Annotated in this window: 53 protein-coding genes (2 of these 53 cut by a window edge); 26 read left to right on the top strand and 27 right to left on the bottom strand. The window is 64.6% G+C overall.

Annotation, left to right across the window (positions count from 1 at the left end; translation table 11 throughout):
• Positions 1-698, bottom strand: partial view of a cytosine deaminase gene (locus tag AC1DMA_RS10845; RefSeq protein ID WP_478144177.1) — the 5' portion only. It extends 646 nt beyond the left edge of the window; only the first 698 of its 1,344 coding nucleotides appear in the window; the start codon lies at positions 696-698; its stop codon lies off the left edge, out of view.
• 164 nt (positions 699-862) lie between these two features.
• Between AC1DMA_RS10845 and AC1DMA_RS10840 the strand changes: the two genes are divergently transcribed.
• Complete coding sequence (locus tag AC1DMA_RS10840) at positions 863-1,933, top strand: DnaJ C-terminal domain-containing protein (RefSeq protein WP_478144176.1); 1,071 nt, start codon at positions 863-865, stop codon at positions 1,931-1,933.
• Positions 1,934-1,957: 24 nt separating this feature from the next.
• Here AC1DMA_RS10840 and AC1DMA_RS10835 read toward each other — a convergent pair whose 3' ends face one another.
• The 7 genes from AC1DMA_RS10835 to AC1DMA_RS10805 form a co-directional block, all read right to left on the bottom strand.
• Positions 1,958-3,205, bottom strand: coding sequence for a phenylacetate--CoA ligase family protein (locus AC1DMA_RS10835; protein WP_478144175.1), 1,248 nt, complete (start codon positions 3,203-3,205; stop codon positions 1,958-1,960).
• A gap of 131 nt (positions 3,206-3,336) precedes the next feature.
• The gene (locus tag AC1DMA_RS10830) at positions 3,337-4,149 is read right to left on the bottom strand and encodes an ABC transporter ATP-binding protein (protein ID WP_478144174.1); all 813 of its coding nucleotides are present in this window, start codon (positions 4,147-4,149) and stop codon (positions 3,337-3,339) included.
• Between the two features lie 31 nt (positions 4,150-4,180).
• Positions 4,181-5,512 carry an ABC transporter substrate-binding protein gene (locus AC1DMA_RS10825; protein WP_478125067.1) on the bottom strand — a complete coding sequence of 444 codons (1,332 nt, stop codon included), beginning with the start codon at positions 5,510-5,512 and terminating at the stop codon, positions 4,181-4,183.
• A 44-nt stretch (positions 5,513-5,556) separates the two neighbouring features.
• Positions 5,557-6,621, bottom strand: coding sequence for a branched-chain amino acid ABC transporter permease (locus AC1DMA_RS10820; protein ID WP_478125066.1), 1,065 nt, complete (start codon positions 6,619-6,621; stop codon positions 5,557-5,559).
• Between the two features lie 2 nt (positions 6,622-6,623).
• Positions 6,624-7,553 (bottom strand): branched-chain amino acid ABC transporter permease, encoded by a 930-nt coding sequence (locus AC1DMA_RS10815; protein WP_478125065.1) that lies wholly within the window; start codon positions 7,551-7,553, stop codon positions 6,624-6,626.
• 2 nt (positions 7,554-7,555) lie between these two features.
• Positions 7,556-8,338: an ABC transporter ATP-binding protein gene (locus tag AC1DMA_RS10810; protein ID WP_478125064.1), complete on the bottom strand. Its 783-nt coding sequence runs from the start codon at positions 8,336-8,338 to the stop codon at positions 7,556-7,558.
• 22 nt (positions 8,339-8,360) lie between these two features.
• Entirely contained in the window at positions 8,361-10,346 is a 1,986-nt protein-coding gene (locus tag AC1DMA_RS10805; protein WP_478125063.1) for an AMP-dependent synthetase/ligase, read from the bottom strand.
• Positions 10,347-10,431: 85 nt separating this feature from the next.
• On the opposite strand from AC1DMA_RS10805, the gene AC1DMA_RS10800 reads away from it, so the two are divergent.
• Positions 10,432-11,169 (top strand): Crp/Fnr family transcriptional regulator, encoded by a 738-nt coding sequence (locus AC1DMA_RS10800; RefSeq protein ID WP_478144173.1) that lies wholly within the window; start codon positions 10,432-10,434, stop codon positions 11,167-11,169.
• Here the strand turns inward: AC1DMA_RS10800 and AC1DMA_RS10795 are convergent.
• On the bottom strand, positions 11,166-11,795 hold the full coding sequence (locus tag AC1DMA_RS10795; RefSeq protein ID WP_478144172.1) for an SOS response-associated peptidase: 630 nt from the start codon (positions 11,793-11,795) through the stop codon (positions 11,166-11,168). The genes AC1DMA_RS10800 and AC1DMA_RS10795 overlap by 4 nt on opposite strands.
• Before the next feature lie 106 nt (positions 11,796-11,901).
• Between AC1DMA_RS10795 and AC1DMA_RS10790 the strand changes: the two genes are divergently transcribed.
• A complete protein-coding gene (locus AC1DMA_RS10790; RefSeq protein ID WP_478144171.1) occupies positions 11,902-12,657 on the top strand; it encodes an SDR family NAD(P)-dependent oxidoreductase in 756 nt (251 codons plus the stop codon).
• Positions 12,658-12,966: 309 nt separating this feature from the next.
• Here AC1DMA_RS10790 and AC1DMA_RS10785 read toward each other — a convergent pair whose 3' ends face one another.
• Complete coding sequence (locus tag AC1DMA_RS10785; protein ID WP_478125059.1) at positions 12,967-13,941, bottom strand: Bug family tripartite tricarboxylate transporter substrate binding protein; 975 nt, start codon at positions 13,939-13,941, stop codon at positions 12,967-12,969.
• A 141-nt stretch (positions 13,942-14,082) separates the two neighbouring features.
• Positions 14,083-14,343: a hypothetical protein gene (locus tag AC1DMA_RS10780; protein WP_478125058.1), complete on the bottom strand. Its 261-nt coding sequence runs from the start codon at positions 14,341-14,343 to the stop codon at positions 14,083-14,085.
• Positions 14,344-14,687: 344 nt separating this feature from the next.
• On the opposite strand from AC1DMA_RS10780, the gene kdpF reads away from it, so the two are divergent.
• From kdpF to AC1DMA_RS10745, 7 genes are all read left to right on the top strand, one after another.
• Positions 14,688-14,786, top strand: a complete 99-nt coding sequence (gene kdpF, locus AC1DMA_RS10775) for a K(+)-transporting ATPase subunit F (RefSeq protein WP_478125057.1) — start codon at positions 14,688-14,690, stop codon at positions 14,784-14,786.
• Positions 14,786-16,588: a potassium-transporting ATPase subunit KdpA gene (kdpA, locus tag AC1DMA_RS10770; protein ID WP_478144170.1), complete on the top strand. Its 1,803-nt coding sequence runs from the start codon at positions 14,786-14,788 to the stop codon at positions 16,586-16,588. The genes kdpF and kdpA overlap by 1 nt, the downstream gene beginning before the upstream one ends.
• A gap of 5 nt (positions 16,589-16,593) precedes the next feature.
• Positions 16,594-18,687: a potassium-transporting ATPase subunit KdpB gene (kdpB, locus tag AC1DMA_RS10765; RefSeq protein WP_478144169.1), complete on the top strand. Its 2,094-nt coding sequence runs from the start codon at positions 16,594-16,596 to the stop codon at positions 18,685-18,687.
• Positions 18,688-18,714: 27 nt separating this feature from the next.
• Positions 18,715-19,293, top strand: a complete 579-nt coding sequence (kdpC, locus tag AC1DMA_RS10760; RefSeq protein WP_478144168.1) for a potassium-transporting ATPase subunit KdpC — start codon at positions 18,715-18,717, stop codon at positions 19,291-19,293.
• A 64-nt stretch (positions 19,294-19,357) separates the two neighbouring features.
• Positions 19,358-22,123: a DUF4118 domain-containing protein gene (locus AC1DMA_RS10755; RefSeq protein ID WP_478144167.1), complete on the top strand. Its 2,766-nt coding sequence runs from the start codon at positions 19,358-19,360 to the stop codon at positions 22,121-22,123.
• Between the two features lie 7 nt (positions 22,124-22,130).
• Positions 22,131-22,823 carry a two-component system response regulator KdpE gene (gene kdpE, locus AC1DMA_RS10750; protein WP_478144166.1) on the top strand — a complete coding sequence of 231 codons (693 nt, stop codon included), beginning with the start codon at positions 22,131-22,133 and terminating at the stop codon, positions 22,821-22,823.
• Between the two features lie 55 nt (positions 22,824-22,878).
• Positions 22,879-23,646 (top strand): pseudouridine synthase, encoded by a 768-nt coding sequence (locus AC1DMA_RS10745; RefSeq protein WP_478144165.1) that lies wholly within the window; start codon positions 22,879-22,881, stop codon positions 23,644-23,646.
• A 30-nt stretch (positions 23,647-23,676) separates the two neighbouring features.
• On the opposite strand, the gene AC1DMA_RS10740 is transcribed toward AC1DMA_RS10745, so the two are convergent.
• On the bottom strand, positions 23,677-24,174 hold the full coding sequence (locus tag AC1DMA_RS10740; RefSeq protein ID WP_478144164.1) for a DUF3761 domain-containing protein: 498 nt from the start codon (positions 24,172-24,174) through the stop codon (positions 23,677-23,679).
• 217 nt (positions 24,175-24,391) lie between these two features.
• Between AC1DMA_RS10740 and AC1DMA_RS10735 the strand changes: the two genes are divergently transcribed.
• The 5 genes from AC1DMA_RS10735 (at position 24,392) to AC1DMA_RS10715 (ending at position 28,759) form a co-directional block, all read left to right on the top strand.
• Positions 24,392-25,609, top strand: a complete 1,218-nt coding sequence (locus tag AC1DMA_RS10735; RefSeq protein ID WP_478144163.1) for a pyridoxal-phosphate-dependent aminotransferase family protein — start codon at positions 24,392-24,394, stop codon at positions 25,607-25,609.
• A gap of 102 nt (positions 25,610-25,711) precedes the next feature.
• Positions 25,712-26,371 carry a response regulator gene (locus AC1DMA_RS10730; protein ID WP_478125048.1) on the top strand — a complete coding sequence of 220 codons (660 nt, stop codon included), beginning with the start codon at positions 25,712-25,714 and terminating at the stop codon, positions 26,369-26,371.
• On the top strand, positions 26,368-27,747 hold the full coding sequence (locus AC1DMA_RS10725; RefSeq protein WP_478125047.1) for an ATP-binding protein: 1,380 nt from the start codon (positions 26,368-26,370) through the stop codon (positions 27,745-27,747). The genes AC1DMA_RS10730 and AC1DMA_RS10725 overlap by 4 nt, the downstream gene beginning before the upstream one ends.
• Positions 27,748-27,853: 106 nt before the next feature.
• Positions 27,854-28,207, top strand: a complete 354-nt coding sequence (locus AC1DMA_RS10720) for a hypothetical protein (RefSeq protein ID WP_478125046.1) — start codon at positions 27,854-27,856, stop codon at positions 28,205-28,207.
• A 144-nt stretch (positions 28,208-28,351) separates the two neighbouring features.
• Positions 28,352-28,759, top strand: a complete 408-nt coding sequence (locus AC1DMA_RS10715; RefSeq protein WP_478125045.1) for a hypothetical protein — start codon at positions 28,352-28,354, stop codon at positions 28,757-28,759.
• Positions 28,760-28,763: 4 nt separating this feature from the next.
• Here AC1DMA_RS10715 and AC1DMA_RS10710 read toward each other — a convergent pair whose 3' ends face one another.
• Genes AC1DMA_RS10710 through AC1DMA_RS10695 form a run of 4 tightly spaced genes read right to left on the bottom strand, consistent with a single transcriptional unit; the run spans position 28,764 to position 33,412 of the window.
• Positions 28,764-29,768 carry a Csu type fimbrial protein gene (locus AC1DMA_RS10710; RefSeq protein WP_478125044.1) on the bottom strand — a complete coding sequence of 335 codons (1,005 nt, stop codon included), beginning with the start codon at positions 29,766-29,768 and terminating at the stop codon, positions 28,764-28,766.
• Positions 29,765-32,113, bottom strand: coding sequence for a fimbria/pilus outer membrane usher protein (locus tag AC1DMA_RS10705; RefSeq protein ID WP_478144162.1), 2,349 nt, complete (start codon positions 32,111-32,113; stop codon positions 29,765-29,767). Before AC1DMA_RS10705 ends, AC1DMA_RS10710 begins: the two co-directional genes overlap by 4 nt.
• Positions 32,114-32,120: 7 nt before the next feature.
• Positions 32,121-32,855 carry a fimbrial biogenesis chaperone gene (locus AC1DMA_RS10700; RefSeq protein ID WP_478125042.1) on the bottom strand — a complete coding sequence of 245 codons (735 nt, stop codon included), beginning with the start codon at positions 32,853-32,855 and terminating at the stop codon, positions 32,121-32,123.
• Positions 32,856-32,872: 17 nt separating this feature from the next.
• Positions 32,873-33,412 (bottom strand): Csu type fimbrial protein, encoded by a 540-nt coding sequence (locus tag AC1DMA_RS10695; protein ID WP_478125041.1) that lies wholly within the window; start codon positions 33,410-33,412, stop codon positions 32,873-32,875.
• A 274-nt stretch (positions 33,413-33,686) separates the two neighbouring features.
• On the opposite strand from AC1DMA_RS10695, the gene htpG reads away from it, so the two are divergent.
• Positions 33,687-35,720: a molecular chaperone HtpG gene (gene htpG / locus AC1DMA_RS10690; protein WP_478144161.1), complete on the top strand. Its 2,034-nt coding sequence runs from the start codon at positions 33,687-33,689 to the stop codon at positions 35,718-35,720.
• Positions 35,721-35,769: 49 nt separating this feature from the next.
• On the opposite strand, the gene AC1DMA_RS10685 is transcribed toward htpG, so the two are convergent.
• Positions 35,770-35,934: a hypothetical protein gene (locus tag AC1DMA_RS10685; RefSeq protein WP_478125039.1), complete on the bottom strand. Its 165-nt coding sequence runs from the start codon at positions 35,932-35,934 to the stop codon at positions 35,770-35,772.
• A gap of 589 nt (positions 35,935-36,523) precedes the next feature.
• On the opposite strand from AC1DMA_RS10685, the gene AC1DMA_RS10680 reads away from it, so the two are divergent.
• Both AC1DMA_RS10680 and AC1DMA_RS10675 read left to right on the top strand, forming a co-directional pair.
• A complete protein-coding gene (locus tag AC1DMA_RS10680; RefSeq protein ID WP_478125038.1) occupies positions 36,524-37,255 on the top strand; it encodes a hypothetical protein in 732 nt (243 codons plus the stop codon).
• A complete protein-coding gene (locus tag AC1DMA_RS10675) occupies positions 37,255-38,679 on the top strand; it encodes an XVIPCD domain-containing protein (protein WP_478125037.1) in 1,425 nt (474 codons plus the stop codon). Before AC1DMA_RS10680 ends, AC1DMA_RS10675 begins: the two co-directional genes overlap by 1 nt.
• Here AC1DMA_RS10675 and AC1DMA_RS10670 read toward each other — a convergent pair.
• From AC1DMA_RS10670 to AC1DMA_RS10660, 3 genes are read right to left on the bottom strand one after another with little or no spacing between them, the layout of a single operon-like run.
• Positions 38,676-39,815 carry a CaiB/BaiF CoA transferase family protein gene (locus AC1DMA_RS10670; RefSeq protein WP_478144160.1) on the bottom strand — a complete coding sequence of 380 codons (1,140 nt, stop codon included), beginning with the start codon at positions 39,813-39,815 and terminating at the stop codon, positions 38,676-38,678. The genes AC1DMA_RS10675 and AC1DMA_RS10670 overlap by 4 nt on opposite strands.
• Positions 39,816-39,822: 7 nt before the next feature.
• Positions 39,823-40,797 (bottom strand): Bug family tripartite tricarboxylate transporter substrate binding protein, encoded by a 975-nt coding sequence (locus tag AC1DMA_RS10665; RefSeq protein ID WP_478144159.1) that lies wholly within the window; start codon positions 40,795-40,797, stop codon positions 39,823-39,825.
• A 57-nt stretch (positions 40,798-40,854) separates the two neighbouring features.
• Entirely contained in the window at positions 40,855-42,585 is a 1,731-nt protein-coding gene (locus AC1DMA_RS10660) for an acyl-CoA dehydrogenase family protein (RefSeq protein WP_478144158.1), read from the bottom strand.
• A 102-nt stretch (positions 42,586-42,687) separates the two neighbouring features.
• Here AC1DMA_RS10660 and AC1DMA_RS10655 point away from each other — a divergent pair, with 102 nt between their 5' ends.
• The gene (locus AC1DMA_RS10655; protein WP_478125033.1) at positions 42,688-43,578 is read left to right on the top strand and encodes a LysR family transcriptional regulator; all 891 of its coding nucleotides are present in this window, start codon (positions 42,688-42,690) and stop codon (positions 43,576-43,578) included.
• A gap of 4 nt (positions 43,579-43,582) precedes the next feature.
• Here the strand turns inward: AC1DMA_RS10655 and AC1DMA_RS10650 are convergent, their stop codons facing one another.
• The 6 genes from AC1DMA_RS10650 to AC1DMA_RS10625 all read right to left on the bottom strand — a co-directional run bounded on the left by AC1DMA_RS10650 (position 43,583) and on the right by AC1DMA_RS10625 (position 48,711).
• On the bottom strand, positions 43,583-44,629 hold the full coding sequence (locus AC1DMA_RS10650; protein WP_478125032.1) for a serine/threonine protein kinase: 1,047 nt from the start codon (positions 44,627-44,629) through the stop codon (positions 43,583-43,585).
• A gap of 13 nt (positions 44,630-44,642) precedes the next feature.
• Positions 44,643-45,764 carry a DUF2855 family protein gene (locus AC1DMA_RS10645; RefSeq protein ID WP_478144157.1) on the bottom strand — a complete coding sequence of 374 codons (1,122 nt, stop codon included), beginning with the start codon at positions 45,762-45,764 and terminating at the stop codon, positions 44,643-44,645.
• Positions 45,765-45,888: 124 nt separating this feature from the next.
• A complete protein-coding gene (locus AC1DMA_RS10640) occupies positions 45,889-46,314 on the bottom strand; it encodes an organic hydroperoxide resistance protein (RefSeq protein ID WP_478144156.1) in 426 nt (141 codons plus the stop codon).
• A gap of 52 nt (positions 46,315-46,366) precedes the next feature.
• Entirely contained in the window at positions 46,367-46,828 is a 462-nt protein-coding gene (locus tag AC1DMA_RS10635) for a MarR family winged helix-turn-helix transcriptional regulator (RefSeq protein ID WP_478144155.1), read from the bottom strand.
• 84 nt (positions 46,829-46,912) lie between these two features.
• Positions 46,913-47,728 (bottom strand): crotonase/enoyl-CoA hydratase family protein, encoded by an 816-nt coding sequence (locus tag AC1DMA_RS10630; RefSeq protein WP_478144154.1) that lies wholly within the window; start codon positions 47,726-47,728, stop codon positions 46,913-46,915.
• 134 nt (positions 47,729-47,862) lie between these two features.
• A complete protein-coding gene (locus AC1DMA_RS10625; protein ID WP_478144303.1) occupies positions 47,863-48,711 on the bottom strand; it encodes a 3-hydroxybutyryl-CoA dehydrogenase in 849 nt (282 codons plus the stop codon).
• 171 nt (positions 48,712-48,882) lie between these two features.
• Between AC1DMA_RS10625 and purT the strand changes: the two genes are divergently transcribed.
• The 6 genes from purT (at position 48,883) to AC1DMA_RS10595 (ending at position 53,881) form a co-directional block, all read left to right on the top strand.
• Positions 48,883-50,085 carry a formate-dependent phosphoribosylglycinamide formyltransferase gene (gene purT / locus AC1DMA_RS10620; RefSeq protein WP_478144153.1) on the top strand — a complete coding sequence of 401 codons (1,203 nt, stop codon included), beginning with the start codon at positions 48,883-48,885 and terminating at the stop codon, positions 50,083-50,085.
• Between the two features lie 26 nt (positions 50,086-50,111).
• Entirely contained in the window at positions 50,112-51,053 is a 942-nt protein-coding gene (locus AC1DMA_RS10615; RefSeq protein ID WP_478144152.1) for an alpha/beta hydrolase, read from the top strand.
• Between the two features lie 157 nt (positions 51,054-51,210).
• Positions 51,211-51,954 (top strand): helix-turn-helix domain-containing protein, encoded by a 744-nt coding sequence (locus AC1DMA_RS10610; protein ID WP_478144302.1) that lies wholly within the window; start codon positions 51,211-51,213, stop codon positions 51,952-51,954.
• A 41-nt stretch (positions 51,955-51,995) separates the two neighbouring features.
• Complete coding sequence (locus tag AC1DMA_RS10605) at positions 51,996-52,808, top strand: class I SAM-dependent methyltransferase (protein WP_478144151.1); 813 nt, start codon at positions 51,996-51,998, stop codon at positions 52,806-52,808.
• A 28-nt stretch (positions 52,809-52,836) separates the two neighbouring features.
• A complete protein-coding gene (locus AC1DMA_RS10600) occupies positions 52,837-53,337 on the top strand; it encodes a hypothetical protein (RefSeq protein WP_478144150.1) in 501 nt (166 codons plus the stop codon).
• A 61-nt stretch (positions 53,338-53,398) separates the two neighbouring features.
• Complete coding sequence (locus AC1DMA_RS10595) at positions 53,399-53,881, top strand: VOC family protein (RefSeq protein ID WP_478144149.1); 483 nt, start codon at positions 53,399-53,401, stop codon at positions 53,879-53,881.
• On the opposite strand, the gene AC1DMA_RS10590 is transcribed toward AC1DMA_RS10595, so the two are convergent.
• Positions 53,875-54,858, bottom strand: coding sequence for an ABC transporter substrate-binding protein (locus AC1DMA_RS10590; protein WP_478144148.1), 984 nt, complete (start codon positions 54,856-54,858; stop codon positions 53,875-53,877). The two genes, AC1DMA_RS10595 and AC1DMA_RS10590, sit on opposite strands and share 7 nt — an antisense overlap.
• Before the next feature lie 146 nt (positions 54,859-55,004).
• Here AC1DMA_RS10590 and AC1DMA_RS10585 point away from each other — a divergent pair, with 146 nt between their 5' ends.
• Positions 55,005-55,731: the 5' end (the start) of a sensor histidine kinase gene (locus AC1DMA_RS10585; RefSeq protein ID WP_478144147.1), read on the top strand. 1,742 nt of this gene lie beyond the right edge of the window; the window shows 727 of its 2,469 coding nt (coding positions 1-727); its start codon is at positions 55,005-55,007; its stop codon lies off the right edge, out of view.

Genomic DNA, 55,731 nt, shown 5'->3' with positions numbered 1-55,731 from the left:
TCGGCCGCGAGTTGGAACACCCGCACGAGCGCCTCGTCCAGATCCGGTGGCATGGTTTCGTTCGGGTGCTTGGCCGAGCGCGTCACGCAACCCAGCTTGCCGCCGCTTTCAGCCACGGTGTCGGCCAATTGGCGGCCTTCGTCCGTCAGGAAGACATTGAGCGGTGCGATCGACGACACCTGCAGGTCGATCCGCCCGGCCCAGCGCTCGCGCATCTCCCGAAACACGGGAAACGAGATCGACGGCTGCGGGGCGAGTGAGTCGAGGTGGGTGCTGATGGCAACGACGCCCTTGGCATAGGCGGTATTGAGCCCGAACTCCATGCGCCGGCGAACGTCTTCTGCGTTCCAGCGCGCGGTGCGGTCGCGCAGGGTGGCCATCGATGCGCCGGCGCCGTCGCCGGTCGGATTGGGTTGGCGCGGCCAGATGTGGCCCTTGTCGAGATGCGTGTGGCAGTCGACCATGCCGGGCAGCACCATGGAGGCGTCCAGGTCGGGGCCCAGTTCGATGGGCATCGTGCCCGCTGCGTCGATGGCAGCGATGCGGCCGTCATCCACCAGCAGGTCGACGCCAACGAGTTCGTCATCCGCGTTGCCCGGCAATTCGGCCTGCACGAGGCAGCGGGGCGCGCGAAGGTTGCGCAGGGCGTAGCGCTTGGTGGCGGGGGGCTGAAAAAACGAGTGACTCATCTGGCTCATGTGGCGCATCTGTCTCATCGAGGAAAGAGGAATGATTCTTGCGCAAAGGCCGGTCGCAAGGAGCATGCCTGTGATCGCGCGGAATTGCTCGCCGATAATTCGCTCCGGCGGTTCGCGTCTCGTGCCGAACCGCTTGGCAGTTTGAAGAAACAAGGATTCGAACATTGGGCACCGACAACGCTTTCGCTGAACTGGGCCTTGCCTCCGGCGCCACCGAGCGCGAGGTGAAGGCTGCATGGCGGCGGCTGGTGTCGCAGTGGCACCCGGACCGCAACAGCAGCGCCGATGCCGTCGCGAGGATGCAGCGCATCAATCGCGCATTCGAGCAGATCCGCAATGCTGGATTCGCCGATAGCGCCGGGAGCGCCGGGAGCAGCGATGCCCAACCTCGCCCAGAGTCCGCGTCCGCTTCCGCTTTCGCGTCTGCAGAGGCTCAATCCAAGGACACCGAGCCCCGCCGGCGCCCGATCAACCGCAAGATCAAGCTCACGCTCGAAGAGGCTGCGCTGGGCTGCATCAAGACCGTGCGCGGCAAAGCGACGCATGTCTGCGCCACATGCGATGGTGCCGGCCACCAGGTGCTCGGCGGCAACTGCAGCCATTGCGGCGGCTCTGGGGCGGTGGCAAAGCGCTCCTTCTTTGGCTGGCCCGGCGGCAAAAGCGAATGCGCCGCCTGCCATGGCGGCGGCATCGCGCAGCGCACGTGCCCCGACTGCAACGGTGCCGGCACGCAAATCCGCGCTTATCAATTGAAGGTACGCATCCCCGCGGGTGTGCGGCAGGGCGATCTCCTGCATGTCGACGGACGACGCGCAAGTTCGAATCCGCCGGGTGTCGATCTCGAAATCAAGGTCGAACTGCTGGACCACGCGTTCTTCACGCTCGACGATGACGGCACGGTCCGTTGCGAGGTACCGGTGGACGGGTTTGCATGGATCGCCAATCGCCAGATCCAGGTTCCGACCGTCGCAGGGTTCCAGTCGATCGCCTTGCGCCGCGATCGCTTGATGTATCGCCTGAAAGGTCACGGCTTTCCTGTCACGCGGCGCGGTCTCCGGGGAGACCAGATGATCGCGGTGAAGCCGGTGTTCCCGGAACAACTCAGTCCCGACCAGGAGATCCTGCTCGATCAAATCATCGCGACGTCATCAGGAAGTCTGGGCGCCGATGAGCGCCTGCGCGCGTGGAACCGCAGCTTGCGCACCTGGGAGCGCAGCCAGAAGGCGCGCGGCTGAGTTCGACAGCGCCGACGTGGACGTCTAGCGATAGCTGCGCAGGTCCTCGATCACCTTGCCGTCGTTCGGCAGGCTCCCGGGCCCGACGAACTCCACCGCGCCGCGCAGCTTGGTGACATCGCGAACCGCTTCTCCGACGCGCTCGGCGAGGTTGTCCGGCGCGGAGGCGCATTCGAGCCGGAGCGTCATGCGGTCATCAGCCATCTCGCCTTCAACCACCAGGCGCGCGCGCAGCACTTCGGGAAAGCGCCGCGCAATCTCCGCGACCTGGCCGGGATGGACGAACATGCCGCGCACCTTGGTCGTCTGGTCCGCGCGGCCGAGCCATCCCTTGATGCGCGTGTTGGTGCGCCCCGTGGGGCAGCGTCCCGGCAGCACAGCGGAAAGATCCCCCGTGCCGAAGCGGATCAAAGGGTAATCAGGGTTGAGCGTGGTAACCACGATCTCGCCGACCTCGCCCTCGGGCAGGGGATCGCCAGTGCCGGGCCGCACGATTTCCACAATCACGCTCTCGTCGAGCACCAGCCCTTCGCGGCTGCTCGTCTCGTAGGCAATGAGCCCCAGGTCGGCGGTTGCATAGCACTGCATCCCCGTCACGCCGCGTTCGGCGATCCAGTCGCGCAAGCTCGGCGGAAAGGCTTCGCCGGAAACCAGCGCCTTGGTGAGCGAGGACAGCGCGACGCCTTTTTCAGCGGCCTTCTCGATGATGATCTTCAGGAAGCTCGGCGTGCCCACGTAGCCTGCTGGGCGCAGATGGGTCATGGCTTCCACTTGTTGTTCGGTCTGTCCGGTGCCGCCGGCAAATACCGTACAGCCCAGCGCGCGCGCGCCGCTTTCCATGATCGATCCGGCGGGCGTCATGTGATAGCTGAAGCTGTTGTGTACCAACTCTCCATTGCGAAAGCCTGCGGCATGCAGTGCGCGCGCGGTACGCCAATAGTCGGTCGCCTCGCCTTCGGGCTCGTAGATCGGTCCCGGGCTCGCGAAGACGCGCGTCATGCGCGAGCCGAACCGGATCGCGGAGAAGCCGCCGAACGGGTCGCTCGCACGCCTTTCAGTCTGCAACGCCAGCAGCTCGGATTTGCGTGTGACCGGCAGCTTCGCGAGCGCTTCGCGGCTCGTGATGTCCGCAGGCGCGATGCCGTCGAGGATCTTCGCCAGCGCCGACGCCCCCGTTTGCGCCTGCATGATCTGGCGCGGCAAAGCGGCAAGCAGGTCGCGCTCCCGCTCTTCGGGGTCGCGCACTTCGAGCGCGTCATAACAGTCGATCATCAGCTTGCCCATCCTTCAAGTTCATCGTGCATACGGGAAACACCGCGGAACCGGCTCCGCCGGGCCGCTGGTGTTGCCCCCAGCGAGGGGGGTGGCGCAGCGATACGAAGTGCGCGAAGCCTGGGGGTGAATCAAGCCAGCCATCGCTTTCTGCGCTTGTAGCTTTTGACGTCCTTGAAACTCTTGCGGTCCGCCCCGCCCACGCCGAGATAGAACTCCTTCACGTCCTCGTTCTCGCGCAGGCTCCTGGCCTCGCCATCCATCACGATCCGGCCGTTCTCGAGGATGTAGCCGTAATCCGCGAACCGCAGCGCCATGCTGGTGTTCTGCTCGGCCAGCAGGAAGGTCACGCCTTCCTTTTCGTTCAGGTCCTTCACGATGCCGAAGACTTCTTCGACGATCTGCGGCGCGAGCCCCATCGAGGGTTCGTCCAGCAGCACCATGTTCGGATTGGCCATCAGCGCGCGTCCGATGGCGCACATCTGTTGCTCACCGCCGGAGGTATAGGCCGCCTGCGAGGTGCGCCGCGTCTTCAGGCGAGGGAAATAGGCATAGACCTTCTCCAGCGTCTCGGCAACGGCGGCCTTGCCGTCCGTGCGCGTGTAGGCGCCCGTCATCAGGTTGTCTTCGATCGACAGGTGCGCAAAGCAATGCCGTCCTTCCATCACCTGAATCAGCCCCCGCTTGACGAGCTCCGCGGGCGAGAGCGCCTCGATGCGCTCACCCCGCAGTTCGATCGTTCCCTTCGTCACCGCGCCCCGTTCACCGGCGAGCAGGTTCGAGACGGCGCGCAGTGTGGTCGTCTTGCCCGCGCCGTTGCCCCCCAGCAGCGCGACGATGCCGCCTTCAGGCACCGTGAGCGAAACGCCCTTCAGCACGAGGATCACATGGTTGTAGATGACCTCGATGCCATTGACGTCGAGAAGGACCTTGCGTTCGCTCATGGTGCCTCGAAGTGATCGCGCAGTGTGCGGTTCAGGAAGCGCTGCAGTCAGCGGCGTCGCGCCGATTCAGCTTCTTCTCGCTCGCGTATTTCTCGCCCGCCGCCTTGACCATCGGCTTGATGATCTGTTCGTCGGCCTCATACCACTCGGGCGCGATATTCCACTTGCTGCCGTCCCACGTCTCGATGCGTGCCCAGCTCGATCCCATGTGGTCCTGGCACGAAGTGCTGATCGGCCGCATCACGCCGGCAAAGCCCAGTGCATCGAGCTTCTTCTGGTCGAGCGCAAGATTCTCCAGGCCCCAGCGAACCTGTTCGCCGGTCATGACCTTGCCCTTGCCGAAGCGCTCCTGTGCGCGCCGCACCGCTTCGACACCGAGCATCTGGATGATGACGCCGCGCGTGTAGAGCACCGAACCGACTTCCTCCTTCGGACCCGTGCCCTGGCCCTTGTCATGCACGTTCTTCAGGATGTCCTGGATGACCTTGGGTTGCGTGCCGGAGGAATTGAGCGCGAGTGCGTTGTAGCCCTTGGCGTTGGCGCCGACGTCCTTCACGTCCGGCTCCGCGCCGGCCCACCACACGCCATACATCTTCTCGCGCGGATAGCCGGTAGCGACTGCTTCCTTGAGTGCCGTCGAGTTCATCACGCCCCAGCCCCAGAGCAGCACGTAGTCAGGCCGCTGCTGGCGCACCTGCAGCCATGCCGACTTCTGCTCGATGCCAGGTGCCGTGACTGGAATCAGCGTCAGCTCGAATCCGTTCATCTTGGCGCGCTCCTGCAGCAGCGGAATCGGCTCCTTGCCAAAAGGCGAGTCGTGATAGACCAGTGCGATCTTCTTGCCCTTGAGCTTGTCGGCACCGCCTTCTTTCTTCGCGATGTGCTGGATCAGGATGTCGGCCGCGGTCCAGTAGCTGCCCATCAGGGGGAAGTTCCACTTGAACACGTTGCCATCCTGCGAGGCCGAGAGGCCGTAGCCGAGCGTCAGCAGGGGGATCTTGTCGGCAGGTGCCTTGTCCGTTAGCGCAAAGGTGATGCCGGTCGCCTGCGGATCGATCAGCGTGGCGCCTTTGTCCTTCAGGCGTTCATAGCATTCGACGCCCTTGTCGGTGGCGTAGCCCGTCTCGCATTCCTCGTAGCTGATCTTCACGCCGTTGATGCCGCCGGTCGCGTTGATGAGCTTGATGTAGTCCTGCTTGCCATTGGCCCAGGGAGTGCCGTTGGGCGCATAGGGCCCTGTGCGGTAGACCAGGAGCGGAAAGAACTGCTCCTTGGCCTGAGCCTGCGCGAGCGAAGGTGCGAGCACCGCGCCGAAGGTGCTGGCCACCAGGGCGGCGGTTACGGCGAGCGATTTCAGTTTCATGCCTGTCTCCTTATGGGCACCAAAGTGCCGGTTTGCTGACGAAATCAATGCGGGAAGGGCCAGAGGCGCAATTTCTCTTTCGCGGTGGACCACAGCCGCGCAAGGCCATGCGGTTCGACGATGAGGAAGAACACGATCAGCGCGCCGAAGATCATGAATTCGAGGTGCGAGGCAAATGCGGTCGACATCGAGACTCCGAACCAGCGCGGAAGCTGATTGAGCAGGATCGGCAGCAGCACGATGAAGGCCGCTCCGAAGAAGCTGCCCATGACCGAACCCAGCCCACCGATGATCACCATGAAGAGCAACTGGAACGAACGGTCGATGTTGAAGGCCGCCGGTTCCCAGGTGCCCAGATGCACGAAGCCCCAGAGCGCGCCGGCGACGCCGACGATGAACGAGCTCACCGCAAACGCCGAGAGCTTGGCGTATACCGGGCGGATGCCGATCACCGCCGCCGCCACATCCATGTCGCGGATCGCCATCCACTCGCGCCCGATGGCGCTGCGCACGAGGTTCTTTGCGAGCAGCGCGAAGACTGCAAGCAGCGTCAGGCACAGCAGGTATTTCTGCACGGCCGTCTCGATGGGAAGCCCGAACAGGCTCAGCCCCGACACAGACACCGAGCCCGACGATGAGTTGTTCGTCAGCCAGTTGATCCGAAGGAACGCCCAGTCGATGAAGAATTGCGCGGCAAGCGTCGCGACTGCGAGATACAGCCCCTTGATGCGCAGGCTGGGTATGCCGAAGAGCACGCCGACCGCCGTCGAGCACAACCCGCCGAGCAGCAGCGAAAGGATGAGCGGCATCCCGTCGATGCGGACATGAAAGTTGTAGGCCGCATAGGCGCCGACGGCCATGAAGGCACCGGTGCCGAGAGAGATCTGTCCGCAGTAGCCAACAAGGATGTTGAGCCCCAACGCGGCAAGCGCAAGGATGAGGAATGGAATCAGGATCGCGCGGAACCAGTACTCCGGCGCGATCACCGGCACGACGGCAAAGGCAAACACCAGCAGCGCGAGGATGAGCACGCGGTCCTGCCGGATCGGAAAGATCTGCTGATCGGCGCGGTAGGTCGACTTGAATTGGCCGTTCTCGCGGTAGAACATGTCTAGACCCGATCGATGATTTTTTCGCCGAAGAGACCCTGTGGCCGCACCAGCAGGAAGACAAGCGCCAGCACATACGCGAACCAGATCTCGATGCCGCCGCCGAGCATTGGGCCGAGGTAGATCTCCGAGAGCTTCTCGCCGACGCCGATGAGCAAGCCACCGACGATCGCGCCCGGTATGGAGGTCAGGCCGCCGAGGATCACCACCGGCAGTGCCTTCAACGCCACCAGCGACAGCGAGAACTGCACGCCCAGCTTGGAGCCCCAGATGATCCCGGCCACCAGTGCCGCAAAGCCCGCGACCGACCACACGATCACCCAGATGCGATTCAGCGGAATGCCGATCGATTGCGCGGCCTGATGGTCATCGGCAACGGCGCGCAACGCACGGCCGGTGGATGTCTTCTGGAAGAACAGCGCCAGCACCACGACCAGAGCGGCGGCAACGAGTGCGGCGATCAGGTCTTCCTGGCTGAGCAGCAGCCCGCCCTGGAAGATGTTCTCCAGCACCATCAGCGGTTCCTTCGGCATGCCGATGTCGATCTTGTAGATGTCGTTGCCGAAGATCGACTGCCCGAGTCCGTCGAGGAAATACGCGATGCCCAGCGTCGCCATCAGCAGCGTGATGCCTTCCTGGTTGACCAGCTTGCTGAGCACCAGGCGCTCGATCAGCCATGCCACCACGATCATCACCGCCATCGCCGCAAAGAAAGCGAGCACGTTGGCCAGCACCTGGCTCTCGAAACCCAGCCACTGCGGAATCCATTCGGAGAAGCGCGCCATCGCCAAGGCCGCGAACAGCACCATCGCGCCCTGCGCGAAGTTGAAGACGCCCGAGGCCTTGTAGATCAGCACGAACCCGATCGCGATCAGCGAATAGAGCATGCCGACCATCAGGCCGCCGAACAGCGTTTCGAGTAGGAAGCCCATCGTCAATGCTCCACGCCCAGGTAAGCCCGGATCACGTCTTCGTTGTTTCGCACGTCATGCGGCGTTCCGTCGCCGATCTTCTTGCCGTAATCGAGCACCACCACGCGATCGGAGATGTCCATCACCACGCCCATGTCGTGTTCGATCAGCACGATGGTCGTGCCGAATTCGTCATTGACGTCGAGGATGAAGCGGCTCATGTCCTGCTTCTCTTCCACGTTCATGCCGGCCATCGGCTCATCGAGCAGCAGCACCTGCGGCTCCATCGCCAGTGCGCGGCCGAGGTCGACCCGCTTCTGGAGGCCATAAGGCAGGCGACCGACCGGCGTCTTGCGATGCAACTGGATTTCGAGAAAGTCGATGATGCGTTCAACGAACTCCCGGTGCGCAAGCTCTTCACGCTCGGCCGGGCCCCAGCGCAGCGCCTGCGCGAGCAAGCCGCTTTTCATCTTGAGATTGCGGCCCGTCATGATGTTGTCGAGCACGCTCATGCCCTTGAACAGCGCCAGGTTCTGGAAGGTGCGCGCCACACCCATCTCGGCGACCTGGCGCGAGTTCATGTGCTTGAACTGTTTTCCGCGAAAGGTGATGGAACCTTGCTGCGGTTGGTAGACGCCGTTGATGCAGTTGAGCATCGAACTCTTGCCCGCACCGTTGGGGCCGATGATGGCGCGAACCTCGTGCTCGCGCACGTTGAAGCTGATGTCCGTCAGCGCCTTGACGCCGCCAAAGCTCAGGCTGATGTTCTGCACATCGAGAATGATGTCGCCGATTTTCCGGTTCATTGCAGCCCTCGCGCCGCGCTCGTCATGCGGCCGCCTTCAGCGGCGCGAACCGCTTTGCTTCGACGATCTTGAGGGTCGCGCTCACGGTGCCGGTGCGGCCATCCTCGAACTTGACCTGCGTTTCGATGAACTGCTCGGCCTTGGCGCCATAGAGCGCATCGACCAGCACCGCGTACTTCTCCGCGATGAAGCCGCGCCGCACCTTTCGCGTGCGGGTGAGCTCGTCGTCGTCCGGGTCCAGTTCCTTGTGCAGCACCATGAAGCGCGCGATCTGGGTATCGGCCATGCCGTCTTCGGCGGCGAGATCGGCGTTGACCTTGGCGAGGCATTCAGCCACCAGCGCCAGCACTTCGGGCTTGCCGGCAAGGTCCACGTAGCCGCCGTACGGCAGCCCCCGGCGCTCGGCCCAGTTGCCGACGGCTTCGTAGTCGATGTTGATGAAGGCGCAGACTTCATCGCGCTCGTGCCCGAAGCACACGGCTTCCTTGATCTGCGGAAAGAACTTGAGCTTGTTTTCGATGTAGTTGGGCGCGAACATCGCGCCGGCGCAACTGCCGCCGGGGCCGGCCATGCGGCCCACGTCCTTTGCCCGGTCGATGATGCGCAGATGGCCTTCCGCATCCAGAACGCCGGCGTCGCCGGTGTGGAAGTAGCCATCGGCGTCGAGCACTTCGGCCGTCGCGTCGGGGCGCTTGTAGTACTCCTTGAGCACCGATACGCCGCGCACCAGCACTTCGCCATCGGGCGCGATCTTGAGTTCGATGCCCGGTGCTGCGCTGCCCACCGTTTGCAGCTTGACCTTGCCGTCCTGCTGGAGGCACACATAGGCACAGGTTTCGGTCTGCCCATAAAACTGCTTCAGGTTGACGCCGATGGAGCGATAGAAGCGGAAGAGATCGGGCCCGATGGCCGCGCCGGCCGTGTAGGCCACGCGGATGCGGCTCATGCCGAGCACGTTGCGCAGAGGACCGTAGATCACGAGATTGCCGATCGCATACAGCAGCCGATCGCCGAAGCCCACCGGAGCGCCATTGAGGATGTCGGCGCCCACGCGCCGTGCCAGCTCCATGAATTTTGCATACAGCCAGCGCTTGGGTGCGGCCGCATCCTCCATGCGTATGGAGACCGCCGTCAGCAAGCCTTCGAAGGTGCGCGGCGGGCCGAAGTAGTAGCTCGGCCCGATCTCGCGCATGTCGTTCATCACCGTCTCGGCCGATTCGGGGCAGTTGAGCGTGAAGCCTCCGACGAGCCATTGCGCGACGGAAAAAAGATGATCGCCGACCCACGCCATCGGCAGGTAGCTCATGATGTTGTCGCCCGGGCCGAGTTTGTCGGTCTCTACGCCGCCGCGGCCCGCCGCGATGAAGCTCGCATGTGTCTGGCACACGCCCTTCGGCCGTCCGGTGGTGCCGGACGTGTACAGGATCACTGCGACGTCGGATGGATCGCCGGACGCCACGCTCCGGTCGAAGACGCCGGGGTTCGCTGCGCCCCAACGGCGGCCGAGTTCGCGAAGCTGCTCTTGGCTCATCAGACCCGGCTGGTCATAGTGCCGCAGGCCGCGCGGGTCGTCATAGATGATGTGGCGAATCGTCGGCCGTGTGCCTTTGTCTTTCCCTTTCTGGATGTCCCGGCATTCGAGCAGCTTGTCGACCTGCTCCTGGTCTTCAGCGATCACGAATTCGACGGCGGCGTCGTCCAGCATGAAAACCATCTCGGCAGCGACCGCGTCCTGGTAGAGCGGCACGGGCACGCCGCGCAGGCTCTGGGCGGCGACCATCGCCATGTAGAGGTGTGGGCGGTTCGCGCCGACGATCGCGAGGTTGTCGCCGGCCTTGAAGCCCAGGCTCGCCAGCCCGCAGGCCATGTCGCGCACCTCGCGCGCCGTCGCTGCCCAGCTCCAGGTCTGCCAGATGCCGAGGTCTTTTTCGCGCACCGCCGGCGCGTCGGGCTGGCGCTCGGCGTGGCCTTGCAAGAGGCGAGGAAAAGTGAGGGCTTTGGTCTGCACGATGGGGCGGACTGTAGAACCAACTTTGACGCCAACTTGTCGTTACGACGACAATCCTAGGGACACTACTCCCCGGAGTTTCCCGATGCCTATTGGCAACGACAGCGGCACGTCGTCGATCCGAGACCGCGTGCGCCCCGCGCGCGAAGACGAGCTGGACAACATCCCCTGGCTGCATACGCTCACGTCCGTGGAACGGCGCCGCGCCGAAGCGGCGGTGGTCGTCGGCGACGCCGAGGCGGGCGATCTCGTGTGCCGTATCGGACGCTCGCCGACCTATTGGTTCGGCGTCGTCGAGGGCCTGCTCAAGATGAGCAACGACAACGCCGACGGCACTTCCATGACCTACAGCGGACTGCCACCCGGTGGCTGGTTCGGCGAGGGAACGGCGCTCAAGCGGGAGCCCTATCGATACAACATCCAGGCGCTGAGAAAGAGCGTGGTCGCCGGCTTGCCGGTGGACGATTTTCATTGGCTGCTCGACCATTCGATCGGCTTCAATCGCTTCGTCATGAACCAGCTGAACGAGCGCCTCGGGCAATTCATCGCAGCGCGGGAAGCCGATCGCCTGAACAACCCGGACGTGCGCGTGGCGCGCAACCTGGCTGCGCTGTTCAATCCGGTCCTCTTTCCGGGGGTGGGTGAATTGCTGCGCATCACGCAGCAAGAGCTGGCTTACCTGATCGGGCTGTCGCGCCAGCGGGTCAATGAAGCCTTGCGCGCGCTGCAGGCGCAGGGCGCCATCCGTGTCGAATATGGCGGGCTTCGGGTGCTCGATCTGGCGGCGCTGCGAAGCAGCGGAACAACGGGGAAGGGCGCCTAGCGGGCCATTGCCAAAGAAGCCGCCGGCAGCGTCTGGCGCACGAGCTTGTCGTCGGCGTACGGCCGGAGGTAGGCCGCGGTTTCCTCGACGGGGCAATGCAGCCAGTCATCCACCCAGGCATCACGCAGGATGACTGCTCGGCGGCGTTCGGTTTGCCCGGGCGCACCGAAAGTCAAGAAGGCAAAGCTTTCGACGCATTCCCCGGCGGGCGAACGCCAGCCGTTCCACAGGCCTGCCAGCGCGAGCGGCTCGCCGTCTGCGCGGGACACCCGAACCACCGCATCTGCGGCGTCACCGGCCTGGAAGATCGAGTCCGCAAGAATCACGCAGCGGTGGCCGCGTTTCCAGGGCTGGTAGAAATTGCGCTCGGCGGATGCGGTCTCGCTGCGCGCTTCGAAGGTGTCGGCGTCAAGGCCGTCTTTTGAAAACAGTGGGATGAGTCCCCAGCGGCCCGGGGCAATCTCGAACCTCACCTGGGATGGATCGCCTGTGCGGTCGGCGCGCGGGCGCCGCACGAACATGCCCTTCTGGCCGGGGCGGACGATTGCTTCTTCGGGACGAAATGCGATACCGAAGCGCTTGGCGAAGTGGCTTGGCTCGCTCGCTGCTTGGTAGTGGGTGGGCATGACTGTGTGGAAGAAAACGTGGCCAATTCTAGTCAGGGCAGGGATACGATCTTTGGCGCGGCATGCTTGTTCATGCCTTGTTCATAAGACCTTTCTCACAAAACTCATGACTTCATCTCATCTCACCGTCATCACCGGCGCTTCCCGCGGGCTGGGCCGCGCCATGGCCGAGCAACTCCTTCAGCCCGGTCGCCGGCTCCTGTGCATTTCGCGCCACAGCGACGATGCATTCGCCGCGCTGGCCCGCAAGGCAGGCGCCGAACTGGAGCAATGGCAGCAGGATCTCGCAGACCCGGTGGCCGCCGCGGCCCGTCTTTCGGCATGGATCGGGCAGCTCGACGGCAAAGCGTTCGAAAGCGCCACCCTCATCAACAACGCCGGCACCATCGGCCGCCCGCGCCCGTTGTCCGAAGCCGAGCCTGCCGATTTGGCGCAAGCCCTGCGCGTGGGCCTGGAGGCCCCCATGCTCCTCACCGCCGCATTCCTCAGTGCCACCAAGGGCTGGCGTGCAGAGCGCAAGGTGCTGAACATTTCCTCCGGCCTCGGCCGCAATGCGATGGGCAGCCAGGCGCCGTACTGCGCGGCCAAAGCAGGCATGGACCACTTCTCGCGCGCGGTCGCCCTGGAGGAAAAAGGCGGCGGCGCAAAAATCGTGTCCCTGGCGCCCGGCGTCATCGACACCGACATGCAGGTGCAACTGCGCGAAACCGATGCAGCCCTCTTCCCCGACCGCACCCGCTTCGAAAACCTAAAGTCAGAGGGCAAGCTCGACTCCCCCGAATCAGCCGCGGCGAAGGTACTGGCCTACCTTGCCCGCCCCGACTTCGGCGCCAACCCCGTAGCCGACGTCCGCGACCAATAAACAGGCCGGCGAAGCCCGGCCCGTCGGTGAAACACCGCGGAACCGGCTTCGCCGGGCCGCCGGTGTTGCCCCCGGCAGGGGGTGGGCGGCCACACGAAGTGGGCAAGCCTGGGGGCGAGCAACAGGAACACCGCGGGACCGGCTTCGCCGGGCCGCCGGTGTTGCCCCCGGCAGGGGGTGGGCGGCCACACGAAGTGGGCAAGCCTGGGGGCGAGCAACAGGAACACCGCGGAACCGGCTTCGCCGGGCCGCCGGTGTTGCCCCCGGTAGGGGGTGGGCGGCCACACGAAGTGGGTAAGCCTGGGGGTGTTACTCAATACTCGCTCCGGATGCCTGCACGATGCCGCGCCATTTCTGATAGTCGCTCTTGAGCAACGTGCTCAGCTGTTCGGGCGTCATGCTCTGCGGCTCCGCACCCTGGGCAATGATCGCGGCCTTCATGTCGGGCGTCGCGAGCAGCTTGTTCACTTCGGCGTTGACCTTCTCGACGATGTCTTTCGGCGTGCCGGCGGGCATGAAGAGGCCATACCACGTGCTCACGTCGAAGTCCTTGTAGCCCAGTTCCGCCACGGTCGGCACGTCGGGCAACGAACTGCTGCGGCGCAACGAGGTCACCGCCAGAGGACGCAGCTTGCCCGACTTGATCTGGCCCATCGCGGAGGGCAGCGACGACACCATCAAGTCGACGTTGCCGGCCAGCACGTCCATCATCGCGGCGTTGGAGCCCTTGTAAGGCACGTGGCGCATCTTGATCTTGGCGGCCGAGTTGAAGATCTCGCCCGCAAGATGAATGGTCGTGCCGTTCCCGGGCGAGCCGAAGGTGACGGTGTCGGGCGCTGCGCGTGCGGCATTGACGACATCGGCCAGCGTCTTGAACTTGGAGTCGCTGCGGGTGACGATCACCACGGGGGTGTAGGCCACGTGGGCGACGGCGGTGAGGTCCTTGGTGGGGTCGTAGCTAAGATTCTTGTAGAGCCATGGCGCGACGACCATGTTGTCTTTCTGGCCCATCACCATCTCATAGCCGCTGGGCGCGGCACGCACTGCTTCGGCGATGCCGATGGTGCCCCCCGCGCCCGCGCGGTTGTCAGGCACGACGGTCCAGTGGCTGACTTCGGTGAGCTTGTTCGCGACCAGGCGCGAGAGGATGTCGGTGCCGCCACCGGGCGGGAACGGCACGATCATGTGAATCGGCTTGGACGGATAGGACTGGGCCTGCGCAGCGGCGGCAAAGGCCAGCGCCAGGGTCATGGCGCTGACGGCGGTGAGGAGTTTTCGGATCATGGTGGGTGTCTCGTCGTTCGAGGCGCCGGCAGGGAGCGGCGCATGTGCGCCGTCAGTTTGCCGGAACGAGACTGCCCGAGAACACGCGATTCGAGATGGCCGCCGTATCGAATCGCGAGTGCCGCCATGGCGGCGAGCCCTTCAGTGGACGGTTGGCGGACCGAGGTCCTCGAACGGGTCCACGAAGGCCGTGACGATGGGAATGTCGGCGCCCGGTCCGTGTGCGTCGGCCCGGCGTTGCAGTGCTGCGATGCCGGCCATCATGGCCGCGCCATAGGTCGGCATCGGGCCTTCGGCTGCGTCGATGGGTCGGCAGTCGGGGCCGTCCTGCTTCTGGAGAACCCAGTAGAAGTGTCCGGCGATCGGCTCGTCGACGACCAGTGCAATGGCTTCGGAGTTCATGGTGTGCCCTTTCGAAATCACGTAGGAAGGTTTGTACGCACCACGCCGAGCGGCAGATAGCAACGATTTCACGACTGCGCTCTCGCTATTGCAATAGCCGCAGCTTGCGTGAAATCGCGCACGCACGGGCTTGCCCGCCGCCCGCATTTACGCTTTCTTTACGGCCACTGGCTGAGTCTGTTCCCCGTTTTTATGCGCTCCTGCCGAGACTGAAGCCCTTGTCTCGCATGCAGGAGTGTTCAGATGGACATCGTGTGGATTGCCGCTCTGGCGGCACTGTGGATCGTGATGGTCGGCATGGTCGCCGGGCTCTCCAGGCTCGAAGCGCCGAAGGGAGAGCGCTCGTGATTGGCCTCGAAGTCATCTATGGATTCGGCGGCCTCATCGCCGTGGTGCTGTTCGCGTACCTCGTCTTCGCGCTCATCTGCGCCGAGGAGTTCTGATGGACACCGCAGGCTGGGCCTTGCCGGCTCTCTTTCTCGCCGTGCTGGGCGTGCTCGCGTGGCCACTCGGGCGCTATCTGGCCATGCTGTGCGACGGGCGCCTGCCGCGCTGGATGCAGCGCATCGAAGCTCCGCTCTACAAGCTTGCCGGCGCGTCGCCCGCGCAATCGATGCACTGGCGCACCTACGCGGTCGCGCTGCTGGCCTTCAACACGATCGGCGCGGTGGCGGTCTATGGCTTGCAGCGCCTGCAGGCATTGCTGCCCTTCAATCCCGCGGGCATGAGCGCCGTGTCGCCGGATTCGGCGTTCAACACCGCCGTCAGCTTCGTGAGCAACACCAACTGGCAAGGCTACGCCGGTGAATCGACGATGAGCTATCTCACGCAGATGCTCGGACTCACGGTGCAGAACTTCCTCTCTGGCGCGACCGGCATCGTGGTGGCCTTCGCGCTGGCACGCGGCTTTGCGGCGCGCAACACCGACGGCAGAGGTTCGGTCGGCAACTTCTGGGTCGACGTGACGCGCGTCACGGTGTGGCTCCTGCTGCCGATCTCGTTCGTGATGGCCATGTTCTTCGTCGGACAGGGAGTGATCCAGAATTTCGACGCATACAAGACCGTGACCACGGTGGAGGCAACGGCCTATCAGAACCCGAAGCTCGATGCGGCGGGTCAACCGCTCAAGGACGCGAAGGGCAATCCAGTCACCGAAGACGCGAGCACCCCCACGCAGACACTCGCCATGGGCCCCGTCGCCTCCCAGGAGGCCATCAAGCTGCTGGGAACCAATGGCGGCGGATTCTTCAATGCCAATTCGGCGCACCCGTACGAGAACCCGACGGCGCTGGCGAACTTCGTCCAGATGCTGGCGATCTTCCTGATCCCGGCTGCGCTGTGCTTCGCGTTCGGCCGTGTCGTCGGCGATCTGCGCCAGGGTTGGGCCGTGCTCGCGGCAATGACGGTGCTCTTCGTCGCGGCCGTGGTCGTCATCATTCCTGCGGAACAGGCCGGCAATCCGCTGATCGGTGCACTGGGCGTGGACCAGGCCTCCACCGCATTGCAGGCTGGCGGCAATATGGAAGGCAAGGAGGTGCGCTTCGGCATCGCTGCGTCAAGCCTCTTCGCCGCCGTCACCACTGCCGCTTCTTGCGGCGCGGTCAATGCGATGCACGACTCGTTCACGCCGCTGGGCGGCATGGTGCCGATGGTGCTGATGCAGCTTGGCGAGGTCGTCTTCGGCGGTGTAGGCACGGGTCTCTACAGCATGCTGATCTTCGCGATCCTCGCCGTCTTCATCGCGGGGCTGATGATCGGACGCACTCCGGAGTACCTCGGCAAGAAGATCGAGGTCTACGAGATGAAGCTGACCTCCATCGCGATCCTTGTGACGCCGATCCTCGTGCTGGCTGGCACTGCGATCGCGGTCATCGCTGACGCGGGCAAAGCCGGCATTGCGAATCCAGCTGCGCATGGGTTCTCGGAGATCCTCTATGCACTGACCTCGGCCGGCAACAACAACGGCAGCGCCTTCGCGGGCCTTTCGGCCAACGCGCCGTTCTACAACGCGCTGCTGGCCGTCGCCATGTGGTTCGGCCGCTTCGGCGTCATCGTGCCGGTGCTGGCGATCGCTGGCGCGCTGGCCGCCAAGAAGCGCTTGCCGGTGACCTCCGGAACCATGCCCACGCACGGGCCGTTGTTCGTCACGCTGCTGATTGGCACCGTGCTGCTGGTGGGCTTGCTCAATTACGTGCCGGCGTTGGCGCTTGGCCCGGTCGTCGAGCACCTCGTGCTCTGGAAGTGAAGAACATGACAACGAAAACTTCGCTCTCGCTGGTCAACCCCGCTCTGCTGCGCCCTGCGCTTTGGGCATCGGTCACCAAGCTGAGTCCGCGCGTGCAATGGCGCAACCCGGTGATGTTCATCGTCTACATCGGCAGCATCCTCACGACGCTGCTCTGGGTGCATTCGCTGAGCTATCCGGGTGAGGCCGGCATGTCGGCCGGCTTCGCGCTGGCCGTCTCGCTCTGGCTGTGGTTCACCGTCTTGTTCGCCAACTTTGCCGAGGCGCTGGCGGAAGGACGCAGCAAGGCGCAGGCAGCGTCTCTTCGCGGTCTGCGCAAGGACACCTGGGCCAAGAAGATGGTCGAGCCTTTTCACGGTGGCAAGTGGCTGCCGGTGCAGGCGCCCGAATTGCGGCGTGGCGACGTCGTGCTGGTCGAAACGCATGACGTGATCCCGCTCGATGGCGAAGTGATCGAAGGCGTTGCCTCCGTCGACGAAAGCGCGATCACCGGCGAGTCCGCGCCTGTGGTGCGCGAGTCGGGCGGTGACTTCTCCGCGGTGACCGGCGGCACGCGAGTGCTGTCGGACTGGCTCGTCGTGCGCATCGCGGTGAATCCGGGCGAGTCTTTTCTCGACCGGATGATCGGCATGGTCGAAGCGGCCAAGCGCCAGAAGACGCCGAACGAAATCGCCCTCACGATCCTGCTGGTTGCGCTGACCATCGTGTTCCTCGTGGTGACCGCCACGCTGCTGCCCTATTCAGTGTTCAGCGTCGCCGCCGCCGGTGCGGGCACGGTGGTGTCGATGACGGCGCTGGTCGCACTGCTCGTGTGCCTGATCCCCACGACCATCGGCGGCCTGCTGTCCGCAGTGGGCGTGGCCGGTATGAGCCGCATGATGCAGGCCAACGTGATTGCGACTTCGGGCCGCGCAGTCGAGGCCGCGGGCGACGTGGATGTGCTGTTGCTGGACAAGACGGGCACCATCACGCACGGCAATCGGCAGGCCGGCGCCTTTCTCGCCGCGCCGGGCATCTCGCAGGAGAAGCTGTCGCGCGCCGCACTGCTGGCATCTCTGGCCGACGAAACACCGGAGGGCCGCAGCATCGTCGAACTGGCGCGCCGCGGGGGCACCGACGACCGGGCCGTCGAAGGCGTGCACTTCGTGCCCTTCACCGCGCAGACGCGCATGAGCGGCGTCGACCTGCCGCCTTTGCCGAACAGCCTGGACGCCGATCGCATCAACCTGCGCAAGGGCGCGGTCGACGCGGTGCGCAGGTATGTGGAAGGCATCGGCGGAGCCATGCCAGCCGAAGTGCTGCGCGCCGCCGAAGCAGTCGCGCGCCGTGGCAGCACGCCGCTGGCTGTAGCGGAAGGGCATCGCGTTCTAGGCATCGTCGAGCTCAAGGACATCGTGAAGACCGGCATCAAGGACCGCTTCGCTGAATTGCGCCGCATGGGCATCAAGACCGTGATGATCACTGGCGACAACAAGCTCACTGCGGCAGCCATCGCCGCCGAGGCCGGCGTCGACGATTTCCTCGCCGAAGCCACGCCGGAGGACAAGCTCGCGCTGATCCGCCGCTATCAGTCCGAAGGCCGACTCGTCGCGATGACCGGCGACGGCACCAACGACGCTCCCGCGCTCGCGCAGGCCGACGTCGCAGTCGCAATGGGCAGCGGCACGCAGGCCGCGAAGGAGGCGGGCAACATGGTCGACCTCGACTCGAATCCGACCAAGCTGCTCGAAGTGGTCGAAACGGGCAAGGCGCTGCTGATGACGCGGGGCTCGCTCACCACCTTCTCGATCGCGAATGACGTGGCGAAGTACTTCGCCATCATTCCGGCGATCTTCGTTTCGACCTACCCGCAGTTGGCCGCGCTTAACGTGATGCGGCTCGCGAGCCCTTCCTCGGCGATCCTGTCGGCGGTGATCTTCAATGCGCTGGTGATCGTGTTCCTGATCCCGCTGGCGCTGAAGGGCGTGCAATACAGGCCCGTCGGCGCTGCCGCGTTGCTGCGGCGAAACCTGGCGATCTACGGACTCGGCGGACTGATCGTCCCATTCGTCGGCATCAAGCTGATTGACTGGCTGCTGCTTGCAGTGCATCTGATTTAAGCCTGACAAGGCTCCAAGGCGCTTCCCATGAAAAACATTCTTCGTCCCGCCCTCGTGCTCTTCGTGCTGCTGAGTGCGCTCACCGGCATCCTCTATCCGCTCGCAGTCACGGGTGCTGCGCAGGCCGCCTTTCCATCGCAGGCTGCCGGCAGCTTGGTGATGCGCGACGGCGTGCCGGTCGGCTCCGCCTTGGTCGGGCAGAACTTCAGCGATCCGAAGCATTTTTGGGGTCGCCCGTCTGCGACTTTGCCGATGCCGTACAACGCCGGCGCCTCCGGCGGCTCCAATCTCGGACCGCTCAATCCTGCGCTGGCCGATGCAGTCAAGGGTCGTATCGAAGCACTGCGCGCAGCCGATCCGGGCAACAGGGTGGCCGTGCCGGTCGATCTGGTCACGGCATCCGCGAGCGGGCTCGATCCGGACATCAGCCCGGCCGCTGCGCGCTATCAGGCGGCTCGCATCGCACGGCTTCGCAACCTGCCGGTCGACCAGATCGATCAACTGATCGATGCCCATACCGAATCGCGGCTCTGGGGCCTGTTCGGCGAGGCGCGTGTCAACGTGCTGGCGATCAATCTCGCGCTGGATGCGCAGCCCTCGCCGTGATGCCGAAGGAACGCTAGTGCGATCGGCAGCGTCACTGTTGAGCTAACCTGCGACGCATCGCCTCATGAACGACGATCTTCGCCCTGACCCGGACACGCTGCTCGCGCAGTTGCGCGCCGAGGACGAGCGCTCGCGGCGAGGCAAGCTGCGCATCTATTTCGGCGCCAGCGCGGGCGTCGGCAAGACGTGGGCGATGCTGAGCGCCGCGCAGCGCGAACGCACCGCCGGCCGCGACGTACTGATCGGTGTCGTGGAAACGCACGGGCGCAGCGAGACCGCAGCGCTGCTCGCGGGGCTCGGCACGCTGCCCTTGCGCGAAGTCGCCTACCGTGGTCACAAGCTGGCAGAGTTCGATCTCGACGCCGCGCTCGCGCGCAGGCCGGCCATCCTGCTCGTCGACGAACTGGCCCACACCAATGCGCCGGGTTCGCGTCACGCCAAGCGCTGGCAGGACGTGCAGGAACTGCTCGCCGCTGGCATCGAAGTGTGGTCCGCGCTGAATGTCCAGCATCTGGAAAGCCTCAACGGCACAGTCGGGGCCATCACTGGCGTGCGCGTGCACGAGACCGTGCCGGACACGGTGCTCGATGAAGCCGACGAGGTGGTGCTGGTCGATGTCACGCCCGACGAGCTCACCGCGCGTCTGGCGGCGGGCAAGGTCTATCTGCCGCAGCAGGCCGAACGCGCGGCGCAGAACTTCTTTCGCAAGGGAAACCTCATCGCGCTGCGCGAGATCGCACTGCGCCGAACTGCGGAGCATGTCGAAGACGACGTGCGCGGATGGCGTGTCGAACAGTCCGGTCCGCAGGGCGATGCGGGGCCGCCGGCATGGAACACTTCGGGTGCGATCCTCGCTTGCGTCGGTCCGCATGAAGGCGCGGGACAGACGGTGCGCGCAGCGGCGCGCCTTGCAGGCCAGCTCAACGTGCGTTGGCATGCAGCCTACGTCGAGACGCCGCGCCTGCAACGGCTGGATGCGAAAGAGCGTGACAGCATCCTCGCCGTGCTCAAACTGGCCGAAGAACTGGGCGCGGAAACGGCGGTGCTGACCGGCGTCGGCATCGCCGAAGAACTGGCCGCCCAGGCTCAGCGGCTCAATTGCGCGACGCTGGTTGTGGGGCGGCCGGAACGCGCGGCGGGCTGGGCACGCTGGCGATGGTGGGCGCCCGGACTGACGCATGAACTGGCGCGCCTCGCAGCGGGCGTCGACATCGTCGAAGTCGCGCGCGCCGAGAGCTCGCGCAGGCTCGCACAGGTCCGATCGGACCCTCGGCGTGCTGAATTGGGTGCCGAAGATGCCGATCGCTCGCGTGCCCGATGGCGTGGCTATGCATGGGCCGCAGCCAGCAGCATTGCGATCACCTTGGTCGCGATGCCGCTGGTGGGCGTGCTCGAGCTGGTCAACATCGTGATGCTGTACCTGCTGGGGGTGGTTGGGGTGGCGATGCGATTCGGTCGCGGACCGGCCGCGCTGGCTGCGACGCTCAATGTCGCGGCCTTCGACTTCTTCTTCGTTTCGCCTCGGTTTTCGTTCGCTGTCAGTGATGTGCAATACGTCGTGACCTTCGGAGTGATGCTGGCTGTGGGCCTGCTCGTCGGCCAACTGACGGCGGGCCTGCGTTTCGCGGCCGGTGTGTCGGCGAGCCGCGAACGGCGGGCGCAGTCGTTGTTCGAACTGGCCCGCGATCTGTCTGCCGCGCTGGAAAGCGCCCAGGTCGCGGCGCTCGGCAGGGCCGCGGTCGAGCAGCATTTCGGCGGCCACGCATTGGTGCTGGTGACCGACGCGAGCGATCGCCTCGCCGTGCCGGATCAGCGCCCGCTCGGCTTCGATGCGAGCGTTGCCGAGTGGACGCTTCGCCAAGGCCAGCCGGCTGGGCTCGCGACGAGCACGCTGGCGGCGCAATCCTGGCACTACGTTCCCTTGAAAGCGCCCATGCGTGTGCGCGGCGTGCTCGCGCTCGAACCCGCACAGCCGCGTTGGCTGCTGATCCCTGAGCAAGCGCGGCAGCTCGATACGCTGGCGCGGCAGATCGCGATCGCGCTGGAGCGCGTGCACTACGTTGAAGTGGCGCAACGCGCCGTCGTCGAGATGGAATCCGAGCGGCTGCGCAATGCCCTGCTCGGCGCAATATCGCACGATGTCCGCACGCCGCTGACAGCGCTCATCGCGTTGGCGGAGTCGCTCCAGGCGCTGCCGGATGCGGGCGGTGGACACCGGGCCGCTGCACGCGCGATCGTCGCGCAGGCCCATCAACTGCATGCGCTCGTCAGCAATCTGCTCGACATGGCGCGTCTGGAAAGCGGTATCTCGGGCGGTGCCGTCAACTTGCGGCGCGACTGGCAGTCGGTGGAGGAGGTGGTGGGGTCGGCCATCCGGGCGGCGCGGTCCGCGCTTGGCCACATGGCCATACAGACCGCGCTGCCTGCGGACCTGCCCCTGGTGGAGTTCGATGCGGTGCTGATCGAACGTGTGCTGGTCAACCTGCTGGAGAACGCCGGCAAGTACGGCGCGGCGCCGGTCGTCGTGGGCGCGCGCGTGACCGACCGTGCGCTGGTTCTGAGCGTGCGCGATCACGGCCCGGGCCTGCCGCCGGCGCTCCAGGGGCGTGAGCGGACACTGTTCGACAAGTTCACGCGCGGCCAGGCCGAATCCGTGACGCCGGGCGTGGGGCTGGGCTTGGCGATCTGCAAGGCGGTGGTGAGTGCGCATGGCGGCGACATCACTGCGGCCAACGCGGTCGGTGGCGGGGCAGAATTCGTCGTTACGCTGCCGCGTCGCGCACCGCCGGTGCCGTCGGAGGCACCGGAATCAACCCTTCTTCCCATCTGACGCCACCATGCCCAGCCCCACTGCCGTCGTGATCGAGGACGAGCCCCAGATCCGCCGCTTCGTCCGAGGTGCATTGGAAGCCGAAGGCTGGCAGGTGCACGAGGCCGGCACGCTTCGCGATGGTCTCGCAGCCGCCGGCACACGCCAGCCCGATCTGCTGGTGCTCGATCTCGGGCTGCCGGACGGCGACGGTGTTTCGCTCATTCGCCACGTCCGGGGATGGTCGGGCGTGCCGATCATCGTGCTCTCGGCGCGCACGGACGAGGCCGACAAGATTGCGGCGCTCGACGCTGGCGCGGACGACTACCTGACCAAGCCTTTCGGCACGGGCGAACTGCTGGCCCGCGTTCGCGCGAACCTTCGCCGGCCGCGTGCGGCGACCGGCGGCGAGGAGCCCGAGCCGGTGTTTCGCTTCGGCGACGTGGAAGTCGACCGCACCGCCCGGTTGGTGCGGCGTGCGGATGCCGAGGTGCATCTGACGCCGACCGAGTACCGCCTGCTGTCGGTCCTCATCGCCAATGCCGGCCGCGTGCTGACTCAACGCCAATTGCTGCACGAGGTGTGGGGCCCGTCGCATGGCGAGCAGAGCCACTACTTGCGCATCTACATGGGCCATCTGCGGCAGAAGCTGGAAGCCGATCCGGCCCAGCCTAGGCATCTGCTCACCGAGACGGCAGTGGGCTATCGGCTGGTGCCTTGAGCCTGTACCCCCGCGAATCACCGAGAATCTTCGGCTACCCGACCGCAGCCGACCCATGTCCGATATCCCCGAAGCTTCCCGTCTCAACAAACGCATGGCCGAGTTGGGCCTGTGCTCGCGCCGCGAGGCCGATGACTGGATCTCGCAGGGCTGGGTCAAGGTGAACGGACAGGTCGCCGAGATGGGCGTCAAGGTGACGCCGGCCGATCGCATCGAAGTCGACAAGAAGGCGCAGCACCAACAGCAGCAGCAAGTCACGATCCTGCTTCACAAGCCGATGGGTTACGTGAGCGGACAGGCCGAAGACGGGCATGAGCCCGCGATCGTGCTGATCAATCCCCGCACGCACTGGCGCGAAGACCCAAGCCGCCATCGCTTCTCGCCGCCTCAATTGCGCGGCCTCGCCCCGGCCGGCCGGCTCGATATTGACTCGGTGGGATTGCTGGTGCTCACGCAGGACGGCCGCGTGGCCCGTCAACTGATCGGCGAAGACTCCGGCATCGAAAAGGAATACCTCGTGCGCGTGTCGTACGGGCCCGTCGCGCAGAACTCGCAAGCGGCATTTCCCCGCGAGCAACTCGCCAAGCTGCGCCATGGCCTGAGCCTGGACGGGCAGCCGCTCAAGCCGGCTCGCGTCGATTGGCAGAACCCCGAGCAATTGCGCTTTGTGCTCACGGAAGGCAAGAAGCGCCAGATCCGCCGCATGTGCGAACTCGTCGGCCTCAAGGTCGTGGGCCTGAAGCGCATCCGCATCGGCAATGTGGTGCTTGGCAACCTGCCCGTCGGGCAGTGGCGCTACCTGGGTCCGAACGAGCGCTTCTGACGGGCCGGCGACTCGAGAGCCGCCGCGCGACTACGAGCAGGCCTTGTTGTGCGAGGGGTGCATTCCCTTTGCCTTGGCCTCGGCTTCCGTCATGTATTCGCCCTTCTTCGTCTTCCCGTAGTAGCGATCGCCGACGCAGTGGTAGACCTGCGTCTCGTCGTTGGCCCAGACCTTCCCCGCGCCGCCTCCGGCTGCGGCCGTCATTTTCGAGGGATCGGGCGGCATCGTCGTCTTGGCCTTTGCGGTGGTGGCAGCAGGTGCTGCAGCGGTGTTTGCTGCCGGCGCTGCTGCGGTCGCAGCCGGTGTCGATGCCGCTGCGGCGCCCTTGCCGTCCGCCTTGCCGTACCAGGTCTTGATTCCCTTGTGGCCACGGCAGGCGCCGGACTTGCTGTCGGGCGAGGCATAGCTGCCGTCTTTGCACTGGACCGTGGTGCCGGCCGGCGCGTCTGCCGGAAGTTGCTGCGCCTGAGCGGCCCAAGCGCTCAGCATGCCGGCTACCACCAGCGCCGCCCTGAGAGAAAACTTCATCCGGAATGCTCCTGAAACGATGTGTGACGAGACAGGGTCATGTTGCGGGGGAGTTCCCAGCAGAAGCTGACCAAGCGCAATCATCCAGATCGGCGGAGATGGTCAAGAAGCAGCAAATTTCGGCCAGAAATCAGGAGGCGGTGGGGCTCGCTGTGAGCGAAGTGTGCAAGATAGCGCGCTCGCAACCCATCAACACGCCGAACATTCACTCCGCCCCATGACTCCCTTTTTTTCGCCGCCGCGCATCAGATCCCTCGACGGCATCCTTCCTGACGAGCCCCTATTGATGATGGGCGCCGGCCCCGTTCCCATTCCTCACCGGGTCGCCTATGCAAATTCCATCGTCATCAATCATCTGGGCGAGACGATGGGCGCGGTCATCGATCAAGTGAAAGCGATGGGGCGCTACGTGTTCCAGACCGAGTCGCCGCACGTTCTCGGCGTTGCCGGCCCCGGCTCGGCAGCAATGGAAATGGCGATCACGAACCTCGTGGCTCCCGGCTCCAAAGTCCTGAGTGTTGCGAACGGGTACTTCAGTCAACGAATGGCCGAAATGGCGCGGCGAGTCGGCGGAGACGTTGACGTTCTCGAGGTCTCGGGAGATCGCAGAGTGAGCCCTGACGCCGTTGAAGCCTGTCTGCAGAGCAAGTCCTACGATGTCCTCACCATTGTCCAGGGCGAGACTTCCAATACCGTCTGGAATGCAGAGCTCCAAGCCATCGCTGCCCTCGCCAAGGCTCATGGTTGCCTCGTGATCGTCGACGCGGTTTGCACTCTGAGCACGATGCGCTTGGACATGGATGCGTGGCAAATAGACGCGGTCATCACAGGCGGGCAGAAGGGGCTGTCGTCGATCCCTGGCGTCTCGCTGCTGGCGTTCTCACGGAGCGCCTGGCAAGCCATCGAAGGGCGCAAGAGTGTCTTGCCGCATTGGTGCCTGGACGCCAAGCTCGCGGACAAGTTCTGGAATCAGAATTCCTACCACTACACAGCGCCTGTATCCGGCATCCTCGCCCTGCATGAAGCGCTGCGCCTCGTGTGCGAAGAGACCCTGGAGGCGAGGTTCCATCGCCATCTGGTTTGCTCCGAGGCGCTGCAAGCGGGCATCGAGGCCATGGGGCTGACACTGCTGGTCGATAGGGCGTCGAGGTTGAATTCAGTCATCGGCATCAATGTCCCGGAAGCCGTTTCCGCTGACGGGGTTCGGGCGTACATGTCGAGCATCCACAAGGTGGAAATCGCCGGGTCTTTTGGGTTGAACATCTTGCGGATCGGCCAGATGGGCGAGCAGTGCCGCGAGCACAACCTGTTCAGGACCCTGCATGCACTGGGCCTCAGCATGGAGGCCAATGGCGCCAGCCTGAACGTTCCGGTCGGAATGGCGGCTCTCGAGCGGACACTCTCCGAGCGCGGACGGGCGAGCGCCGACTACTAAGTTGCCGGTGCGGCATGCAGAGGGCTGACTGCGCCCTCATGCATGCCTAACAAATCAGGCGTAGCCTCCCTTGGAATTGTGTGTCGGACCCAAGGAGACCCCGTGCGCGCCTTGCTCGTGGAAGACGATGAAATGATCGGTCGCAGCCTGATGCATGCGCTCGACAACGCCGGCTGGTCGGTCGACTGGGTGCGTGACGGCGCACTGGCGCACAGCGCCATGGCGGATGGTGGCTACACCTGCGTGCTGCTCGACCTCGGCCTGCCCAAGGAAGACGGCACTGAAGTCCTTCGACGCGCCCGCAAGCGCGGGGACGCAACGCCGGTGCTCGTGCTGACCGCCCGCGACGGGCTGGACGACCGGATCCAGACGCTCGACCTCGGCGCCGACGACTATCTCCTGAAGCCTTTCGAGCTGCGCGAGCTGCTGGCGCGGATGCGGGCCGTGGTGCGTCGCCGTGATGGCGCGGCCCATTCGGTGATCGGGACGGCGGCGCTCCAACTCGACCTCACCACCCGCGACGTCGTCGTCAATGGCGTGCGCGAGGTGCTGACCGCGCGCGAGTTCGCATTGCTGCACGCACTGCTGGAGCGGCCCGGCGCGATTTTGTCGCGCGAGCAGTTGGAGGAACGCATCTATGGCTGGGGCGATGAAGTCACCAGCAATGCGATCGACGTGCTGATCCATGGCATGCGGCGAAAGCTCGGCGCCGAGGCCATACGCAACGTGCGCGGGCTCGGCTGGCGAGTCGTCCCGGCGTGAAGCCAGTTTTTCGACTTCGCTCGCTGCGCGGACGGCTCCTGCTGTGGCTCGTGGCGCTGTATGTGGTGGCGATCGCTGCCACCGTCTGGTTCTCCTACGGTGCCTATGGTCGCCTGGTCAACAACTTCATGGACGACCAGATGCGGCTCCTGGCCGAGTCGCATGCAATCCACCACCGACCGCCGCCTTTGCAAGCGGTGAGCCGTGACGATGCCGTTCGGCGCGGCGCGTTCGTGGTCCAGGTCTGGAGTGCCGACGGCGCAACGCTGATTGCCACTTCGTCACCGGCGCTGGAGGTGCCGTTGCAATCGGAGCCCGGCTTCAGCGACCTCACCATGGGCAGAAAGGCCGAGGACGTGTGGCGCATCTACACCGCGGCGCCGGGGCAGATTGACGGCATGCCGCGCGTGCAGGTGGTGCAGAACGATGGCTTCCGTCGCAACCGCATCGTTCGCCGTGCCCTGCTCGAAAGCCTGCCGATCCTGTTGATGCTGCCGGTGACGCTGTTGATCTTGCTTTTCATCGTGTCGGCGGCTTCGCGCTCGCTGCGGGTCGTCGCGCGCGACGTGGCCGCCCAGGAAGAGGGCGATCTTCGCGAGGTGGCGATCGCTCGCGTGCCGGAAGAGATTGCGCCGCTGGTCGCCGCGTTCAACAGTTTGCTGCGGCGGTTGCGAAACACGCTTTCGACCCAGCGCCGCTTCATGCAGGATGCGGCGCATGAGCTGCGCACGCCGATGGCGGCGATCGGCTTGCAGATCGAGAACCTGCGCGCCCACGTGCCGGCCGGCGATGCCGCCGAGCGCTTCGCCCAGCTCGAAAGCGGCGTGAAGCGCGCGCAGCACCTCATCGAGCAGTTGTTGCGCCTGTCCCGGCAGGACACGCCGAGCACAACGGCCGCGGCGGCCAGCGGGCCGGTCGACGTGGCCGCGCTGTTGCGCGACAGTGTGGGGCAATTGATGGTGCTGGCGGACCAGCGCCAGATCGACGTGGGCTTCGAGGGCCGCATTGCGCCGATGGTCGCCGCGCCGGCGGCCGAGCTGCGCAGCGTCTTCGACAACCTCATCGACAACGCCGTACGTTATGCGCCGCAGGGCGGGGTGGTGGACGTGCGGCTGCACATGGTCGACGGCGATGCGGTGGTGGACGTGCTCGACAACGGTCCGGGCATTCCGCCCGATCAGCTGGATCGCGTTTTTGACCGGTTCTTCCGCGTTGCGGGAGGGCCGGTTGGCGGCAGCGGTCTTGGGCTTGCCATTGCGCGGTCGGCGGCGCTGCGCAATGGGCTGCGCATCGTGCTCGCGAACAGATCGGATGGCGCCGGGCTCATCGCGCGGGTGTATTTGTCAGGCTCATCCCGAGCTCTCATCGTGAGCTAATTTTTCGCTCACTCCGGGCTCAGAGGGGCTCCCTAGAGTGGTAGCAGGTCCTTCGCGGCGCCTTTCGCGCCGCGGCGCGCGGCCGATCAAACCCGAGGAGACTTTCATGCACGCTTCCGTCAAAGTTCTAGCCGTAGGTACCTTTGCAACTCTCGCCGCCTTGGCGTCGATGACTGCCAGTGCGCAGCAGACCACCCAAGGTTCGGATGGGTCGGACTATCGTCCAATGCAGTCCAACAGTACGGCCCCCAGGCCTGAAGTGAGCCAGGGCGCCATGGATGCGGCGCGTCCGACCGGAACTGAACCGGTCGGCCAGTCGACATCCGCTCCCATGGGGAACTCCCGCCTCACGCGCGAGGAGGTCTACAAGGGCGCGGTCGAAGCGTCTCACCCGATGCAGACCGAAGCGTTGGGTCAATCGACCGGCATGGCCGGCATTACGTCCGGCACGCCGCACTGATTGCCGAAGCCCGAAGCCCGAAGTCGCGAAAGTCGGGAATAGGGGCGAATAGCTTTTAGGGACTGAATTTTCTGGTGAACGTGCCGATATAGGGCTATAGGGCGTCACGCGACGTCCAAAGTCCTTGCCGCCAACGTGAGCCAGATGTCCAGAAGCACTCTCCGCGCCCTCCCGCCGGGCTCGAGCCTGTCGCGGGTGGCGGCGCTGATCGCGTTTTGCATGTTGCCCCAATTCCCGCCGCCCAGCGGGGCGCAGCCGCTGCGGGGGGAGGGCACCACCGCTACCACTCAGCTGAAGATCAGCCTCGTGGTCCGCCCCGTCTTCAAGGTCCTGGAGGTGACACCCGTGAACGACGGCTACATCTGTCGCGTGTGGACCAACACCCGGTCGATCGTCATCGGAGGCCGCGAATATCGCTTCACGAGTGTCGGAGAGACAACGCTGAAGGTCGACGGGCGCGAAAGCGACCTCGACAGGCAACTGAACCTCGACAGGCGCCAGGGCCTCGCGGCAAATCCCCGCGATCTCCACACCGTCTCCGTGACCTACTAGCCGTTCAATACCTGACAGTGACGGTAACGATGTCCTTGTAATCGTCGGGCCTGACGTTCACGCTGGTGCCCACAACGCGCCCATACACGGTCAGTGACTGCGTCGTCCCGTCGCCGGTGCGCTGGAGCGCATTGGTTCCCACTTGGTCGCCCCATGGAATGGCGCGGCTGGCATCACTGTAGAGCCGATACGCGACGGTGTCCGCATTGCCTGTGGTCGCCGGCGACATGACGCCGGCGCCGGTGGTGCTGTTGTTGGAAGGTGTCAGCGCCACTGTGTATGCAGTGGGCTTGGAGCACATCACGCCGATGGTGGTCGACTTGTCGACATTGGCAGCGCCCGGCAAGCCGTCCACTCTCCCGAAATCAAGCGGGTTCGCCGAAACCACGCAGCTCTTGATGACGGTGGCCTTGGCGGTAAACGGAAAGGTCCCTGTGCTGTTGCCGCCGCAGTTGCTCGGTGCGGCCACGGTGCTTTCGCTGACGGTCACTGCTGTGTGGATCCCGGTGAATTGACCTTGGTAGCTTCCTGGCGGGACCGTCGTCTGGGGTGTTGCCAGGCGCCCTTGCATGGATGCACTGCCGCTGCTCGAGGCGCCCTTGGCGAGATCCAGATTCAACACATAGGGATTGGGCGTGATCGTGTTGAACTCCGAGCCCAGCACGATGCTGAAGCCCGGCGGCTGGTAGATCTGGAACTGCAGCGCGTTGCCGGAGGTGTCCTTCATGACGCGCGGGTTGAAATTGCCGGAGCCTTCGATGCCATCGCCCACGTCGAAGCAGACCCGCGCGAAAGTCCGCGCGTTGTTGCCATTGGTGCAGGCGTAGGTCAGCATGGCCGTGGTCGTCAGGCCAGTGCCGCTGACGAGGTCCACGCTGCCGAAGTCGACGTTTGTCATCGACGCCGTGCACGTGACGGCGGCCTGTGTGTTTTCCGCTGGCAGGCCCCAAAGCACCCCACACAGCAGCGGCAGCAAGAGGCCCTGCCGGAGGCGGGTCGACAAATTCATGAGTGAGTCTCCTTGACGCAGCGCAGCGGTCCGATCTGCGGGATGCCGTCGCCTTCCTTGCGGTAGTCGAAGCTCGCGCGACAGTAGCCGCCGGGCGTCTGAACCTCGAGCTTGTTTTGTGCGTCCAGGGTGTCGAGGTAGGCCGCGCCATCAAAGCCGACTATCGCAGTGCCCTTCTGTCCATTGACGCGGACCAGGCTGCCCACAGGCAGCGGTTTGCCGGCTTCGTCGACGAGCGTCAGGGCGGCTGCGCGCACGGGCGTGATGCCGAAGCGCACCAATGTGCCTGCCCGGTCGCTGGGGGTCGCGAGCGTCTTGACGCGCTCGATGCGCACGTCGGCCGGCAGCTGCATCGGATCGATCGCGAGCTGGTTGTTCTGGTAGGCGTTCAGTGGCGACACCAGAAGCATGCCTTTGCTGTCGGTGGTGCCGATCGGGCGGTTCTCGAGCCTCACGGGAACGCCCGCCACGCCGTCGGTCGAGACCACTGCGAAGGCATCGTCGATGCGCTGAGCAGCGAAGGTCTGGCCGCCCATGAAGACGATCGACCCGGAGTTGCCCGCGTACGCATAACTGCTGTTGCCAAGCACACTCACACCGGCGACAGCCCGGCCATAGCGGCCCAGGTAGTCGATCTCGCCTCGGCCGCCCGTCTGGCCGTCACCCTGGCTCGCACCGGCACGCCAGCCGAAGCCGCCGTCACTGGGCGTGGAGCTCTGCGCATCGGCGGTGTAGATGTTGCGGTCGCGTTCGCGCTGAACGCCGGCGCTGGCGGTGACGTTGCCATCGAGCGCCCATGTGAAGCCGACGAATAGGCTGCGGTCGCTCCGTATGCTCAGGTTCTGGTTGAGGCTCACATTCAGCGACGCGCTGCGTCCGAGCGATTTGTACCAATAGGCATTGGCATAGCGCGTGGCCTCCTGCAGGGGGTATTGCTGATAAAGGTAGCTGACGCCGAAGCTGCCGAAATTGTCCGTGTTGTAGCCGATGGTTGCGCGACCCACGCCGCGTGGCGTCGGACTTCCGTAGAGCGACGCGACGTCGCGGTACTCGCCGCGCGTGACGGTCTCGTCGAAGCCGAAGTTGAAGCGGTCGTTGCGCCAGCTGTATCCCAGGTTGAGCAGCGAACCCTTGCGTCCCTGGTTGCTGCTGGCGCCAGCAGCGCTCGACAGCACGCCGGCCTGCCCCAGCAGCCAGGACCCGCCGACACCGCCCGCCACCAGCCCGCGAGCAGCTTCGGCGTGGGTTTCGATGGTGAAATCGTTGCTGACGCCGTACCGCCATACGCCCGTGGTGGCGGGGTCATTGCCATAGTCGAACGAGCTGAGCCCGTAGTTCTTTCGCACCGCGCCGAGGTCTACCGACCAGTCGGACAAGCCTTCCTGGAGCAACCGCTGCGTGTCGTAGAGCGAGAAGTTGATCGTTGTTGCCCGGCCGAGGGCATCCGTGAGCACCACCTGCGCGTTGCCGGCGCCGCTGATGCCGGGCGCTGTATTGAGTTGGAAGGGACCTGCGGGCACCTGGCTCGTGGACTGGCGCAATCCGTTGATGAACAGGTCGACCTGCGACGGCAGCACGGCCGAACCCATGAAGGCCGGCAGCGGCGCAGTGATCCGATAGGGTTGCAGCGAAAAATTGCGCGCCAACTGAATGCCGCCGATGCGTGTGGACCGTGACCAGGGCAGAGCGGCCGTGACCGTGTCGCCCAGGCGCAGTGTCAGCATGTCGTCCTGGAAGGAGGTGCTGACGGTGGTGTCCAGTCGAACCGATTGGCGATCCCAACGCTCGCCCGCCAGCCGGGTCGCCTGCGAAAGCATCGTGTTGCTGAGCACATACGCTCCGGCAAAGGCGCGCAGTTCGGCGAATCCATTCAGGCTGGCCGTACCGCCCCGTCCTTGCGTGCCAAAGAGGTCATAGTTCAGCAGCAACCCCGGCGAAGCGCTGGCCTTCTGCGTCTTGACGTCCGCAGGGTTGATCACGGTGGTCGGCAGGCGAAGCATTTCCGCGCCACCTGCGATGGCCACGCTTTGGCCCGCCGGGTCGTAGTCAATCTGCAGGCCGCGCAGGCTCTTCAGGCGCACCGGGCCGGCGAGGTCTGGAGGCAGTTGAAAGCCAAGCTCGCGCAGCGTGGTTGCGCCGGCCCACAGCTCTGCACCCCGTAGGCCGAAGTGGATGAGACCCTGCGGATTGCCGTTGAGGCTGAGGTCCAGATAAAGATCGGTGCCACTCGGACCGGCGAGATCGCTGTCAGCCGCGGTGGCGAGGCCCGGCGGGGGCGCGAGCGTGGCCGCGGCTGCAGGCTCCCCTGCCTGCGCGGCACATGCCAGCAGGCTACAGAGGAGCAACAGACTTTCAGCGCGCGCGTTCGATGGCCGGGAGACTTTGCTGCGCCGTGTTGCCATTGACCATCGTTTCCATGGAGCCACCGGCAGCAAAGGTGGCGACCGGCGGCGTCAACGGCCAGCGCATTTTTGCGCCAGGCAATACGTAACCGAGCAGACCTCCATGGACGGCTGTTCGGCGTCCGGACGCATCGACGAAATTGAGTTCAGCCAGTTGCGCGTGTGTGCCCCCGGCATTGGCCACTTCGAGGACCGCCTGATCGCCCTGGCGGCTCAGTGACCACGTCAATTGCGGCGGGCTGGGTGCGGGACCAGCCGGTTCGATGAAGATCGGCAGCGAGTAGCGCAGCACGAACTGCAGGCCCTTCCTGGCCTCCTGGTTCTCGACCGGCAACTCGTCGATGACCACGCGGTATGCGTCCTCGACGGCACCGGCTCCGCTGGGCGGTGCGCCTGTCCGGATAACGCGAATCAGTTGCCGGTCTGTCGCCGCCAGTTGCAATATCGGGGGGCTCACCAGAAGGTTGCGCGACGGCGTGAGTTTGTCCTCGCCGTTTTCCTGGGTCCAGTGATAGACGCGTACCTGCGCATGCACCACGTTGTCGCCCGTGTTGCTGAGCCAGAGGCCATCCGCGTTCTGGGAGGCGCGGAGGGTCAACGTGACAGGCGAGACCTGCAGGCCGCTTGCCGCGGCAATTCCGCAGGCAAGGCCGAGCAGGACGGGGACAACGTGTCGCAAGCGCATGGTGTCGCAGTTCAGTCTCAGTAGTTGACTTGGACGGTGACGGTGTCGGCGTAGCTGTCCGGTGTCACGTTGGTAGCCGCGCCTGCAATCGTTGCATAAACCGTATGCGATACCGCCGCGCCGGTGCCGGTCGCGCCCACGCCGTTTCCTTTCGCGGCACTGGTAGCGGTATTGCCCCAGATGGTTCCGGTCGCACCCGCGGTGGAACGCAGCTGATAGGGAACGGTATCCGTATTGCCGGTCACCGGTGCGACGTTCTGGGCTTTCATGACGCCTGCGCCCGAGGTGTTGGTGTTCGAGGGAAGCAATCCGACGGTGTAGGGCGTGCTCTTCGAGCAGGTCACGCTGAAGGTGTTGGTGGCGGCCAAGCCTGCCGTTGTCGGGTCCTGGGAGCCGAAATTGAGATTGGACGCTGCGCCCGCTGTGACCGAGCAGGCCTTGGTGACCGTGAGCAAGACCTGGAACGTGGCCGTCGCCGGACCTGTTGCCGCAAGGGCGGCGCTCGTGAAGGCGGCCGCGACGAGAGTCAGGGCGGCAAAGGGAAGCAGCTTTTTCATCGTTAGTTCCAAGAAGTTTGAATTTGGTTTTTGCGAAGGGGACGGAAGAAATGTAGGTGCACTCCTACGGAGACTGTTGGACATATTCCTCAGAAAAGTCTCATTGAGTACTTTTTGGGGCCTTAGCGTGTTGTAAGTCTTTGCAACTACTGGGTCGATCTTTTCCCGGGCGCTTCCGTCCGTGAATTTCTCCACGTTGGCCGCTCACTTGCAGCTCTTGTAAAGTTCCCTGTTCGCCGAAAGGCGTCTTCTTCTCTTTGATAGTTACCGCGTCATGACCATCTCCAAGACCAAACTTCCATTCCAGGCCGAAGTCGCCCAGCTGCTTTACCTCGTCACCCATTCGCTTTACTCCAACAAGGAAATCTTCCTACGGGAGCTGATTTCGAATGCGTCCGATGCCTGCGACAAGCTGCGCTTCGAGGCCATCGACCAACCCGCGCTGTATGAAGATCAGCCCAATCTGGACGTGCGCGTTTCCTTCGACAAGGACGCCAAGACGCTCACCATCGCCGACAACGGGATTGGCCTGAGCCAGCAGGAAGCGATCGACAACCTCGGCACCATCGCGAAGAGCGGGACCAAGGAGTTCATGAGCAAGCTCTCCGGCGACCAGAAGGCCGATGCACAGCTCATTGGGCAATTCGGCGTGGGCTTCTATTCGGGCTTCATCGTGGCCGACAAGATCACCGTCGAATCGCGCCGCGCCGGCCTGCCGGCCGAAGAGGGCGTGCGCTGGGTCAGCTGCGGCGCCGGCGATTTCGAGGTCGACACGATCACCCGGCCCCAACGCGGCACCAGCGTCACGCTGCATCTGCGCGATGACGCCGACGAGTACCTCAATGCGTGGAAGCTCAAGTCGATCATTGGGAAATATTCCGACCACATCTCCTTGCCGATCCTCATGGAAAAAGAGGAGTGGAAAGAGGGCGAGGAGAACAAGGGCGGCCAGATGGTCAAGACCGGCGAATGGGAGACGGTCAACCAGGCGAACGCACTCTGGAGCCGCCCCAAGAAGGACATCACCGAAGAACAGTACGTGGAGTTCTACAAGAACATCAGCCACGACTTCGAGGCGCCTTTGGCCTGGAGCCACAACCGCGTCGAAGGCAACACCGAGTACACGCAACTCCTGTACATCCCCGCCAAGGCGCCGATGGATCTCTGGAATCGCGACAAGGGCGCCGGCGTCAAGCTCTATGTGAAGCGCGTCTTCATCATGGACGACGCCGAGGCCTTGCTGCCGAGCTACCTGCGCTTCGTGAAGGGCGTGATCGACTCCGCCGACCTGCCGCTCAACGTGAGCCGTGAGCTGCTGCAAGAAAGCCGTGACGTGAAGGCGATCCGCGAAGGCAGCACCAAGCGCGTGCTGGGCATGCTGGAAGACCTTGCCAAGAAGCAGAAGACCGCCGGTGACAGCAACGAGGGCAAGATCGACGTGGGCTCGGGCGAATCAGTACCTTCGCCCGAGCCGACCGAAGGTGTGACGGACGCCGTCGACAAGAACGCCACGCCCGCCGCCGAGGCCGCTGCGAACTACGCGGACGATTCGGGCAAGTACGCCAAGTTCTATGCGGAATTCGGCGCGGTGCTCAAGGAAGGCTTGGGCGAAGATTTTGCCAACCGCGAGCGCATTGCCAAGCTGCTGCGCTTCGCTTCGAGCACGAGCGACACCGTCAGCGTGAGCTTTGCCGACTACAAGTCGCGCATGAAGGAAGGCCAGGACGCGATCTACTACATCACCGCCGATACGCTGGCCGCCGCCAAGAACAGTCCACAGCTGGAAATCTTCAAGAAGAAGGGCATCGAGGTTCTGCTGATGACCGATCGCGTGGACGAATGGGCGCTCAACTACCTCACCGAGTTCGACGGCACGCCGCTGCAAAGCGTGGCGAAGGGCGCGGTCGACCTGGGCAAGCTCCAGGACGAGGCGGAGAAGAAAGCCGCCGAGGAAGCCGCCGAGTCGTTCAAGCCCATGCTCGAGCGTCTGAAGGAGGCGCTGAAGGACAAGGCCGAGGATGTCCGCGTGACGACGCGTCTGGTCGATTCGCCGGCTTGCCTGGTAGTGCAGGACGGCGGCATGAGCACCCAGCTCGCGCGCATGCTCAAGCAGGCGGGCCAGCCTGCGCCCGAAGTGAAGCCGGTGCTGGAAGTGAACGCCGAGCATCCGCTGGTCAAGAAGCTGGAAGGCTCCGATCACTTCGATGATCTGGCGAACATCCTGTTCGACCAGGCGCTGTTGGCTGAGGGCGGTCTGCCTGCAGATCCGGCGGCCTACGTGCGGCGCGTGAACGCCTTGCTCGCGTAGGCGGATGCGCTGAGCGCTTTGCGCGCGAGCGACGCGCGCGGCGCTCAAGTCAGTTGGGCTTGACTTGGAAGCCCTCGGGCACTTCGTTGGGCGGCGCTTGGTGGCAGTGGTACATGTCCATGTACACCATGCGCTTTGCCGGGCCGCATGAAAGCTCGTATCCGTCGATGACGTGATAGTCCGACTCGCCGGACTTGAGGGGCGCGCCACTCATGTTGCGCTCCAGCAATCCCGACGCCTCTTCGCGGGTGAAATCGCTCGGAAGGTCGCTTCTCGTGCCGAAGTTGCCGACTCGCCGGTAGGCGAGCGCGGAACCATCAGGACATTGAAGGCGCTCCAGGTATGCGCGCTCGCCGAATGGTCCGCAGACTTCTATCGCAGTTGCCTTGCTTTCGCCCGGGCCCGGAGAGCGCGATGTCGGAGCGCCAATTGGCGAAGAAGACGGCGGAGAAGGCGCCGAAGAAGGCGCCGAAGAAGGCGCGGCGCAGCCCAGCAACGCAGTGGCCGTTGCGGCGGCAACGATTGAATTTCGAATGCTCATATTCTCCCTGAGACGCCAATTGAGTTGTATGCGGCGTAGTGATGCAGTTTATCGACGTGGTGAGTAAGGCATGCGCAATTGCGTCGCAACCAGAATCCTCGTTACTTCTTTCTTCTAAAGAAAAGTGCATGTTCTTGAAAGGCACGGAAAGAGCTGTGCCTAGAATTCAAGAATTCGAGCGCACAGGGAGAAGAAAATAACTCGTCGTATTGCGATTGGCCGCCGCATGGCTGGCGGGAAGCTTTCTTCGAAGCTTCAATCAATGATCGGACACGGTCCGCGAACTGCACACTTTGCGGCTCCTGCCGGATTCATCAATTCTGACAATTCAAAAAAATCAATAAAGAGATTGGCCGCGCATGGGCTTCTTTGCCTGTTCAGCCTGACGCTCGGCGCCTGCGCATCGCCGACCAACACATCCCCAATGAAGCCAGAGGAAACCAACATGCCGAGTCGAGCTACTACAGAGACAGCGCCCCCCGATGCGCCTGAAGTGCTGCGCCGGCTGTTGGCGTTGATCGACACCTTGCATCAGCCGCAGGATTTGACTGTCGAGCGGGTGGAGCAATTTAGCGGAGTTGCCATGACGCCGTTTTCTGACAAACCCAGCGATGATGCGTACCAGATATTCCAGCGGGTGACCGAGATGTGGTTCTATCTCTACATTTGGGACTTGGAAAGGGCCACTCACTCTCCGGATCTCGGCTTGCTCTTCGTAGAGGCCGAAAAATATAGCGGCAAAAATCCACCGATGACGGGTATTTGCCAACTCGATCTCGCACAGTTTCACGACGCATTGCTCAAGATGGACTACCGGCATGTCGGCAACACCCGCCAACGAAGTGCCGGCAAGCAATACCAACGGGGATTGGTCAAAATAGACGTCGGCATCGTGGGCGAGAGCGGCGAAAGTATCGAGAAGATTTCGCACCGATGCGTCAATAGAGTCTTCATCAACTTTCTTGGGGAATACATGGACTTGGGGGCCATGTAGTGAGTTCCATCAGTCCCGAGCTTGAGCGGGTGATCCGCGAGGTTGGCGACCCAACATCAGCCGCTTATCTGAACCTGCGCGCTGTCATCGAGGAATCGCCTGTATTGATGCGGCAGATGAACGATGCAGTCGCAGGAGGCCATCTGAAGCATTTGGCGACGATGCTCGCGAGTGAGAACGCTGGGGCCAACTACAGCCCTCATTCACAGACGATCAATCTCAAGCAGAGCAACGTCCTGGATCCCAAGGGAGGCAATGTGCTCACCTTCATTTTGGGGCATGAGATCCGTCATGGCATCAATCGTGAGCACACCAGGAAAGGACTTGAGGGATTCGACGAGAACGTTCGGCGCGTGTTGGAGAGCGGGAAGGCGGTCCACGACTACAGCCCGGCGTTGGACCAGATGCTGGCGATCAACCGCAGCGACGAAGCCAGCGCACATATTGCTGGTTGGAATGCCTTGGTCAGCCGGATGAAGCACGGCAATCCAGAAGCCCAGCTGTCCGACCTTGGAAAACTGGCGAGGGAAGTCGGCTACGTCAACGACTTCATCGAAACCAAGGAAATCGCCGGACGCGTGCAATTCGTAGCGAAAGACGGCTTCACCCTCAACGCCGATCTTTCCATCACGCCGGATTCTCGCAACGTCGAAGCCGCCGGAAAGCACTACTTCGACAAAGCGCCGCAGAGCACACAGCTGGGCCACCATGGCAACTCCGACTACGCCAACTACTACGGCGCTTCTTTGGTGAGTTCCGTTTGCCAATATGAAATGCTCAATCCAACGCTGGCCGGCAAGCTGCAGTTGGACATGCGCGGACTCGGGCTGCAAGAGTTGTTGCTTGAGCAAAACGGCATTTCCCTGCCCAGGCCGGCTGCACGCTGCCCTTATCACGACGTGCATGCTCCAGGGACCGTCGCGCATTTCGACCATACCGCCGACAGCCACAGCCATGTGCCGATCAATGGCCTACCGACGCCGAGCAAACTGTCGACCGTGCCGGATCGAGACACTCCGGTCGTGCAACTCGACCATCCCGGGCACCCCGACCACACGATGTTCGAGCAGGCGCGAGCCGGTGTGCATCGACTCGATGCGGAGGTAGGCCGCACGCCCGATCAGCGCAGCGATCAACTCGCTGCGGCGCTCGTGGTTGCGGCCAAGGCGAATGGAATGAGCCACATCGACCACGCGGTGTTGAGCACCGATGCATCAAAGGTTTTCGCGGTCGAAGGCGCGCTGGATTCGGCGCTCAAGCGCATCGCCGCGGTGCCGACAGTAGAAGCGCTCAATACGTCCGTCGCGCAAAGCACACAAAGCTGGGAGCAGGCGATCGAACGCGTGCAGCAACAGGCCCAGGAGCGCGTACTTGAACGGCAGCACACCGCCGTCCAGCGCCACGGCCCGGTGATGAGTCTCTAGGAGAACTCGCTGCCCGGCGTCAGCGGCGCGTGCCGATACGTCGCCGGCGTGCGGCTGAGCTTGACGGGAGACGCGATGCCGCGATAGCCGCCTTCGAGTTCGACCACCATGCCGCGATGCTCCGTATGCGGATGCATGAGCGCCGCATCCACCGGCAGCACCGGCGCCGCGGGCACCCCTGCAGCCATCAGCGTGTCCACCAGCGTGCGGCCGTCGAAATCCGCCAGCGCCGCTTCGAGCTGCTGCTTGAGCCCTTCGCGATGCACCGAGCGCTGCCCAGCGGTTTTGTACAACGAGTCTTCGGCGAGCCCGGGCTGTCCGATGCAGGCGCAGAAGCTGGCGAACTGCCGGTCGTTGCCGACCGCCACGAAGATCGGGTCGGTCTTGGTCGCCAATGCGTCGTAGGGGTAGATGTTCGGATGCGCGTTGCCGGTGCGTCGTGGTGCCGTGCCATCCATGAACCAGTTGGCCGCATGCGGATGCAGCAGCGACAACCCGCTGTCATAGAGCGCCGCTTCGACGAACTGTCCACGTCCACTGCGTTGGCGTTCATTCAGCGCTAGCAGTACGCCGATGACAGCATTGAGCCCGGTCACCATGTCGACGACCGGCAAGCCGACGCGCAGCGGACCGCCACCTGCTTCCCCGTTGACGCTCATGATGCCGGTCATCGCTTGCACGGCCGCGTCATAGCCGGGCAGGGCGCCCAGCGGCCCGTCCGAGCCGAAGCCCGAGACGCGGCACCACACGAGACGCGGAAAGCGCTGCGACAGGGTGTCGTAGCCGATCCCCCAGCGCTCCATCGTGCCGGTCTTGAAGTTCTCGATCAGCACGTCGGCTTCGGCAACCAGCGCGAGCAGCGCCTCGCGTCCCTCAGGCGTGCCCAGGTCGAGATGCTGGATGCGCTTGTTGCGATTGAGCCCGTGATAGTACGAAGCCACGCCGTCCTTGAAGGGCGGGCCCCAGGTGCGGGTGTCATCGCCTTGGGGCGGTTCGACCTTGAGCACGTCGGCGCCGTGGTCGCCCAGGATCTGCCCGCAGTAAGGACCGCCGAGGATGCGCGAGATGTCGAGCACGCGGATGCCCGCAAGGGCGCCCGTTGTACCAGTAGTGCCGGTAGTGCCGGTGGTGGTCATGGCGTCTTCAATCCAGTTGCGCGCCGGATTGCTTGACGACGCCGGACCACTTGGCCATCTGCGCGCCGATGAACTTGCCCAGTTGCTCTGGCGTGTTCGAGGGTGCCGGTTCCAGCCCTTGCGAAGCGAACAACTGCTTGACCTTGGGGGTGGCGAGCACTTCGACGAACGCCTTGTTGAGCTTGGCGATGCGGTCGGGCGGCGTTCCGGCCGGCGCGACGATGCCGAAGAACACGCTGACGTCGAAGCCCGGCACGCCTTGCTCGGCCACCGTCGGAACATTGGTGAGTGCCTGCGAACGGGCGGCCGTGGTGACGCCGAGCGCGCGCAGCTTGCCGGCCTTGACGTACGGCAGCGCGGTGAGCACGTCGGTGAAGCTCATGCTCACCTGACCGCCGAGCAGATCGTTCAGCGCCGGGCCGGTGCCTTTGTACGGGATGTGCTGCAGATCCACGCCGGCCATCGCGTTGAACATCACGCCCGCCAGGTGCGACGAAGCGCCATTGCCGGAGGACGCATAGCTCAACTTGCCCGGATTGGTCTTGGCGTAGGCCACGAGCTCCTTCACGTTCTTCGCCGGCACGGACGGGTTCACGACCAGGATGTTCGGCAGGTCGCCGACCTGGATCACTGGCGCGAAACTCTTCACCGGGTCGTAATTGATCTTGCGGTAGAGGCTCGAATTGATGGCGAGCGGCCCGGACGTCCCGAACAGCAGTGTCTGGCCATCGGGTGCGGCACGCGCCACGAACTCGGCGCCGATGTTGCCGCCCGCGCCGGCTCGGTTCTCCACGATCATGGGCTGGCCCAGGCGGTCTTTCATTTCGGCGGCGAGCGTGCGCGCCATGGCATCCGTCGGTCCCCCGGGCGGGAACGGTATGACGAGCGTGATCGGCTTGTCGGGAAAGGTGTCGGCGTGAGCGGCGGGCAGCAGGGGCAATGCCGCCGCGGCGGCCATCAGGAAAGTCGCAAGAATTCGCATGTGTGTGTCTCCGGTTGGGTCGGTGTTGTCTGTTTGAAGTCGATTGAGTGCTGGCGCTCAGGCGGCCGCGAGTGCCGGCATCGCGCTGCTGCCCGCCCAATTGGCAGGGACTGCATCGGGTGTCAGCGGATCGCGCGGAAGCACGCGATGCAGCAGCACCAGTTGCGCCCATTGCACGCGCTGCGCCGAGCCCGTCCTGGCGCCTTCCCACGCCATCGCGATGGCGCTGCACGTGTGATAAAGCGCCGATGCGGCCTGGCGCGCGATCACGTCGCCGCCTTCCTGTGTTGCGGTGGTGGCGAGCGCGGCAGCGCGCGAGAGTGCGTCCCGCAAGGCCGATGCGAAAGCAGGTGAGAAAGCAATTGAAGCAGAAGCCGAAGAAGCCGGCGTCGCTGCTTCGTCCAGCAGTACCGAGAAGTGCTTGTGCAGCGCGCTCAGCGAATCTTCCCGCTTGATCGCGCGAAGCACGTCGAGCGCGACGATGTTGCTGGTGCCTTCCCAGATCGAACCCAGATGTGCGTCGCGCACCAGGCGAGGATCGGTCCATTCCTCGATGTAGCCGCAGCCGCCGCGCACTTCCATGGCGTCGCCCGTCACTTTGCGTGCGTCGCGGCAGGCGCGGAACTTGATGAGCGGCGTGAGGATGCGCAGCAGCGGATAGGCAGCCGGGTCGCCCTGGTCCGAACGGGCCAGCGCGAGCGCGGTCTGGAACACCATCGTGCGCGCCTGTTCGGCCGGCAGGCGCAGCTTCAGCAATTGGCGCTGCATCAGGGGCATGTCGGCGAGCCGCTTGCCGAAGGCGCGGCGTTCGCTCGCGATGTATTCGGCTTCCGCAACCGCGCGGCGCATCAGCCCGGCCGCGCGCACGCCGTTCGACAGGCGCGAGTTGTTGACCATGTCGGCCATCTGCACGAAGCCGCGTCCCTGTTCGCCGACGAGATACGCCACGGCGCCTTCGAGACGGATCTCTCCGCTCGCCATCGACCGCGTGCCCAGTTTGTCCTTGAGCCGAATGATCCGGTAGTGGTTGGCGCTGCCGTCGTCGAGTTGGCGCGGCAGCAGGAACAGCGACACGCCCTTCATGCCGGCAAGTCCGCCGTCGACGCGCGCCAGCACCATCGCGAAATCAGCGTCGGGGTTGGAGCAGAACCACTTGTCACCGCTGAGGTGCCATTGACCGGCCTCGTCCTGCCACGCGCGGGTGACGGTGGCGGCAATGTCGGAGCCGGCCGCCTGCTCGGTCATGAACATGGCGCCCTGCGCCAGCGTGTCGAAATCCAGCGAAGTGAGGCGGCCGATGAAGCGCTCGACCAGTTCGGGGCTGCCGAACTTCTTCAGTGTGCGCGTCAGCGAATCGGTCATTGAAACCGGGCAGCACAGGCCGAACTCGGCCTGCACGAAGAGGTAGGTCAGCACGTACTTGACCAGCGGCGGCATCTTGCCCTTCCAGCCCAGCGTTTCTTCGCGGTGAGACATCGCAGCCAGACCGAATTCGCTGAGCGCAAGGCGCTCCATCTCGACGTAGGCCGGATGCTTGATCACCTTCTGGTCGTCGATTCCGGTGCGGGTGCGCAGCTTGAGCGTCGGCGGATTGCGGTCCGCGGTCTGCGCCAGCTCGTCGAGCGGGCCACCGGCCAAGGCGCCGAGGCGCTCGAAATGCGGCTGCATGTGTTCCAGTAGATCCGGCGGCAGGTACAGCGCGAGTAGCTTGTGCAGCTCGGTATCGGTGGTGAAAAGGTTCTGCCCGTGGCGGTCAGGCACGGGGTGCGCGGCTTCTGTGCTGGACATGTCTTGTCTCCTTTGGGCCGCATTTTTTGAGCCTGCACGATTCTTGTCCAATATCAAATACCACTTGTTTGATCCGATTCACCTATCGTGCGAGACTGCCGCATGGAACTTCGACATCTGCGCTACTTCGTCGTGCTCGCCGAGGAACTGCATTTTGGGCGGGCTGCGCGGCGGCTCGCGATTTCGCAGCCGCCCCTGAGCGTTGCCATCCGGCAGCTGGAGGAATCCGTCGGCGCGCGCCTCTTCGAGCGCAACAGCAAGGAAGTGCACCTCACCCCCGCCGGCGAGGCGTTGCAGGCATCGGCGCGCGCATTGCTGCGCCAGGCCGAAGAGGCCGCGCTCGAAGCGCGCGACGTGTCGCAAGGTTCGGCCGGCCGGCTGCGCATCGGCTTCGTCGGCGCAATGCTCTATCGCGGGCTGCCGCAGGCCTTGCGCAAGTTCCAGGCAAAGCATCCCGCGGTCCGGGTGACATTGGCCGAACTCAACTCAGGCGAGCAGATCGCCGAACTGCTGCATGACAGGCTCGACTTCGGCTTCGTGCACACGAGCCGGATGCCGGCCGAACTGCGGCACGCGCTGCTGGTGTCCGAATCCTTCGTGGCGTGCGTGCCGGTCGGCCATAGGTTGGCGCGGCGGCGCACGGTCCCGATGGCGAGCCTGCGCGACGAACCCTTCGTGCTGTTTTCTCGCAGCGCGTCGCCTGACTATCACGAGCGGATCCTGGCGATTTGCGCCGATGCGGGATTCCGGCCCGAGGTAAGGCACGAGGTGCGTCACTGGCTTTCGGTGGTCTCGCTGGTTTCTCAGGGAATGGGTGTCGCGCTCGTGCCCAGTGCGCTGCATCACGCGGCGCTCCGAGGCGCGGCATTCCGGCCGCTAGACGAAGAGGTGGCGCGCTCGGAGGCCTTCTGCGTCTGGAGGGACGGACCTCCGAATGCGGTGGTGCAGGGCTTCCTGCGCGCCTTGCAGGCCGACCGGCCGGCCGCGGACTGAGCCTTCAGGCGTACAGCGGCTCTTCCGCCATCGCTTCGCACTGATCCTGCAGCATCTGGATCTGCCCCTTCCAGTAGTCGCTCGATCCGAACCACGGAAAGTTGATCGGAAAGATTGGATCTTCCCAGCGGCGCGCGAGCCATGCGCTGTAGTGAATGAGCCGCAGCGTGCGCAGCGGTTCGATGAGCGCGAGTTCGCGGCGATCGAAACTGCGGAACTGCTCGTAGCCGTCGAGCAGCCCACTCAACTGGCCGGTGCGCTGGGCACGATCACCGGAAAGCAGCATCCACAGGTCTTGCACCGCGAAGCCGGTGCGCGCGTCGTCGAGGTCGACGAAGTGCGGGCCGCCCTCGGGCCGATCGGTGGGCGTCCAAAGAATGTTGCCCGGGTGCACGTCCCCGTGCAGCCGCAGCTTCTTCAGCGCGGATTCGCCCGGTCCATCGGCGCCGCCTTGTCCGGCCGGGCGGAGCGCCGTGGCGGCGATCATTTCGAAAGCCTCGTTGCAGGCGGTTTCCCATTCGCGCTGCACATCGAGCGGCACCATGTGATTGCCGATCAGCCAGTCTCGCGATGCGATGCCGAAGGTTTGCAAGTCCAATGTGGGGCGCGATTCGAAGGGCTTCCGCGCGCCGACGGAATGAATGCGCGCGAGGAAGCGGCCCACCCATTCCAGCACTTCGAAATCGTCAAGCTCCGGCGACCGCCCGCCGCGGTAGGGGCTCACGCTGAAAGCGAAGCCGCCATGGCGGTGCAAGGTCTGCCCGTTGACCGCGATGGGGGGCACCGCGGGCACTTCGGCCGCCGCGAGTTCGAGCGAGAAGCCGTGCTCTTCAAGAATGTCGGCCTCGCTCCAGCGGCCCGGCCGGTAGAACTTGACCACCACGGCGCTGCGATCTTCCAGATACACCTGATAGACGCGGTTCTCGTAGGAGTTGAGCGCGGTGAGCCGGCCATCTCCGTGCAGGCCGAGCGTTGCCAGCGCGTCGAGCACCACATCGGGCGTGAGGTTCTCGTAAGGGTGGGCGGAGGCTTTCGCCGCAGACTGGGTCATGCGGCGATTGTCGCTATGTGGCGGCTTCGCTTCTCGCCAGCGAAAGAATGTGCCCGACGCGCGGATCGCTTTTGGCCGCGAGGACTTCCGCATAGGCGGCCTGCACTTCGGCGATGCCTGCATGGTGCTCGGTCCGCAGCCATGGCGCCTTTGGGTCGGTTACCCGTCCGATGAAGGCATGCCACGCTTGCTTCATCCGCTGGCCGAAGGCCTCTGCGCCCCATTCGGTGGTGCGCTTCTTGATCTGGGCCGGCGCAAAGAAGAAGGTGGCGCGCGGGCCCGGAAGGTCCTTTCCGCTGCCTGGTGTGGCCCGCTGATCGACGTGGGTACTGCCAATCGAGGCGCTGTGCTTGAGCTGACCGAAACGCGTGTGGATCGCCTGGCGCAGCGCGCCGTTGCCCGCGAAGTCGACGTAGACACAGGGCTTGTCCGCGGCGATCTGGTCGAGTTCTTCGTAGGCCAGCACGCGCTCATAGCAGCCCAGGCTTTCGCAGAAGGCCTTGTTGGCGGCGGACGTCAGCCCGATCACCTCCAGGCCTTCGCGTTGCGCCAACTGGAAGGCGGTGCCATAGGCTGTTTTGCTCGATGCGCTCGACAGTAGCACCGCGCCGGGCCGCGCGCCGAAGAAGTCGTTGTCGTCGAGAAAGTCGTCGATCAGCCAGGAGGTGATGAAGAGGGGGCGCAGCAGTGCCTGCACGTCCTCGGTGTCCACCGAATAGAGCGGATCTGACTTGCAGCGGAAGTACTGGTTGTAGACCGCCGGCAGCGCCGCGCGATGCGATGCTCCATCGGTGAAGCGCTCCGGCGAGAGACGCTCCGGCGTCAGCACGGCGGCGGAAGACATCGGAAAGTAGCCGTACAGCCGTTCACCCACGGCAACGCCCGGGTGCAACGAATGCACGACGGTCGCGAACCCCCACACCGGAATGCTGCCCCAGGCTTCCTCGCCCGTCGGATAGAACTGCCAGTAGCTCATCGCATCGCCGAAAGCGGCATAGGTGATGTTGTTGGACGTGAGGGCAAAGCTGTCGATGCGCACGCGAACCTGGCCGTTGGCAAGCCGGGTGTCTTCCGCGGTACGCACGCGTGTGGAAGCGAGATCGTCCTTTCGGACCAGGAATTCGGTCGTGCTCATGAGTCGGCCTCTCTATGCTTTGTGCGGGCGGAGACCTTAGCGCAGACCTGCTTCGGTTGCATGAAAAAGGCCCGCCCTGTCGTCGCTTAGGCGACGCCCGGACGGGCCTCGAGGGGCGCCTTGATCAGGCGATCGACAGCTCGACTTCGACGTTGCCGCGCGTGGCATTCGAATACGGGCACACCTGGTGCGCGGTCTCGACCAGCAGCTTCTTCTGTGCGTCGTCCAGGCCAGGCAAGGTAATCGCCAGCTTGACTGCGATGCCGTAGGCCGCGCCGCCGTCGATCGGGCCCAGGGAAACGCTGGCGTCGATCGCCACGTCGTCCGGCACCTTGACGTTGATCTTCGGTGCGACCGCGCGCATTGCGCCGATGAAGCAGGCCGAATAGCCGACGGCGAAGAGCTGCTCGGGATTGGTGCCGGGCTTGCCCGAACCGGGTGAGCTGAGCTTCACGTCCAGCGCGCCGTCGCTGGTCTTGCCGGAGCCGTCGCGGCCGCCAATGGTGTGTGCCTGAGCGGTGTAGAGGACCTTGTCGAGCTTCTTGACCATGGTGATTCCTTAGGGTTGGTGGTTGGGGGAATTGAGAGAAGTAGGGAAAAAACTACGCGGCCTTGATGCGGTCGCGCAACTTCTGCATCTGCTGCGTGAGCGAGACCAGTTCATCGATCGAGCAACTCGATGCAGCCAGAAGACAAGCCGGCACGCTGGCAGCGCGCGCCTTGAGCTTGCGGCCAGACGCGGTGAGGCTGATGCGAACGCGGCGCTCGTCTTCGGCGTCGCGGATGCGCGCGACCAGTCCGTTGGCCTCGAGCCGCTTCAGGAGGGGCGTCAGCGTGCCGGAGTCGAGCGAGAGCTTGTCGCCGAGTTCCGACACCATGAGCCGATCACGCTCCCAGAGTGCAAGCATGACGAGATATTGAGGGTAGGTGAGCCCGAGCTTTTCAAGGAGCGGCTTGTAAAGCTTGGTCATGGCGAGCGACGCGGAATACACCGCAAAGCAGAGCTGGTTGTCCAAACGCAGCATCTCATCGGCGGAGGGTGCGGAAGGTGCTGGAGTGCGCATGGGCTGAAGTATAGCCAGCAATTAAATTGTGTGCAATTTAAATTGTTGCCGGACGTTCCGGCGCTATCGTTACGAATGAATGAGTCAGCGACCGGAGAAGCGCGCCGGCCGGCGTTCGATGAAGGAACGCACGCCTTCGGCCGCGTCCTCGCTGTTCGAGAGCGTCTTCTGCACGGGAATGAAATCCTCCACAGCGGCGAGGGGGCCTTGCTCGACGGCCTTGATGACATTGAGCCGCGTCGCGACCACCGCCAGCGGCGCCTGTGCCGCAATGCGCTGGGCGATGCGCAGGGCTTCGTCCAGCTCCTGTCCGGCAGGGACCACCCGCTGGACGAAGTTGAGGCGCAGGGCCTCGGCGCTGTCGAACTCGTCGGCCGTCAGCAGATGCAGCATCGCGTTGCCCACGCCTGCGCGCTCGGCCATCCGCAGCGTGGCGCCGCCTGTGGCCATGATGCCGCGCTGCACTTCCATCTGCGAGAAGCGGCAGTTGTCCGCCGCGACCACGATATCGGCACCCAGCATCAACTCGATGCCCACCGTGAAGCAGATGCCCTTGACTGCCACCACCATCGGCTTGGTGCGGCGCCGATAGCCGGGCAAACCGAAATCGTGGGGTTCGACAAGGCCGGGCGGCACGGCCTTCTCGCCGCGCTTCATGAATTCGGTCACCGCCGGAAGGTCGAGCCCCGCCGTGAAGTGATCACCAAAGGCATGCAGCACACCGACGCGCAGCGAGGGGTCGTCATCGAGCCGCGTGTATGCCTCGGCCAGTTGGCGAAACATCGCCGGCGTCCATCCATTGCGCTTGGCCGGCCGGTTGATGCCGATCAGCAGCACATGGTCCAGCACCTGCGTGTCAATGCACCCTTCGGGCGGCGGCGTAGTGGGCGTGGCGGTCATTCAGCTTGTCTCCAGGTTGTTAAAAAAACGGTGCAGCGCACTACCAGAAATACCGCGGAACCGGCTCAGCCGGGCCGCTGGTATTGCCCCCTGAAAGGGGGTGCAGAGCCACACGAAGTGGGCGAGGCTGGGGGTCAGTACTTGTACACGCCGCAGCCCGTCTTGCGGCCGAGTTGGCCCGCCGCGACCATTTCCTTCAGCAGCGGGCAGGGACGGTACTTGGAGTCGCCGAACTGTTCGAGGTACACCTCCATCACGGCCAGGCAGACGTCCAGCCCGATCATGTCCGCCAGCGCCAGAGGGCCGATCGGCTGGTTGCAGCCGAGCTTCATGCCTGCGTCGATGTCCTCCGCCGTCGCGAGACCTTCGGCCAGCACGAAGAATGCCTCGTTGATCATCGGCACGAGGATGCGGTTGACCACAAAGCCCGGCGCATTCTTGACGGTGATGGGCGACTTGCCGAGCCGCTCCGCCAGCGCCTTCACCGCGTCGTGCGTTGCATCGCTGGTCAGATAGCCGCGGATGATCTCCACCAGCGCCATCATCGGCACCGGGTTGAAGAAGTGCATGCCGATGAAGCGATCCGCGCGCGACGTGGCGGCGGCCAGTTGCGTGATCGAGATCGAGGACGTGTTCGACGCGACGATCACTTCGGGCGCCACCAGCGCATCGACCTGCTTGAGGATCTTCAGCTTGAGCGCGTGGTTCTCGGTGGCGGCTTCGATTACGAGCTGCGCGGCCTTGAGGTCTTCGTAGTCGGTCGATCCCTTGATCAGCGCGAGCGCCGCATCCTTCTGCGCGACGCTGAGCTTGTCCTTCTTGATCAGGCGATCGAGGCTGCCCGCCACAGTGGCAATGCCCTTGTCCACTGCGGCCTGAGCGACGTCGATCATCACCACGTTGACGCCCGCGACCGCGCAAGCCTGCGCGATACCGTTGCCCATCGTTCCTGCACCGATGATGCCGACTGTCTGGATGGTCATGAGAGTCATGAGAAATGCTCCTTCAGGGATAAAAATAAAAACGAAAAAAACGGCGAATGAATGAGGATTTGGCGGAGATTGTGAAACAGCCCGCGGGCGGCGCCGTTGCCGCGTGTGACAACCGGGTGATTTAAAGTGCCGCGTTCAGTCCCACAGCCACGAATCCGTACCATGACCACCCTCGGCACACCTCTTTCTCCCACCGCCACCCGCGTGATGCTTCTCGGCTCCGGTGAGCTCGGCAAGGAGGTCCTGATCGCACTCCAGCGCCTGGGCGTCGAAACCATCGCCGTCGACCGCTATGAGAACGCGCCGGGCCAGCAGGTTGCGCACCACGCGCGCACCATCACCATGAGCGACCCGGCGCAACTCAAGGCGCTGATCGAGGCTGAGAAGCCGCAGCTCGTCGTGCCAGAAATCGAGGCCATTGCCACCCCGATGCTGCAGGAGCTGGAAGACGCAGGCGTGGTGCGCGTGATCCCCACCGCGCGCGCAGCACGCCTCACCATGGACCGCGAAGGCATCCGGCGCCTCGCCGCCGAGACGCTCGCCGTGCCGACCAGTCCCTACAAGTTCTGCGATTCACTGGCCGAACTGCAGGCGGCCATCGATGAAGGCATCGGCTATCCCTGCATCGTCAAACCCGTGATGAGCAGCTCCGGCAAGGGCCAGAGCAAGATCGACGGCCCCGCGGACGTGCAGAAGGCCTGGGACTACGCCATGGCCGGCGGCCGTGTGAGCCACGGCCGGGTGATCGTCGAAGGCTTCATCGATTTCGACTACGAGATCACGCTGCTCACCGTGCGGGCCGTCGACGCCACAGGCGCCGTGCAGACGCACTTCTGCGACCCGATCGGCCATGTGCAGGTGAGCGGCGACTACGTCGAGAGCTGGCAGCCGCATCCGATGGCTCCTGCGGCGCTGAAGAAGGCGCAGGACATCGCCCGGGCCGTCACGTCAGATCTCGGCGGACAAGGGCTCTTCGGCGTCGAGCTGTTCGTCAAGGGCGAGCAAGTCTGGTTCAGCGAAGTCAGCCCCCGACCGCACGACACCGGCATGGTCACCATGACGACCCAGTGGCAGAACGAGTTCGAACTGCACGCCCGCGCAATCCTCGGGCTGCCGGTCGACACCACGCTCAAGAGCCCCGGTGCCAGCGCGGTGATCTACGGCGGCGTCGCTGCCACCGGAATCGCGTTCGACGGTGTCGCTCATGCGCTGGCGGTGCCGGGCACCGATGTGCGCCTCTTCGGCAAACCCGAGAGCTTCGTCAAGCGCCGCATGGGCGTTGCGCTCGCGCACGCGGCAGACATCGACACCGCGCGCCGCAATGCCAAGGAAGCCGCCTCGCGCATCAAGCCTCGCCAAGCCTGATTCACTTCACCTCATCGGAGACCTTCATGCTGCATCCTCAAGCCAAGGCTTTCATCGAGTTGCTCGCAAGCAAGGGCGTGCCGCCGACGCACACGCTGACGGTCGCGGACGCGCGCAAGTTCTATCGCGAGCGCCGCGCCATCACCCAGCCTGCGCCGCCCGATGTTGCCGAAGTACGGGATTTCAGCGGGGAAGGCCCGGGCGGACCGATTCCGATGCGCCTCTATAGGCCGTTGGGCTCAAGGGGTGACAGCAGGCTGCCGGTGCTCGTCTACTACCACGGCGGTGGATGGACGATCGGTGACCTCGAGACGCACGACACGCTGTGCCGCGAGTTGGCCAATCAGTCGGCCTGCGCAGTCGTCGCGGTGGATTACCGGATGGGACCGGAGCATCGATTTCCGGCCGCTGTGGACGACGTGCTCTCCGCCACGCGATGGGTGCGCAAGGAAGCGGCGGCACTCGGTGTGGACGCCAGCCGTCTGGCGGTTGGCGGCGACAGCGCCGGCGGCAACCTGGCAGCGGTGGTTGCCATCGCCGCTCGCGATGCGGGCGACCTGCCCGTTGCATTTCAGTTGCTGATCTACCCGGCCACCGACATGCGGTGCGTCCATCCCTCGCACACCACCAATGGCCAGGGGTACGTGCTGACCAGCGACACGATCGCGTACTTTCATGACCACTACATCACCGACGCCAAGGACGATACCGACTGGCGTGCCTCTCCGCTGCTGCACAAAGAACTTCGAGGACTGCCGCCAGCGCTGGTGCTCACCGCGGGCTATGACCCGTTGCGCGACGAAGGCGCGGCCTACGCCGAAGCGTTGACCGAAGCGGGCAATTCCGCCGTCTACGTTTGCTTCGAGCGGCAGATCCACGGCTTCGTCCTCATGGGCAAGATCCTCGATGAAGCGAACACTGCGGTCGCGCTCTGTGCGGCCGAGTTGCGCCGGGTGCTCCGGCCGTAAGGGAAAGTCCCCGCACCGGTGAGCGCGCCGGGATTCGTGCCGCCGCTACGATGCGTCTCAAAGGTTCGAAGGACCGAACGATCAAAGGAGATGCCACTTGACCAGCAGGCCATCGACGTCGGGCGCACCGAACGGCCACAGCGGCGGCGAGCGTCTCATGTGGCTCTCGACGCATCGGGTGTTCTATGCCGGCCTGCTGGGCGCTGCCGCGGAGCGCAGCCTCGGCGGTCACGGAATCTACGTCGCACCCAACGATGCGCCGCTGCGAATCCGCATCGGCGGCGGCGCTTGGCAAAGTGGTGAACTGCTCGTGGTCCCGCCCCAGGTGCCGCACCAGGTCACGACCGATCAACGGCTGGTCCTCAATCTGCTGATCGAATCCGAATCCGTCGACCCTTCGCGCTTGCCTGGGTTTCTGCAGCATTGCGGGCCGGTGAATGCGCCGGCCTTCGTGCTGCGGGTGCGCGAAGCGCACGCCCGGTTGCTCGCCGCTTCGGGCAGCGGGTGCTTCGACGGATTCGAGTTCGATGAACTCTTCTTCGATCAGCCGCTGGTGCCGCGGACCATTGACGCGCGCATTCGCGCCGTGATCGATCGCATCAATGCCGACCCTGCGGCTCAGGCTTCGGCAGAACAATGCGCTGCTGCCGTGAAGCTGTCGTTCTCGCGCTTCCTGCATCTGTTCAAGCAGGAAACCGGCGTGACCTTCCGCGCCTTTCGTGCCTGGAAGCGGGCGCGCAGCCTGCTTCGCCATGTGCGGCAGGCAGGCACGCTGACTGACATCGCCCTCGACGCGGGCTATCCGGATTCGACCCACTTCAGCCATTCGATTCGGCAGGTGTACGGTCTTCGACCGAGCGACATCCTGGCCGGGTCGCGGCGGCTCGCGGTTTACCAGTGAGAGCTTGACTAACCACTCCGCCCAAGGGCAAAGGGGGTCTCATGGCTGACAGTGACAAGGTGTTCTCGGGTTCCATCCCGATGTTCTACGACACGCTGATGGTCCCGTTGATCTTCCAGGCTTACGCGTCGGACACGGCGGAGCTTGTCGCCCGCTTTTCACCTACTGAGGTGCTTGAGACCGCGGCTGGCAGTGGCGTGGTCACGCGGGCGCTTGCGCCGAGACTCGGTGCCGACGCACGCTACGTGGTGACTGACCTCAACCAGCCGATGCTCGACTACGCCGCGACTCGGCAGGGATCCGATGGCCGAATCGAATGGCGACAGGCCGACGCGCTCCACCTGCCTTTCGAGGATGCCGCGTTCGACGTCGTTTGCTGCCAGTTCGGAGCGATGTTTTTTCCCGACCGGGTGGCCGGCTATGCCGAGGCGCGCCGCGTACTGAAGTCAGGCGGGCGCTTTGTCTTCAGCGTCTGGGACCGCATCGAAGAGAACGCCTTTGCCGATGAAGTCACTCAGGCAGCCGCTGCGGCGTTCCCTCACGACCCTCCGCGGTTCCTTGCCCGCACGCCGCATGGCTACCACGACGTCGCACTGATCCGCGACGAACTGGCCCGCGCAGGGTTCGCGCACATCGACATCGAGACTCACGAGAAGGTGAGCCGTGCCCCGTCGGCGCGCGACGCCGCCTCCGCCTACTGCCAGGGAACGCCGCTGCGCAACGAGATCGAGGCGCGCGATGCCAGCCTGCTTCAGCGGGTGACAGACCGCGCGGCCGAGATGATCGCCAGCCGCCATGGAGAAGGGGAAGTGGCGGGCAAGATCCAGGCGCATGTGATCGTGGCGGCGGGATAGCGACGGCACGCATTTCGGTGAGCCCACCATGAAACTGCTCCTTCGCGTCTACTCGGCGATCCATGCGTTCATGGCTTTCCTGTTTGCCATGACAGCCTTGATGCTGATCGCGATCGCCGCGCGCGTGACCTGGGCGGCCTTTGCCGAGGGACTGGAGCCCGCGGCGGCCGAGACCATCATCGAGGCGATGGGCCTGCTGGCGGCGGCCGTGGTCGCCTTGCAGATCTCCCAGACCATCGCCGAGGAAGAGGTCGTCCGCGACGCCCACATCAGCGCCCCGACCCGCGTGCGAAGGTTTCTTTCGCGCTTCATGGTCGTGATCGTGGTCGCTGTGGCGGTCGAAGGGCTGGTGGGGACCTTCAAGGCCCGAGAGGCGCCGGAACTCCTTCTCTACGCGGCCGCGACGCTGTGCTCGGTCGGGGTGATCCTGATCGGCTGGGGTGTTTTCATCCGGCTCAACCGCTCGGCGGAAGAGCTGGAGCCCGAAGCCATGGCCGAAGCGAAAAAGGAAGACGAGAAGCTGAAGTAGCGGCTTTTGCGATTGGCACAATGCATGCACAATTTGCGGCCCACTCTCAAGGAGACATGAGTTGACCAGCAAAAACACCATTTGTCTGTGGTACGACCGGGACGCCGTCGATGCCGCGAATTTCTACGCGCAAACATTTCCTGACAGCTCCGTGGGCGCCATTCATCGCGCGCCGGGCGACTACCCGGACGGCAAGGAAGGCAATGTGCTGATTGTCGAGTTCACTGTCGCAGGCATCCCCTGCATCGGCTTGAACGGCGGCCCGATCTTCAAGCACAACGAGGCGTTCTCTTTCCAGATCGCGACCGACGACCAGGCCGAGACCGATCGCCTGTGGAACGCGATCGTCAGCAATGGCGGCAAAGAGAGCGACTGCGGCTGGTGCAAGGACCGCTGGGGACTGTCATGGCAGATCACACCGCGCATCCTCTTGGCCGCAATGGCCGACCCTGATCGCGCGGCGGCCAAGCGCGCCTTCGACGCAATGATGACGATGCAAAAGATCGACGTCGCCGCGATCGAGGCGGCTTGGCGTGGTCACTGAATCACCTTGTCCGCCCGATTCAGCACGGCCTGCGGCACCCTGAAGCCGATGCGGTTCGCCGTCTTCAGGTTCACGATCAGCTCGAACTTCGTCGGCTGCTCGATCGGCAAGTCGGCGGGCTTGGCGCCCTTGAGTATTCGATCGACGTACCGAGCCCCGTCCTTGCCTTCATTGCCGTAGCCGGGACCGTAGGCCATGAGGCAGCCGTTCTCGGCGTAGTCTCCACGCGCGCAGATCGAGGGCAGTCCGTTCTCGATGGCCAGTTCCGCGATCAGCTTCTGGTTGGAGTTGGCCACTGGGTTCAGCGTGACCCATACCGCATCGGCACGCGCCGCCACCGCTTGCTTGAACGCTGCCACGTAGCTGTCGGGGCTGCTGGTTTGCATCGAATAGAGCTGCAGGCCCAGCTTCTCCGCAGGCACCTGGCTAGCTTCCCACTGAGGGACGGAGCCCGGCGCGTCCGGGTCCCAGAGCACCGCCACCCGCACGATGCGCGGATCGGACTCCTTGAGAAGCTCCAGCCGCTTGCCCGTGAGGATGGCCGCCACGTTCGTGACGCCGGTGCTGTTGCCGCCGGGGCGTGCCAGGCTCTCGGCCAGTCCGGTGGCGACGGGGTCGGTCACGCCCATGAAGACGATCGGCACGGTCGAAGTCGTCCGCTTCGCTGCCTGCGCGGCGTTCGTCGTCACAGTGACCAGCACGTCGACCTTCATGCGCACCAGGTCGGCGGCGAGGGCGGGAAGGCGCTGCAGGTCCTGACTCTCGTGCCGGTAGTCGATCAGGATGTTCTGTCCTTCGACATAGCCGAGATTGCGGAGACCCTGGCGAAATGCCTCCAGGCGCGGCGCGTCCGCCGTCGCCGAAACGGCCGCCAGATAGCCAATGTGCGGCATCTTCTTCGTCTGCTGCGCTTGCGCGAAAGAACCAGCGAGCGCCAGCGCAGCGCAGAGAAGAAGCGAGCCCAACTTACTGCGCATCAGAAGTCTCCTCATCGACCGGCCCCCGCCGGGAAATGATTCTGCGCCACCGACTGTGCCGCGCGCGAGGTGGCGGGGTCGGCCAATAGGCCTACCCGTCCTGCCGTCTTCCCACTGTTGGATGGGCGATGTCCAATGGAACGGCCATGCCCATCCCGGATTCGTCCCCCGCTTCGCTCTCGGGCGAACTCGCGCCGGCGACCCCGGGTCGGCGCTTCACGATGTTTTCGCCTGCATCGCGAGACATTCATCGCGGGCGTCTGTTTCGCAAGTACCTGCTGCTGATTTTTTCGCTGGTCACCAGTGTGCTGCTGGCGTCGAGCGCGATCGGTCTTTACTTTTCGTATCAGGAGAGCAAGGCGGCCCTGGCCAGCGTGCAGCACGAAAAGGCCCTGGGTGCGGCTTCGCGGATCGCGCAGTATGTGGACCAGATTTCGCAGCAACTGGCGTACGCGTCGTTGGCGCAGCTCGATGCGTCGGACCTGGAATCGCGGCGCACGGAGTTCTGGCGTCTGATGCGGCAGGCACCCGAGGTGACCGACATCGCGCAGCTCGATCCAATGGGCCGCGAGCAGATCTCTGTATCGCGGCTGGGCATGGACGTCCTGGGTTCAGGCAAGGATCGGTCGCCGGAGGCGCCCTTCCGCGATGCCCTGGCGGACGCGACCTGGTTCGGGCCCGTGTACTTCAACCGCGACACCGAGCCCTACATGGCGGTCGCCATACGCGCCGGTGGCCAGAAGGGGCCGGTCACCGTGGCCGAGCTGAACCTCAAGTTCATCTGGGAAGTGGTCTCGCGCATCCAGATCGGCCAGAAAGGCAAGGCCTACGTCGTCGACAGCAATGGTCTGCTCGTGGCCGACCCTGACATCG

The sequence above is a fragment of the Variovorax sp. 05N34 genome (assembly GCF_056397405.1).
Note: the sequence above shows the minus strand (reverse complement) of the source record. Positions and strands in the feature narration are given on the sequence as shown.

Bases quoted from the DNA above. Each gene is read 5' to 3' on its own strand.
- AC1DMA_RS10835 (WP_478144175.1), bottom strand. From the start codon at position 3,205: ATGATCGACTGTTATGACGCGCTCGAAGTGCGCGACCCCGAAGAGCGG.
- AC1DMA_RS10830 (WP_478144174.1), bottom strand. From the start codon at position 4,149: ATGAGCGAACGCAAGGTCCTTCTCGACGTCAATGGCATCGAGGTCATC.
- AC1DMA_RS10825 (WP_478125067.1), bottom strand. From the start codon at position 5,512: ATGAAACTGAAATCGCTCGCCGTAACCGCCGCCCTGGTGGCCAGCACC.
- AC1DMA_RS10820 (WP_478125066.1), bottom strand. From the start codon at position 6,621: ATGTTCTACCGCGAGAACGGCCAATTCAAGTCGACCTACCGCGCCGAT.
- AC1DMA_RS10815 (WP_478125065.1), bottom strand. From the start codon at position 7,553: ATGGGCTTCCTACTCGAAACGCTGTTCGGCGGCCTGATGGTCGGCATG.
- AC1DMA_RS10810 (WP_478125064.1), bottom strand. From the start codon at position 8,338: ATGAACCGGAAAATCGGCGACATCATTCTCGATGTGCAGAACATCAGC.
- AC1DMA_RS10800 (WP_478144173.1), top strand. From the start codon at position 10,432: ATGCCTATTGGCAACGACAGCGGCACGTCGTCGATCCGAGACCGCGTG.
- AC1DMA_RS10795 (WP_478144172.1), bottom strand. From the start codon at position 11,795: ATGCCCACCCACTACCAAGCAGCGAGCGAGCCAAGCCACTTCGCCAAG.
- AC1DMA_RS10790 (WP_478144171.1), top strand. From the start codon at position 11,902: ATGACTTCATCTCATCTCACCGTCATCACCGGCGCTTCCCGCGGGCTG.
- AC1DMA_RS10785 (WP_478125059.1), bottom strand. From the start codon at position 13,941: ATGATCCGAAAACTCCTCACCGCCGTCAGCGCCATGACCCTGGCGCTG.
- AC1DMA_RS10780 (WP_478125058.1), bottom strand. From the start codon at position 14,343: ATGAACTCCGAAGCCATTGCACTGGTCGTCGACGAGCCGATCGCCGGA.
- kdpA (WP_478144170.1), top strand. From the start codon at position 14,786: ATGGACACCGCAGGCTGGGCCTTGCCGGCTCTCTTTCTCGCCGTGCTG.
- kdpB (WP_478144169.1), top strand. From the start codon at position 16,594: ATGACAACGAAAACTTCGCTCTCGCTGGTCAACCCCGCTCTGCTGCGC.
- kdpC (WP_478144168.1), top strand. From the start codon at position 18,715: ATGAAAAACATTCTTCGTCCCGCCCTCGTGCTCTTCGTGCTGCTGAGT.
- AC1DMA_RS10755 (WP_478144167.1), top strand. From the start codon at position 19,358: ATGAACGACGATCTTCGCCCTGACCCGGACACGCTGCTCGCGCAGTTG.
- kdpE (WP_478144166.1), top strand. From the start codon at position 22,131: ATGCCCAGCCCCACTGCCGTCGTGATCGAGGACGAGCCCCAGATCCGC.
- AC1DMA_RS10745 (WP_478144165.1), top strand. From the start codon at position 22,879: ATGTCCGATATCCCCGAAGCTTCCCGTCTCAACAAACGCATGGCCGAG.
- AC1DMA_RS10740 (WP_478144164.1), bottom strand. From the start codon at position 24,174: ATGAAGTTTTCTCTCAGGGCGGCGCTGGTGGTAGCCGGCATGCTGAGC.
- AC1DMA_RS10735 (WP_478144163.1), top strand. From the start codon at position 24,392: ATGACTCCCTTTTTTTCGCCGCCGCGCATCAGATCCCTCGACGGCATC.
- AC1DMA_RS10720 (WP_478125046.1), top strand. From the start codon at position 27,854: ATGCACGCTTCCGTCAAAGTTCTAGCCGTAGGTACCTTTGCAACTCTC.
- AC1DMA_RS10715 (WP_478125045.1), top strand. From the start codon at position 28,352: ATGTCCAGAAGCACTCTCCGCGCCCTCCCGCCGGGCTCGAGCCTGTCG.
- AC1DMA_RS10710 (WP_478125044.1), bottom strand. From the start codon at position 29,768: ATGAATTTGTCGACCCGCCTCCGGCAGGGCCTCTTGCTGCCGCTGCTG.
- AC1DMA_RS10700 (WP_478125042.1), bottom strand. From the start codon at position 32,855: ATGCGCTTGCGACACGTTGTCCCCGTCCTGCTCGGCCTTGCCTGCGGA.
- AC1DMA_RS10695 (WP_478125041.1), bottom strand. From the start codon at position 33,412: ATGAAAAAGCTGCTTCCCTTTGCCGCCCTGACTCTCGTCGCGGCCGCC.
- htpG (WP_478144161.1), top strand. From the start codon at position 33,687: ATGACCATCTCCAAGACCAAACTTCCATTCCAGGCCGAAGTCGCCCAG.
- AC1DMA_RS10685 (WP_478125039.1), bottom strand. From the start codon at position 35,934: ATGAGTGGCGCGCCCCTCAAGTCCGGCGAGTCGGACTATCACGTCATC.
- AC1DMA_RS10680 (WP_478125038.1), top strand. From the start codon at position 36,524: ATGATCGGACACGGTCCGCGAACTGCACACTTTGCGGCTCCTGCCGGA.
- AC1DMA_RS10670 (WP_478144160.1), bottom strand. From the start codon at position 39,815: ATGACCACCACCGGCACTACCGGCACTACTGGTACAACGGGCGCCCTT.
- AC1DMA_RS10665 (WP_478144159.1), bottom strand. From the start codon at position 40,797: ATGCGAATTCTTGCGACTTTCCTGATGGCCGCCGCGGCGGCATTGCCC.
- AC1DMA_RS10660 (WP_478144158.1), bottom strand. From the start codon at position 42,585: ATGTCCAGCACAGAAGCCGCGCACCCCGTGCCTGACCGCCACGGGCAG.
- AC1DMA_RS10655 (WP_478125033.1), top strand. From the start codon at position 42,688: ATGGAACTTCGACATCTGCGCTACTTCGTCGTGCTCGCCGAGGAACTG.
- AC1DMA_RS10650 (WP_478125032.1), bottom strand. From the start codon at position 44,629: ATGACCCAGTCTGCGGCGAAAGCCTCCGCCCACCCTTACGAGAACCTC.
- AC1DMA_RS10645 (WP_478144157.1), bottom strand. From the start codon at position 45,764: ATGAGCACGACCGAATTCCTGGTCCGAAAGGACGATCTCGCTTCCACA.
- AC1DMA_RS10640 (WP_478144156.1), bottom strand. From the start codon at position 46,314: ATGGTCAAGAAGCTCGACAAGGTCCTCTACACCGCTCAGGCACACACC.
- AC1DMA_RS10635 (WP_478144155.1), bottom strand. From the start codon at position 46,828: ATGCGCACTCCAGCACCTTCCGCACCCTCCGCCGATGAGATGCTGCGT.
- AC1DMA_RS10630 (WP_478144154.1), bottom strand. From the start codon at position 47,728: ATGACCGCCACGCCCACTACGCCGCCGCCCGAAGGGTGCATTGACACG.
- AC1DMA_RS10625 (WP_478144303.1), bottom strand. From the start codon at position 48,711: ATGACCATCCAGACAGTCGGCATCATCGGTGCAGGAACGATGGGCAAC.
- purT (WP_478144153.1), top strand. From the start codon at position 48,883: ATGACCACCCTCGGCACACCTCTTTCTCCCACCGCCACCCGCGTGATG.
- AC1DMA_RS10615 (WP_478144152.1), top strand. From the start codon at position 50,112: ATGCTGCATCCTCAAGCCAAGGCTTTCATCGAGTTGCTCGCAAGCAAG.
- AC1DMA_RS10610 (WP_478144302.1), top strand. From the start codon at position 51,211: ATGTGGCTCTCGACGCATCGGGTGTTCTATGCCGGCCTGCTGGGCGCT.
- AC1DMA_RS10605 (WP_478144151.1), top strand. From the start codon at position 51,996: ATGGCTGACAGTGACAAGGTGTTCTCGGGTTCCATCCCGATGTTCTAC.
- AC1DMA_RS10600 (WP_478144150.1), top strand. From the start codon at position 52,837: ATGAAACTGCTCCTTCGCGTCTACTCGGCGATCCATGCGTTCATGGCT.
- AC1DMA_RS10590 (WP_478144148.1), bottom strand. From the start codon at position 54,858: ATGCGCAGTAAGTTGGGCTCGCTTCTTCTCTGCGCTGCGCTGGCGCTC.